The 41,656-nt window shown below is 68.2% G+C and carries 38 protein-coding genes and 2 tRNA genes; 13 read left to right on the forward strand and 27 right to left on the reverse strand.

Annotation, left to right across the window (positions count from 1 at the left end; all coding sequences use genetic code 11):
* The first annotated feature begins 236 nt into the window (after positions 1–236).
* Both E3T24_RS06035 and E3T24_RS06040 read left to right on the forward strand, forming a co-directional pair.
* The gene (locus tag E3T24_RS06035) at positions 237–524 is read left to right on the forward strand and encodes a hypothetical protein (protein WP_241978635.1); all 288 of its coding nucleotides are present in this window, start codon (positions 237–239) and stop codon (positions 522–524) included.
* A gap of 141 nt (positions 525–665) precedes the next feature.
* Positions 666–1,850 (forward strand): DUF6544 family protein, encoded by a 1,185-nt coding sequence (locus tag E3T24_RS06040; RefSeq protein ID WP_134434419.1) that lies wholly within the window; start codon positions 666–668, stop codon positions 1,848–1,850.
* Here the strand turns inward: E3T24_RS06040 and E3T24_RS06050 are convergent.
* Together E3T24_RS06050 and E3T24_RS06055 are read right to left on the reverse strand one after the other, a co-directional pair.
* Positions 1,818–2,708 (reverse strand): AAA family ATPase, encoded by an 891-nt coding sequence (locus E3T24_RS06050; protein WP_198418089.1) that lies wholly within the window; start codon positions 2,706–2,708, stop codon positions 1,818–1,820. The genes E3T24_RS06040 and E3T24_RS06050 overlap by 33 nt on opposite strands.
* The gene (locus E3T24_RS06055; protein WP_347232646.1) at positions 2,705–3,277 is read right to left on the reverse strand and encodes a Mu transposase C-terminal domain-containing protein; all 573 of its coding nucleotides are present in this window, start codon (positions 3,275–3,277) and stop codon (positions 2,705–2,707) included. Before E3T24_RS06055 ends, E3T24_RS06050 begins: the two co-directional genes overlap by 4 nt.
* A 276-nt stretch (positions 3,278–3,553) precedes the next feature.
* Between E3T24_RS06055 and E3T24_RS06060 the strand changes: the two genes are divergently transcribed.
* Complete coding sequence (locus tag E3T24_RS06060; RefSeq protein ID WP_134402501.1) at positions 3,554–3,781, forward strand: antibiotic biosynthesis monooxygenase family protein; 228 nt, start codon at positions 3,554–3,556, stop codon at positions 3,779–3,781.
* On the forward strand, positions 3,771–3,920 hold the full coding sequence (locus E3T24_RS17275; RefSeq protein WP_160141016.1) for a hypothetical protein: 150 nt from the start codon (positions 3,771–3,773) through the stop codon (positions 3,918–3,920). The genes E3T24_RS06060 and E3T24_RS17275 overlap by 11 nt, the downstream gene beginning before the upstream one ends.
* Positions 3,921–3,989: 69 nt before the next feature.
* On the opposite strand, the gene arcC is transcribed toward E3T24_RS17275, so the two are convergent.
* The 6 genes from arcC to E3T24_RS06085 form a co-directional block, all read right to left on the reverse strand.
* The gene (gene arcC / locus E3T24_RS06065) at positions 3,990–4,922 is read right to left on the reverse strand and encodes a carbamate kinase (protein ID WP_134365814.1); all 933 of its coding nucleotides are present in this window, start codon (positions 4,920–4,922) and stop codon (positions 3,990–3,992) included.
* On the reverse strand, positions 4,922–5,923 hold the full coding sequence (gene argF / locus E3T24_RS06070) for an ornithine carbamoyltransferase (RefSeq protein ID WP_104171449.1): 1,002 nt from the start codon (positions 5,921–5,923) through the stop codon (positions 4,922–4,924). The genes arcC and argF overlap by 1 nt, the downstream gene beginning before the upstream one ends.
* A complete protein-coding gene (locus tag E3T24_RS06075) occupies positions 5,920–7,149 on the reverse strand; it encodes an arginine deiminase (RefSeq protein ID WP_134365813.1) in 1,230 nt (409 codons plus the stop codon). Before E3T24_RS06075 ends, argF begins: the two co-directional genes overlap by 4 nt.
* A 33-nt stretch (positions 7,150–7,182) precedes the next feature.
* The gene (locus tag E3T24_RS06080) at positions 7,183–8,601 is read right to left on the reverse strand and encodes an amino acid permease (protein ID WP_134365812.1); all 1,419 of its coding nucleotides are present in this window, start codon (positions 8,599–8,601) and stop codon (positions 7,183–7,185) included.
* A gap of 251 nt (positions 8,602–8,852) precedes the next feature.
* Positions 8,853–8,990, reverse strand: a complete 138-nt coding sequence (locus E3T24_RS17280) for a hypothetical protein (protein ID WP_160141017.1) — start codon at positions 8,988–8,990, stop codon at positions 8,853–8,855.
* A 45-nt stretch (positions 8,991–9,035) separates the two neighbouring features.
* Positions 9,036–9,182: a hypothetical protein gene (locus tag E3T24_RS06085; RefSeq protein WP_134434420.1), complete on the reverse strand. Its 147-nt coding sequence runs from the start codon at positions 9,180–9,182 to the stop codon at positions 9,036–9,038.
* 138 nt (positions 9,183–9,320) lie between these two features.
* On the opposite strand from E3T24_RS06085, the gene E3T24_RS06090 reads away from it, so the two are divergent.
* Positions 9,321–9,752, forward strand: a complete 432-nt coding sequence (locus E3T24_RS06090; protein ID WP_134404351.1) for an Lrp/AsnC family transcriptional regulator — start codon at positions 9,321–9,323, stop codon at positions 9,750–9,752.
* A 145-nt stretch (positions 9,753–9,897) separates the two neighbouring features.
* On the opposite strand, the gene E3T24_RS06095 is transcribed toward E3T24_RS06090, so the two are convergent.
* From E3T24_RS06095 to topA, 12 genes are all read right to left on the reverse strand, one after another.
* Positions 9,898–11,295, reverse strand: coding sequence for an IS1380 family transposase (locus tag E3T24_RS06095; RefSeq protein ID WP_134434421.1), 1,398 nt, complete (start codon positions 11,293–11,295; stop codon positions 9,898–9,900).
* Positions 11,296–11,493: 198 nt separating this feature from the next.
* Positions 11,494–11,943, reverse strand: a complete 450-nt coding sequence (locus E3T24_RS06100) for a hypothetical protein (protein ID WP_134405106.1) — start codon at positions 11,941–11,943, stop codon at positions 11,494–11,496.
* A gap of 244 nt (positions 11,944–12,187) precedes the next feature.
* Entirely contained in the window at positions 12,188–14,500 is a 2,313-nt protein-coding gene (locus E3T24_RS06105; protein ID WP_134434422.1) for an EAL domain-containing protein, read from the reverse strand.
* A 110-nt stretch (positions 14,501–14,610) separates the two neighbouring features.
* On the reverse strand, positions 14,611–16,926 hold the full coding sequence (locus E3T24_RS06110; protein WP_241978637.1) for an EAL domain-containing protein: 2,316 nt from the start codon (positions 16,924–16,926) through the stop codon (positions 14,611–14,613).
* 127 nt (positions 16,927–17,053) lie between these two features.
* On the reverse strand, positions 17,054–18,037 hold the full coding sequence (locus tag E3T24_RS06115; RefSeq protein ID WP_134434424.1) for a Gfo/Idh/MocA family oxidoreductase: 984 nt from the start codon (positions 18,035–18,037) through the stop codon (positions 17,054–17,056).
* A gap of 109 nt (positions 18,038–18,146) precedes the next feature.
* Positions 18,147–18,818: a DUF998 domain-containing protein gene (locus E3T24_RS06120; protein ID WP_134365431.1), complete on the reverse strand. Its 672-nt coding sequence runs from the start codon at positions 18,816–18,818 to the stop codon at positions 18,147–18,149.
* A 243-nt stretch (positions 18,819–19,061) separates the two neighbouring features.
* Positions 19,062–19,137 (reverse strand) — tRNA-Thr (locus E3T24_RS06130).
* A gap of 51 nt (positions 19,138–19,188) precedes the next feature.
* Positions 19,189–19,827 (reverse strand): TetR/AcrR family transcriptional regulator, encoded by a 639-nt coding sequence (locus tag E3T24_RS06135; RefSeq protein ID WP_134365432.1) that lies wholly within the window; start codon positions 19,825–19,827, stop codon positions 19,189–19,191.
* Between the two features lie 90 nt (positions 19,828–19,917).
* Positions 19,918–21,486 (reverse strand): alpha/beta hydrolase, encoded by a 1,569-nt coding sequence (locus E3T24_RS06140; RefSeq protein ID WP_241975881.1) that lies wholly within the window; start codon positions 21,484–21,486, stop codon positions 19,918–19,920.
* A 38-nt stretch (positions 21,487–21,524) separates the two neighbouring features.
* Entirely contained in the window at positions 21,525–22,688 is a 1,164-nt protein-coding gene (locus tag E3T24_RS06145) for a DNA polymerase III subunit delta' (protein WP_134434425.1), read from the reverse strand.
* A gap of 259 nt (positions 22,689–22,947) precedes the next feature.
* Positions 22,948–23,565 carry a dTMP kinase gene (tmk, locus tag E3T24_RS06150; protein WP_241975882.1) on the reverse strand — a complete coding sequence of 206 codons (618 nt, stop codon included), beginning with the start codon at positions 23,563–23,565 and terminating at the stop codon, positions 22,948–22,950.
* Positions 23,562–26,648, reverse strand: coding sequence for a type I DNA topoisomerase (gene topA / locus E3T24_RS06155; protein ID WP_134410484.1), 3,087 nt, complete (start codon positions 26,646–26,648; stop codon positions 23,562–23,564). The genes tmk and topA overlap by 4 nt, the downstream gene beginning before the upstream one ends.
* A 140-nt stretch (positions 26,649–26,788) precedes the next feature.
* Between topA and E3T24_RS06160 the strand changes: the two genes are divergently transcribed.
* Positions 26,789–27,031 (forward strand): hypothetical protein, encoded by a 243-nt coding sequence (locus tag E3T24_RS06160; RefSeq protein ID WP_134365437.1) that lies wholly within the window; start codon positions 26,789–26,791, stop codon positions 27,029–27,031.
* Between the two features lie 95 nt (positions 27,032–27,126).
* Here the strand turns inward: E3T24_RS06160 and E3T24_RS06165 are convergent, their stop codons facing one another.
* From E3T24_RS06165 to E3T24_RS06185, 5 genes are all read right to left on the reverse strand, one after another.
* Entirely contained in the window at positions 27,127–27,546 is a 420-nt protein-coding gene (locus E3T24_RS06165; protein WP_241975883.1) for an Rv3654c family TadE-like protein, read from the reverse strand.
* On the reverse strand, positions 27,546–27,893 hold the full coding sequence (locus E3T24_RS06170; RefSeq protein WP_241975884.1) for a TadE family type IV pilus minor pilin: 348 nt from the start codon (positions 27,891–27,893) through the stop codon (positions 27,546–27,548). The genes E3T24_RS06165 and E3T24_RS06170 overlap by 1 nt, the downstream gene beginning before the upstream one ends.
* A gap of 7 nt (positions 27,894–27,900) precedes the next feature.
* Positions 27,901–28,071, reverse strand: a complete 171-nt coding sequence (locus E3T24_RS18245; RefSeq protein ID WP_134402693.1) for a DUF4244 domain-containing protein — start codon at positions 28,069–28,071, stop codon at positions 27,901–27,903.
* Positions 28,072–28,314: 243 nt separating this feature from the next.
* Positions 28,315–29,388 (reverse strand): type II secretion system F family protein, encoded by a 1,074-nt coding sequence (locus E3T24_RS06180; protein WP_134434426.1) that lies wholly within the window; start codon positions 29,386–29,388, stop codon positions 28,315–28,317.
* 47 nt (positions 29,389–29,435) lie between these two features.
* Positions 29,436–30,653 carry a TadA family conjugal transfer-associated ATPase gene (locus E3T24_RS06185; protein ID WP_134434427.1) on the reverse strand — a complete coding sequence of 406 codons (1,218 nt, stop codon included), beginning with the start codon at positions 30,651–30,653 and terminating at the stop codon, positions 29,436–29,438.
* A gap of 435 nt (positions 30,654–31,088) precedes the next feature.
* Here E3T24_RS06185 and E3T24_RS06190 point away from each other — a divergent pair, with 435 nt between their 5' ends.
* The 3 genes from E3T24_RS06190 to E3T24_RS06200 all read left to right on the forward strand — a co-directional run bounded on the left by E3T24_RS06190 (position 31,089) and on the right by E3T24_RS06200 (position 35,279).
* Positions 31,089–31,721 carry a GPR1/FUN34/YaaH family transporter gene (locus E3T24_RS06190; RefSeq protein WP_134434428.1) on the forward strand — a complete coding sequence of 211 codons (633 nt, stop codon included), beginning with the start codon at positions 31,089–31,091 and terminating at the stop codon, positions 31,719–31,721.
* 172 nt (positions 31,722–31,893) lie between these two features.
* Complete coding sequence (acs, locus tag E3T24_RS06195; RefSeq protein ID WP_134366075.1) at positions 31,894–33,849, forward strand: acetate--CoA ligase; 1,956 nt, start codon at positions 31,894–31,896, stop codon at positions 33,847–33,849.
* Between the two features lie 185 nt (positions 33,850–34,034).
* The gene (locus E3T24_RS06200; RefSeq protein WP_134434429.1) at positions 34,035–35,279 is read left to right on the forward strand and encodes an acyltransferase; all 1,245 of its coding nucleotides are present in this window, start codon (positions 34,035–34,037) and stop codon (positions 35,277–35,279) included.
* A 188-nt stretch (positions 35,280–35,467) separates the two neighbouring features.
* Here E3T24_RS06200 and E3T24_RS06205 read toward each other — a convergent pair whose 3' ends face one another.
* The gene (locus E3T24_RS06205; protein WP_134402805.1) at positions 35,468–35,938 is read right to left on the reverse strand and encodes a RidA family protein; all 471 of its coding nucleotides are present in this window, start codon (positions 35,936–35,938) and stop codon (positions 35,468–35,470) included.
* A 3-nt stretch (positions 35,939–35,941) separates the two neighbouring features.
* A complete protein-coding gene (locus E3T24_RS06210; RefSeq protein WP_134367998.1) occupies positions 35,942–36,106 on the reverse strand; it encodes a DUF4177 domain-containing protein in 165 nt (54 codons plus the stop codon).
* A gap of 50 nt (positions 36,107–36,156) precedes the next feature.
* Between E3T24_RS06210 and E3T24_RS06215 the strand changes: the two genes are divergently transcribed.
* The 4 genes from E3T24_RS06215 to E3T24_RS06230 all read left to right on the forward strand — a co-directional run bounded on the left by E3T24_RS06215 (position 36,157) and on the right by E3T24_RS06230 (position 41,460).
* Positions 36,157–38,703 (forward strand): transglycosylase domain-containing protein, encoded by a 2,547-nt coding sequence (locus E3T24_RS06215; protein ID WP_134434430.1) that lies wholly within the window; start codon positions 36,157–36,159, stop codon positions 38,701–38,703.
* The gene (locus E3T24_RS06220; RefSeq protein WP_134367996.1) at positions 38,700–39,683 is read left to right on the forward strand and encodes a metallophosphoesterase; all 984 of its coding nucleotides are present in this window, start codon (positions 38,700–38,702) and stop codon (positions 39,681–39,683) included. Before E3T24_RS06215 ends, E3T24_RS06220 begins: the two co-directional genes overlap by 4 nt.
* A gap of 112 nt (positions 39,684–39,795) precedes the next feature.
* Positions 39,796–39,869, forward strand: a tRNA-Pro gene (locus E3T24_RS06225).
* 106 nt (positions 39,870–39,975) lie between these two features.
* On the forward strand, positions 39,976–41,460 hold the full coding sequence (locus E3T24_RS06230) for an MFS transporter (protein ID WP_134367995.1): 1,485 nt from the start codon (positions 39,976–39,978) through the stop codon (positions 41,458–41,460).
* Positions 41,461–41,656: the final 196 nt, after the last annotated feature.

Consider the following 41,656-nt stretch of genomic DNA (forward strand, 5'->3'; position numbering starts at 1 on the left):
GGCCTCGACGTCCTCAGCCGCTCACGCCTCACCCTCATCCCGACCGACAAGGAGGAACCCACAACCGAACTCGGCGCCCTCAGCGCCTAGAAATCCAAGAATCACGCGGCAATCCCGTTACACCACACATTTGGACTTGACCCAAGCCTTGCCCGGGTGCGGACCGACTACTAACGTTCTGCACAGTGGGCGATGGTGATTCCTAGCCCCCGTCGAGAGGAGGCGTTATTCCAACCGTGATCGCCCACCATGATGTGAAGGACAAGGATCATTGGTTTGCCTCACCGAAGCGCGAAGAGGTCTTCGGCCCCCTCGGCGTCACTAACATTCGAACGTTTGTCGATCCTCAGAATCCGGCGCAAGTCGCGGTGCTGAGGGACGTCGCCGACTTGGATGTCCTCACGCCCGCGATGCCATCCGAGGCAATGGCCGAAGCGACGGCCTACGACGGCGTGCTGGGCGAGGCCTTGATGATTCTCGTCGAGGCGAAGCACGGGTGCGCGAGAACTGCTTCTCGGGCGTGAAGGACCTCGCCTCGGGTCGCGATGAATGAACGATATCGGCAACTCACCCCACCCCCACGAAAACGAAGGCACACCCATGTCAGGCACCCGAACAAACCGCGTCGAAAACCCTTTCCCCCGCCAGATTCGGGACGCGACCCGATGAGAACCTTCATGCGGTGGATCGTCGTTGTCGTGCTCGTCGGGCACGGTCTCATCCATCTGCTCGGCGCAGCCAAAGGGTTCGGCTGGGCGGAGGTGAAAGCTCTCACCGAGCCGATCGAACCGGCGCTCGGCCTGGTCTGGTTGACCGCCGCGATCGCAGTCATAGCGACCGGTGTGCTGCTCGCAGCCCGCAATCGCATGTGGTGGGTCGCCGGCACCGCGGGCGTCCTGATCTCGCAGACCGCAATCCTGACCTCATGGAGCGACGCCAAAACAGGCACGCTGGCAAACCTCCTGCTGCTGGCCACTCTGGGATACACCTTCGTGTCCCACGGCCCCACGAGTTACCGTGCCGAGTACCGGCGTCGCGTGCAGGCCGCGCTCAGCGAAGCCCAACCGCGCTCCGGCGTGGCCCTGACCGAAGCCGACCTGGCCCACCTGCCAGAGCTGGTCGCCGAGCACGTGCGGCGCTCCGGCGCCGTCGGTCAACCCCGGGTGTCCTCTCTGCGCGCCAAAATTCACGGCCGGATACGTGCCAGCGCCACGTCGCGATGGATGACTTACACCGGCGAGCAGGTCAACACCTACGGGCCCGCGCCCAGCCGGTTGTTCTGGATGGACGCCACGATGTTCGGCCTGCCGGTCGACGTCCTCCACGTCCTCGTCGGGCGCACCGCCACCATGCGCGTCAAGCTGTGCTCGATGCTGCCGATGGCAAATGCTGCAGGGCCGGAGATGGACCGGGCCGAAACCGTGACACTGTTCAACGACCTCTGCATCCTCGCACCCGCGGCGCTCATTGACGCCCCCATCGTCTGGCAGCCCCTCGACGACAACCATGTCCGCGGGGTATTCACCAACGGTGCGCAGACCGTGACCGCCGACCTGACCTTCCGCGACGGCGACCTCGTCGACTTCATCTCCGACGACCGGATGAGCACCACCCCGGACGGCTCCACCTTCACCCCTCAACCCTGGTCGACACCCGTGAGCGACTATCGAACTTTCGGCACCCGGCGACTCGCCACCCGCGGCGAGGGCCGTTGGCATCCCACTGCCCCGCACAACCAGTTCGTGTACTTCGAGTACAACCTCGACACCATCACCTACAACCCCGACGCCGCAGCGGCTAACACGTCGGGCCAAGTTTTACGGGTGCGGAGGCCGAGGCTCCCGAAATGACGGCCTCGGTTTCACGCGCCTTGTACAATCCCTGGTTTGGCCGACGAATCCACTGCGTGCGCGACTGACCTTGACCCCGGAGAGTGGACACGGGTTAAGCGGCGAGTTGGATAGAACTCGGTTTTCAAGGTCACGAAGAAGCTCTCGGCCATGGCGTTGTCCCAGCAGATTCCGGTGTATCCCATCGACCGGGTGATGCCATGTGCGGCGGCGAACTCGGTGATCTGCGCCGACGCGTATTGGGCGGATGTAATCGGTGGTGTCCGCGGCGTTCATCCCGGTGATTGTGTAGCGGGTGGAGATGCGTTGATCCAGCGCCGAGAGCACCGCGAGCTTGAGCCGGCGCCGCAGGGTGGGCTGGCCGATGAGGAGCATCGCGAAGTGTGACCCGGTGTCCATGTCGCTGTTGGTGAGCATGCGGAGCGCTTCGAGGTCGGTGTTGGTGAGCAGGTGGGCTTCATCGATCACGACCAGGGGCAGGCGGGCGCGTTCGTCGAGTTCGCCGGCGAGGAGTTCGGCGGTTTGGGAGGCGAGGACGCCGGAGAAGAACGCGGGGGTGCCGCCGAGCGCGGTGACGATGCGGGTGTGGATGCCGCGCATCGTGATCGTCGGGTCGGGAATGTAGATGACCTGGTGCCGGGACGGCTCGAGGCCGGCGAGGGCAGCACGGACGGCGACGGTTTTGCCGGCGCCGACTTCGCCGCTGATCAAGCCGAGCTGGCGTTGACTGACGCACCAATCAATCCGCGCGATCGCTTCCCGATGCGACGGGTACGGGTTCAAGGCCTGCGGCGGGATATCGCGGGCGAAGGGCATGCGGGTGAAACCGTAGTGCGATTGCAGGGTGTCAATACTCATCGGGCGGCCTCCTGAATGGTCGGCACGAAGACGACCGCGGCCCGTTTCGAGGCGGACGCTCTGACGAAGCTGATCGGTTCCCCGGCCATGGTGCCCTTGTGCCGGGTCTCGACCAGGCGCAGGTAGTCGATGCCGGACGCGGCGTTCTTCGCGCCGGTCTCGGCGGTGTCGGCTGCGGCAGACGCGGCCTTCTTCTGGACGTGGCGGCGGATTTCGCTCAGCACGGCGATGCCGGCCGGGACGCCGCTGCCAGCCGAGACGGTGATCAGCCCGGCGAGGTCGAAGGGGTCATAGATCAGCTCGACGCGTTTGCCGACGAGGAGTTGATCGACTTGATAGGTGTTGGACTGCAACGACACGGTCGCGGACTTCGTCACCGTGCGGATCGCTGACCACTGGAACGCTTCCGCGATATCATCCCGCGATTTCCGCACCGGTTTGCGGCCCACCCAGCTGGCATCCCAGCGTTGCCACGGTGTTTGCCCGGTCGTGGAGTGCACGGCCTGGTGGTAAACCATCTCCACCCACGACGTGAACGACGCATTCAATTCATCCAACGACGTCACCATGCTGCCCACCCCCGCATCGACCTCGCCCGTTTTGGTGTCGACGGTGGTGATCTCGGTGAGGAACTGCGAGTTCACGGTATTGAAGAACCGCTCGATCTTCCCGCGACCCTGAGGTCGGTAAGGTGCTGAGTGTGTCAGCCGGATTCCGAGCTTCGCGCAGGTCCGTGACAAAGACGCAGAAACACGCAAAGCCTCAACTGAACGGTATTGAGGCTAAGCGGGACCCACTGACCTCCCGCCGATTTGGCTCCGGAGCAGGTCTGAGAGGCCGAGGGCATGATCCTTGAGCATGCATTTTTTTCGGTGCTGGCCGGTTCCAAGGTCGAGTTCGAGGCCGCGTTCAATCAAGCGCGTCCTCTGATTGGCGGCCAGCCCGGGTTTCGTTCCTTATCCTTGTCAAGATCAATGGGATCGCCGAACTTATATGATCTTCTTGCGGATTGGGATTCCGTGAAAGCTCAGACGCGAGGATTTCAGCGTCGAGCCACGCACGTTGCTGGTTGAGAAAATCGGCGAACTGATTCGCGTTTTGACTCCAATCGCCAACTTTATTGTCGAGGCCGTTCCTCCTGTCATGACCTGGTTGCGGGAGAAGGCCGCGCTGCCCAACCTGCCGTATACGCGCACCTGCCCGGACCGTTGAGTCGGCCCGGGCAGGTTTCTGTCGTCCCCGTCAGCCGCCGTGGACCGGCGTCGTGGGACCGCGGCGGGGTCAGCGGTAGGCCACGCCGTTGGCTGTCACGGAGACCCGGGTACCCGCGGTTCCGTCCAGGAGCGCGGGCAATTCTGTCAGGGATCCGATGAAGGCGTCGCGACCGGTGTTGCGGGCGAAGTCGATCGCAGCCTCAACCTTGGGTCCCATCGAGCCCGCCGGGAAGTCGAAGTTCGCGAGCGTGTCCGGGTGGACGAGCATGATGGCGCGCTGTTCTGGCGTCCCCCAGCCGGTGTAGACGGCGTCCGCGTCGGTGGCGATCACTAGGGAGTCGGCCTTGAGGTCCCGGGCCAGCACCGCGCTGGCCCGGTCCTTGTCGATCACGGCGTCGACGCCGATGAGTTTGCGGGAGCCGGGCTGGTACATGGTGGGTATGCCACCGCCGCCGGCGCAGATCACCACCGTGTCGGCCTCCACCAGCGTTTTGATCGTGCTCAGCTCGAAGATCCGCTGCGGCATGGGCGAGGGCACCACCCGACGCCAGTGGTCGCCGTCGGGTTTGACGACCCACCCCCGCAGCACCGCCAGGCGACGCGCCTCGTCGGCGTCGTACACCGGCCCGACAAACTTCGTCGGGTCCGTGAACGCCGGGTCCGCCGGGTCCACCTCGGTCATTGTCAGGATCGTCGCGATCGACTTTTCGAACGGGAGTCGGTTGCCGAGTTCTTGTTCGATCATGTACCCGATCATTCCCTCGGTCTGGGCGCCCAAGACGTCGAAAGGATACTCGGACGTGTGGTCGTAGGCGGCCGCCTGGAGCGCGAGCAGCCCGACCTGCGGCCCGTTGCCGTGGGAGATCACCAGCTGATGCTCCTGGGCGATTGGCGCCAGCGCGGCGCACGCCTTGGCGACGTTGGCACGCTGGTTTTGCACCGTCATCGGGGCGCCGCGCTCCTGGAGCGCGTTGCCGCCGAGAGCGACCACGATGCGCATCAGGAACCCAGGGTGGCGACCATGATCGCCTTGATCGAGTGCATCCGGTTCTCGGCCTGAGCGAACACGATGGAGCTGGACGACTCGAACACCTCGTCCGTGACCTCGAGCTCGCCGAGGCCGGTCTGCTTGAACAGCTGTTCCCCGACGGCCGTGTTCCGGTCGTGGAACGCCGGCAGGCAGTGCATGAACTTGACGTCGGGGTTGCTGGTCTTAGCCAAGACGTCCGCGGTGACCTGGTAGGGAAGCAGGGCGGCGATGCGTTCGTCCCAAGTTTCCTTGGGCTCGCCCATGGAGACCCAGATGTCGGTGTAGATGAAGTCGACCCCGGCCACGCCCTCGGCGACGTCCTCAGTGTGGGTCAGCCGCGCGCCCGTGCTCTCGGCGATCGTCTGGGCGGCCGCGATCACATCGTCGGTGTTCCACAGCTGGCGGGGGGCCACGATGCGCACGTCCATGCCCATCAGCGCCCCTGCCACCAGCAGCGAGTTCGCGACGTTGTTGTGCGCGTCTCCGAGGTACGCGAAGGCGATCTCGTGGTCGTTCTTGGTGGAGTGCTCGCGCATCGTGAGCATGTCGCACAGCGCCTGGGTGGGATGCCACTCGTCCGTCAACCCGTTCCACACTGGCACACCCGACGATGCGGCCAGCGTCTCGACGTTGGTCTGCGCCGAGCCGCGATACTCGATGGCGTCGAACATCCCGCCCAGCACCCGCGCGGTGTCCTTAACGGACTCCTTGTGCCCCATCTGTGACCCGCTCGGATCGAGGTAGGTCACGTGGGCGCCCTGGTCGTGCGCGGCGACCTCCATGGCGCAGCGGGTCCGGGTGGAGGTCTTCTCGAAGATGAGGGCGATGTTCTTCCCGGTTAGCCGCGGCAGCTCAGTGCCGGCGTATTTGGCTGCCTTGAGGTCCGCGGCCAGCCCGAGGAGGAACTTCCATTCCTTCGGGGTGAAGTCGACTTCCTTAAGGAAACTCCGGTTGTGCAGGTTAAAGCTCACAGGATCACCGCATCTCTTTCGATTGGACAGGACAGACATCGCGGACCGCCGCGGCCGCGGCCGAGCTCGGATCCCACGACGGGTACGACTTCGATGCCCTCGTCGGCGAGGTATCGATTGGCGGTCGTGTTCCGCTCATAGCCCAGCACGACGCCGGGGGAAACGGCGAGGAAGTTGTTCCCATCGTTCCACTGCTCTCGCTGCGCACCCGCGCGATCGATTGGGGTGCGCAGGACCCGGACCTTGTCGACGCCGAGGGCCTCGGCCACGAGAGGAAACAGGTCCGTGTGCTCCGTAATGTCGTAGTCGCCGCCGGACCCCACCGGGGTGAGCATGAACGCGCGCAGCGTCTCGGGCAGGTACGGATAAACGGAGAACGCGTCGCTGTCGACCATTGTCATGGCGGTGTCCAAGTGCATGAACGCTCGCTCCTTCGGCAGCTCGACGACGATCACCTGGCGGACATGGCCGCCTTGGAAGAGCAGTCGGGCCAGTGTCTCGACCCCCTGGGGTGAGGTCCGCTCGCCCATCCCGATCATCAGCACCCCATTACCGATCACGAGCACGTCGCCGCCCTCGACGGTAGCGGGCTCGTGGGGCAGGGAATCGTCGCCGTAGACGATCTCCAGCCCGGCGTCGCGGAACATCGGGTGGAACTTGTAGATCAGGCGGGAGTTGATGGTCTCGCGTTTGCGGGCCTGCTTGGCCATCGGGTTGATGCTCAGGGCGCCGTAGATCCAGGCCGAGTTATCGCGCTGGAACAGGTGGTTCGGCAGAGGCCGCAGCAGGAAGTCGTCGATGCCGAGGGACTCCATCAGAAGGCTGGGCGTGTGCAGCATCGGCATGACGTCACTCTTGAGCACGCCCCCGATCAGGAGCTCGGAAAGCACCTCCGACGACGTTTGGTCGACGATCCGCTCCAGCGGCTTGTCCAGCGCGGGCCCGAACCGGATGGCCGTGGTCAGACACTTCTGCAGGAACTCCCGGGCACCCGGCGCGTCCAGCGCCGCGGCGAGCAGTTCGCGGAAGTAGTGCACCGTCACGTTGCGCTCTCTGAGCTGGCCGACGAACGCGTCGTGCTCCTCCCTAGCCCGATCGGCCCACATGACGTCGTCGAAGAGCAGGTCGTCGACGTTGTCCGGGGTCAGCCGGCTGAGCTCGAGACCCGGGCGGTGGACGATCACCTGGCGCAGCACTCCTACTTCGGATTCAACACGAAATGGCATGGCTATTCCTTACTATATTGATGGTGTAAATGCTCAGCGGTACTCGGGCACGGGGGCCGGCTTAGTCATCCGGTGCCGCTGCGCAAGGTAGACCGGGATCCCGACGACGAACGCGCCGCCGGCCATCAGGAACGGGCCCCAGACGACGTACCACAAGTCGCTGGTGTTCCTGGAGTAGTAGATGAAGGCGACCGAGAAGATCAGCGCCACGACCGCCACCGACACATCGAACGCGAACCTCGACGTGTGGACTGGGTGGCTGTCCCGCCAACGCCACTTGATCTGGGCCAAGGCGGAGAATGCGTAGGGCACGGCCGCCGTGATCCCGGTCATCAGGACCAGGGTGGTAAACACCGTTGAGCCGCTGGTTCCCAGATAGCTGATCACCACGGCGACCGAAGCCAGCGCGGTGGACGCGATGATCCCGAAGGCCGGAACCCGGCGCCGCGACAGGCTCCCGAACCGCGCCGGGAACAGCCCGTCCTTCGCGGCAGCCAACGGCATCTCCGCGCAGATCATTGTCCAGCCGTTCAGCGCGCCGATACCGGAGACGATGACGGCCAACGCCACCAAGTCCCCGGCCCAGGAACCGCCGCCGACGATCGAGTTGGCCGCGACGGAGTAGGACGCCTTGTTCACGTCCATAGCCAACTGCGAGGCGGGCACGATGCCGAACACGGCAACCATCGACAGCAGGTAGACGATGGCGCTAGCGAGCGTGCCGTAGATGGTCGCCTTCGGGACATTCCGTTCGGGATCGCGGACCTTCGCCGCGGCAACGGCCGCGGTCTCGACGCCCAAATAGCTGAACAGTGCGATCGCCATCGCTCCACCGATCGCCGACAGGCTGCTGTCACCGCTGAGGTTCCACGGCGTGAAGTTCCCCGCCTTGATGAAGAACAACCCGACGGTCGACATGATGGCCAGCGGAATGAACTTCAACACCGTCGTCCAGACTTGGACCGAACCCATCGCGTGCACGCCAGTCAGGTTGATCACGGCCGGGATCCACAACCCGACGAGGGCAATCAGGATGGACCAGCCGACCGCGCCGTCCTTGTTTAGGAAGTGCTCGACGTAGTACACCCAGCCGACGACGATCGCCGCGTTGCCCGCCCATGCCGTGATCCAGTAGGACCAGGCGTTAACGAACCCGGCCGCGTTGCCGAACCCTGAGCGTGCATAGGCATACGGTCCGCCGGCAGCCGGCAGGCGTCGCGACATCACCGCGAACATCAGCGCAAGCGCGACCGCCCCGACGGTGGCGAGGCCCATGGCGACCAGGCTGATCGGGCCATACGCCGATAATGCGTAGGGCAGCGAGAAGATGCCGACACCGATGATACTGCCCATAATCAGTGCAGTCGACTGAGGCAGGGACAGGGCGCGCTCGGTTGTGCGCCCCTCGGGCTCGGTCGGGACAGACCCGACCTCGGACCTTGGTTGGACCATGATGACCTCCGGCGTTGATACGGATATGTGACATCCGATCGTCAGGTCGAAAGATTTCCGGGCTTAGCAGCCGAGGGAACTAAGTGACGAGTTCACGGATGTTCTTGAAATGGATGTTCTTGAAATCTGCCGTGCATTTCGGTGGAGCGTGTCAGAAACCGACGCAGGGCAATGCCTGATCAGATTTTAAAAACGCAGTGGTTGAACTTAACATTGACGGCACGCCGATCACCGCCCCAAAGAGCCAGCGCTTACGGCCGAGCAGAAATCGAGACAATAGCGTCAGCGACCAGACCGAAAAGGTTCTTGGGATCGAAGGGACCGGCGATCGGATCGAGTTCGACGAAGAATGAGGCACCGGCGACTGAATCGCGCAGGTAGCGCAGCACCGAAAAGTCCTCGATGACAAAATCGACCGAGTCGAAGATGGCGATCTAGTCGTAGTGAGTGCGCCCCGCCTCCTGGGTCTCATCAGTAGTGGAGGTCGTGATGATGTCGGCGCCCGCCACCGCGTCCCGCACGCTCGTTACCACGACGATGTCGAAGCCGAACGGCCGGGCGGTGATGTTCTTTACGTTCATAAAACGCACCACGACAACCTTCTTTTTGTTTTCTGTAATTAGCCTATGACCAGGCAATGTGAACGCGTAACGAGCAGAACGAGCAGATATGTTCCATTAATCTTTCAAGATGGTTCCCCTGGCTGTACAGTGTGAATCATGCATACGCTCGATGACCTCGATCGCCGCCTAATCGGCGCGCTGCGGGCGGACGGGCGAACCCCCGTCACCACGCTTGCCCATGACCTCGGAGTCACGAGGGCAACGGTGAACATCCGGCTGCAGCGGCTTCTGGACTCGGGCACCGTCATCGGATTCTCCGTCCGGGTTCGCGAAGAGCGGGATCCCGACTCAATCCGGGCGATCGCGCTCATCGAGGTCGAGGGGCGTTCAACAGATCGGGCGATCAGCCAACTTCGCGGCTTTCCCGAAGTCCGGGCGCTACACACCACGAACGGCGGCTGGGACCTGGTGGCCGAGATCCGGACCGACACGCTGAGCAACTTCGACCGGCTACTCGGCCAGATTCGCTCCGTCGAGGGCGTCGTTAACAGCGAGACGAGTCTGCTGCTCAGTTCGACGCTGTCCTAAGCCTCATTCCACCGACCGGCTGAGGTTGGGAGTCGTTTTCTGATTTGAGTTGCGGCGGCGTGCTGGGGCGTGGTTGTGCGCTGAGCCTCGCTGCTCGCGTTGTTCCACTTGGTTTCCAGGGTGTGCCCGGGTCGGGGCGGGCGGGTCAGGTCGGGGTTGGGCTCGGTGGTGCGAAGGCGTGGTCGAAGAGGTGGGCCCAGCCGGTTTCCCAGGGCCAGTTCTCGGGCAGGTGCAGTGTGATGCGCCGGGCTGACGAGGCGGTCCTCGCGGGGATGTTGATCAGTTTCCGGCGGATGGTCGCGGTCGTGGCCCGGGCCAGACCGGTGCCGGCGGTCACCGCGGCGGCGCGGGTGAGGTTGAAAGCGATGACGGCCAGGGCCAGCCAGGCCGCGTTGGCTGCGAACACACCGGAGGGCAGGTGGGCCAGGGCGCTGTTCTTCAGGTCGGAATTCACGAGGTCGATGGCCGCATGGGCGCGGTGGGTTTTATCCGCGGTGACCGTGTCCAGGGTGCTGGTGGTGAAGAACGCGTGGAAGCGGTGCAGGTCGAAGAGTGTGGTCTGGCCGGCGAGTTTCTGCTTGTTCAGCTCCGGGATCCGGCGCACGACGAGGCGACCGAGGATGTGGTCCGCTTTCTTCCGTGAGGTGAACGCGGTGTAGGGGATCTCGGCGACCTCGGCGTCGGAGATCCAGGTTCGGGTGTCCTCGTCGAAGATCGCATGGGTGTACTTGATCGGCGTCCACCCGGTTGCCGGGATGGCCGCGATGCGCTTCCTGACGGCGGAATCGAGGCGGGCAGTGACAGAGACGTCCGCGCCGCCAGCCATAGCGGCGTGGATGGCCACGAAAGTGTAGAACGCGGAATCGGCGCGGAACAGGACCCGGGCGGTTCCTATCCCGGGCAGGCGGCTGAGGGTGGCGAGGGCGTCGCGGATCAGCCGGGTCGCGCCGTGCGGGGACGAGGCGGCGCCCCGGCGCAGGCGTTGGGCGAGGATGATCGGGGTGCCGGTGGCCGTCTTCACAGTGGCGAGGATCGCGTTGAGCCCGCGGACGCCGGAGTAGCCGAAGCTGGCGCCTTGTTTCTGGTGCCCGTGGACCTCGATGATGGTGTCGTCCACGTCCAGGAACACATAGTCGCCATCGGGTTCCGGGCTGATCAGAGGGCTCAGAGCGGCGAGACTGATCAGGAACCGGGACGCGATCGCGTCCAGCTGACGCACATGGCCAAAGGTGAACGCGCGCAGGAACGACCCGAGCGTTGACGGGGCATAAAGCTGGGCGAAGAGTTTCCGCATCCCGCCGTGACGGAGCAAGGTCATGTCATCAATGGCATCCGCACCGGCGAGCATCCCGGCAACCAGCGAGTCGACCTTCAGGCCGGCGTTCGCACCCTTGTCGGTGGCTACGCTCAACCACCTGTCGGCCAGGCTAAGCAGGCCTGCTTTCTCGGCCAGTTTCATCGCGGGCACCAAACCCGCCGACGAAACGAGGTTGGAACCATCGAATGACGCGGACACGGCGGCGGCGGTGTGCGAAACTTGCATCTACGAGATGCCCTTCTGACTCAGTGAATTGTGACTGTGGTAAGTAACAATTTTCCCTGATAAGACGGGCATTCTCTGTTTAACGCGCCGCTAAATCCCAATCCCGTAAGCGATGGCAACCAACGTCGTTTTTCCGAGAAGGGAGCACCTGCAGGGCACGACCCGACCGCAGACGGTCTTGAAGATCCCCTGACCCAGCTAACACGGAATCTTGGTGTACGGGCGTCCCTTATCGTCGATTGACGTGCCGTTAGGTCCATAGGCCCGACACCCCGTGTACTTATCGACGCTCCCCGAGGACGGCGGGGGGATTACCGGAGCGGGGACAGAGGCAGCTCGCTCCTCTGCCGCAGCGCGCGCATCGTCCGCCGCTTGTGCGTCAGCCGCAGCCTGCGCATCCGCTGCAGCTTGTGCTGCTGCGGCGGCCTGGGCGTCAGCCGCGGCCTGGGCAGCGGCAGCGGCAGCATCGTCAGCCGCTTTCTTGACGACCGCAGCTTCGCGGGCCAACGCGGCCGTCTCGACAGAAGTTAGTTTCTTCTTGAGCGAGACGGCGCTCTTGTTAAAGCTCCGGAGGGACTTTGAGTGATTCAGTTCTGGAGTCTTGAGCAGGATGGCTATGGAAATGGGTGGTTCGTCGAGATCGATCAACCGCTACGTCGCCCGCGAAATATACCGCGTCCTGCAAAACCCACGGCCCGGCCTGCTAACCAACGACCTGGCCTGCTAACCAACGACCTGCGTCCACGGCGCCTCGCATTGCACCTCACCCAGACCGCAGTAGCACTCGAGCTGAGCGCCTGGCCCAAAGCCATCTCGCGGATTGAACGCGGCGCCACCCAAGATCGAGTCCTTTCTGAGCGCTACCGCACATGGCTCAGTGAACAACCGAAAGTCAGCGCTTGACAACAATAGGAGCATCAAATTCCGTATCGGAGCGGGAATCGGCGACGCTCAGCTCGCGGGCGGCGAGCCACTCGTCCAACCGGGCGGCCGGCAGGGGCCGCGACATGTGGAAGCCCTGCGCCTCATCGCAGCCGTAGCCGCGGAGCATCTCGTAGGCGAGCGCATCCTCGACTCCCTCCGCGACCAGGCTCAGGCCGAGGCTGTGTCCCAGGTGGATGATGGACGCCACCAGCGCCGCGGCCCGGTCGTCGCCGGCCATCCGCATGATGAAGGACTTGTCGAGCTTGAGTTCGTCGATCGGCAGGTCCCTGAGGTAGGCGAGGGAGCTGTACCCGGTGCCGAAATCGTCCACGGCGATACGGATGCCGCTGGCCTGCAGCCGTTCCAGCACATCCCTGGCCCGGTCCCGGTCGGCCATCAGGAAGTCCTCGGTGATCTCGAGCATCAGGTCCGAGTGCGAGAGTCCCCGCAGCGAGAGCATGGCGTCGATCCGTTCGGGAAAATCCGCCTCGATCAGGGAACTGGGCGACATGTTGACGGCGACGGTCAGCGGCGTGCCCTGCGCCCGCCAGGCGCCGGCCTGGTCCAGCGCCGTGCAGAGCACGATTCGAGTCAGCTCGCGCATCAGCCCGGCTTCCTCGGCCAGGGTCAGGAACGCGTCGGGGGCCAGGAGCCCCCGACTAGGGTGCTGCCACCGCACGAGGGCCTCCACGCCGAGCACCTCGCCGGAGCCCAGCGCGATCTTGGGCTGGTAGTGCAGCACCAGCTGGTCATGGGTCAACGCCAGGCGCAGCTCCTCCAGCAGCCGAAGCCGGGCGTCGCCGTGACTGTCGTCGGCTCCGTTGAAGACGTGGTGTCCGCTGCGCGCGGACTTGGCCTTGTACATGGCCATGTCGGCCTTGCGTAGCAGCGCCTTGAGGTCATCGCCCTGGTCGGGGAACAGGGCGATGCCGATGCTGACCTTGGTCTCCAGCGCGATGCCCTCGAGCGTGAACGGCTCGGCCAGCACCTGGTCCAGCTGCCGGGCCACGGCCACGGCGCTCTCCTGGTCGGCTCCGTCGAGCAGCACCGCGAACTCGTCCCCGCCCAGCCGAGCGAGCAGGTCGCCCGCCCGCAGCCGCCGACTCAGCCGAGACCCCACCTGCACCAGCAGCAGGTCGCCGACGTCGTGCCCGAGGCTGTCGTTGACCTCCTTGAACCGGTCCAGGTCGAGCAGCAGCAGCGCGCACGGCCGGCTGGTGCCCGGCGCGAGGCGGACGAGGGCTTCGGCTCGGAGGGCCCGCCGGTTCGGCAGCCCGGTCAGGTCGTCCGTGCTGGCCTGGCGCCGCAGGTCGGCCATCCGTCCGATCTGGCGGGACGCCAGCTGGGTGCGGACCGCACCGAGCACCAGGGTCACCGCGGCGAGGATCACGGCCGGCGGCGAGATGGGCACCTGGGTGCCGAGGACTAGGACCCCCATACCCGCCACCGTGGCCAGCCCGGGAACCAGGAGCGTCCACGCGCCGGTCAGCGGGCGACTGGGCCGGGAGCCGGGACGCGCGAGGTCGCCCGCCCAGACCGCGATCAGCGCCATCCCGAGCGCCCAGCCCGCATCCGTGGGCGTGCCGACCCGATAGGTGTCACCGGCCACCTCGAACGCGTAGGACACGTCGGTCGCCGTGAAGGCGAGCAGCCCGAGTACGAAGAGGGACCAGCGGCCGCCGACGTCGAGCCCTCGTACCGCCGCGATGCCGGTGATCACCGAGATGAGCAGCAGGTCGAGCAGCGGGTACCCGGCCGCGATCGCGGAGGCCAGGGACATCGGCCCGGTCACGGCGGACTCGATGATCGGGTTGAGCCCCACGGCGAGAACGGATGCCGCGCCGAGCGATCCGATGGCGCCGTCGACCAGGACCGACCGCGGCAGTTCCCCGCGCTGGCGGTGCGCCAGCACGGCCAGCCCGGCCAGGATCAGTGGGTAGAACAGCAGGTAACCGATGTCCGCCAACGACGGGAACGGCAGCGCATCCGAGCCGAGCGCCACGAAGTAGCTGTAGCCGACCGCGAAAGCGGTGACGCCCGCCGCAACCAGCGCCAGCTGCAGCCGCCCGGTGTCGGCGCGGAGCACGGCCGCCCAGCACACCAGCGCGGGCAGCCACTGCGTCGAAGTGCCCAGCCAGCCATTGACCAGGGGGCTGAACCCGGAGCCCTGCAGGAGCAGACCGGCCAAGTAGGCGGCCAGGAGCAGCCACATGAAGCGGATCAGCCAGGAAGCCGGCCGGGGCCGATGGACGTCGGGCCGGTCGGAGCCGGGAGCGTTCACGTGTATCGCTCCCCCCGCTTGCCGTTGTCTTCACGCTAGCGGAGGCCGCCGGAGGGCCAGAGCCACGGGCGTCGTGCGGCACACCCCAGAACGGGGGTGGGCGGCTGGGATCAGCCCGCGGGTTCGGCGGCGGGGCTGAGTGTCCGCCGCCGGGCCGGGGCGCCCACTGCGGCGTCCGCTTCGCGGTCGGTGAGCCATCGATCGAGCTGGTCCGGGGGAACCGGCCTCGACATGAAGTACCCCTGGCCCTCGTCACAGCCGTAGCCGGCCAGGACCGCGAAGGCCTCCCCGTCTTCGATCCCCTCCGCCACCATCGTCAGGCCCAGGCTGTGGGCCAGGACCACGGTCGAGGAGACCAGGGCCGAGGCGCGGGCATCCGCCGTCATCGGGGTCACGAACGACCGGTCCAGCTTGAGCTGGTCGATGGGCAGGTCGCGCAGATAGGCGAGGGAGCTGTAACCGGTGCCGAAATCATCGACGGCGATCCGGATGCCCTGGCTCCGCACCCGGGTGAGGATGTCGTGGGCTCGGCCTCGGTCCGACATCAGGAAATCCTCGGTGACCTCCACCTGCAGCGCCGAAGCCGGCAGGCCGCGCGTTCGGAGCATCTCCCCGATCCGTTCGGGCAGGCTCTCGTCGACCAGCGAGCTGGCCGAGAAGTTGACGGCCACGGACAGGGGCTTTCCGCTCCGGTGCCAGCGTGCCGCCTGGTTCAGCGCCTCGGCCAGCACCACCTGGGTCAGGTCGTGCATGAGGCCGGATTCCTCGACCACGGCCAGGAAGGCATCCGGATAGAGCAGCCCGCGGGTGGGGTGCTGCCACCGCACGAGCGCCTCGACCCCCCGCACGGCACCGCTCTGCAGGTCGATCTTCGGTTGGTAGTGCAACACGAACTCGTCGTCGACCAGCGCGCTGCGCAGCTCCTCCAGGGTGCGCAGCCGCTTGTCCCCGTGACTGTCGTCGATGGGGCGGTAGACGTGGTGTCCCGTGCGGGAGGACTTGGCCTTGTACATCGCCATGTCCGCCTTGCGCAGCAGCACCGTGAGGTCGGCACCCTGCTGCGGGAACAGGGCGATGCCGACGCTGGCGGTGGTCGTCAGGGCGATCCCGGCCAGGGTGAACGGTACCGCGAGCGCGTCCCGCAGGGTGACGGCGACCACCTCCGCCTCGGCCTCGCCCGCCCCGTCGAGCAGGATCGCGAATTCGTCGCCGCCGAGCCGGGCCAGCAGGTCTCCGGCGCCCGCCAGTTGCGCCAGCCGCGCGCTGACCTGTAGGAGGAGCCGGTCCCCGGCGTCGTGGCCGAGACTGTCGTTGACCTCCTTGAACCGGTCCAGGTCCAGCAGGAGCAGGGCGCGGCGGCCCCCGTCCTCCAAGAGCCCGGGGACATCCGCGTAGAGTGCCCGCCGGTTCAGCAGGCCGGTCAGTTCGTCGGTGCGGGTCTGCGCGAGCAGGTTCACCGTGCGCCGCAGCTCGCCGAACGCGACAATGGTGCGAATCGACGCTCCGACGAGGGCCAGGCTGGCCAGCACCACCGCGGTGACGGGCACCCGCACCTGGCTGGCCAGCACCAGCACCGCGATGCCGCACACAGTGGCCATCGAGGGCACCACCATCGCCCACGCACCGCGAACCGGAGGGGCCGCCTCCGCCCGGGACGCCGTCGACCCGCGCAGCCAGACTGCCACGAGCAGGAGGCCGACGGTCCAGCCCAGGTCCAGCGGGGTGCCGATCACGTAGCCGGGGCCGGTGGCCCGGAAGGCGAACAGGCAGTCGGCGACCGTGAAGATCAGCAGGCCGAGGATCAGCTGGTTCCAGTTGCGGCCGACGCTCAGGCCGTGCGCCGCGGCGATGCCCGTGACCACGGCCACCATGGTCAGGTCCCAGGACGGGTAGGCCACCGCCAGCAGCGCCTCCGGCGACGACGCACCGCTCCCGGCGGCCAGGATCGGGCCGACGACGACCGACAGCACGGCGGCCGCGCCGAAGACCCCGACGGCGCTGTCGAGCGTCACCAGCCAGGAGAGAGTGCGCAGCTGCCGGTAGACCAGCACGAAGAGCGCCGCCAGGATCAGGGGGTTGAACACCAGATGGCCCACGTCTGCCCCCGACGGGAACGGATGCGGAGCGGCGGCATCCGTTGTCAGCAGGTAGGTGGCGTGACCGGCGGCGAAGGCGGTCACGGCCGTGGCCACCAGCGGCTCGAGGACGCGCCCGGAACCGGCCCGTCGCACCTCCACCCAGCAGAGCACGACCGCCGCCCACTGGGCGAGCACGTTCAACCAGCCGCTGACCGCGCTCGGCGGGCCGAAGCCGGTGAGCAGAGACGCGACGGCCGCGCCGGCCACCAGCGTCCACGCCAGCCAGAGCAGGAGGGTGGCAGGGCCGCGGGGGCGGATCGGCGCCGTCAGCGCGCGCACTCCAAGCATCCCCACTCGATCGCCTCCCCCTCGTGTTGGTCAGAATATCGGCGGGCACCACCCGATGGAGGGGGCGGCGGCCGGTTGCCCCGCGCTGCGGGCACCCCAGTTAGGGGCACGCCGGCTCGGGGTTTCGCTATTCGCCCGGGTACCGCAGCCCGATCTGCGCGCGCACCAGGTCGAGCGTCTCCATGATCGCCACCGCCTCTTCGACCGGCATGATGTCGCTCGAGATCTTGCCGGCCCGGATCAGCTGCTCGGCCTCGGCCGCCTGGTAGTGCATGCCGCGCCCGGTGATCTCGGCGGTGAAGGTCTCGACGACCTCGTTGGCGCTGTTGAGCACCCGGAAGTCCGTGGGCGCGTACCAGGTTCGGTCGATGTCGATGCGGCCTCGCGTGCCGAGGATGGTGGCCGTGTTCGGGCCGGCCGTGTCGCTGGCCGACAGGGTCTGGGCGATCTGCCCGCCCGCGTAGCGGAAGATCGTGGCCACCTGCGCGTCGGCGCCGGTCGCCTTGAAGGTCGCGCTCGCGAGCACGGTCTCGGGGCGTCCGAACAGTTCGGAGGCGAACGTGATCGGGTAGATGCCGAGGTCGAGGAGCGCCCCGCCGCCCAGGTGCAGGGCGTTCAGCCGGTGCGCCGGGTCGTCCGGCAGGTCCTGGGTGTGGTCGGCGATCAGGGAGCGAACGTCGCCGAGGGTTCCCTCGGCGAGGATCTCACGGATCCTCACCATGTGCGGCAGGAAACGGGTCCACATGCCCTCCAGCACCAGCAGCTCCAGCCGCGCACCGAGGTCGGCGATCTCGCGCGCCTCGGCCCCGTTCAGGGTGATCGGCTTCTCGATCAGCACGTGCTTGCCGGCGTTCAGGGCGAGCCTGGCGTTCTCGGCGTGGAACGGGTGCGGGGTCGAGATGTAGATAATGTCGACATCCGGGTCGGCGGCCAGAGCCTCGTAGCTCGGGTGGGCCGTGGGGATGCCGAACTCCGCCGCGAAGGCGTCGGCCGAGGCCTGCGAGCGAGATCCGACCGCCTGCACCGTGAAGCCGTTCAGGACGAGGTCGTTCGTGAAGGAGTGGGCGATCCCGCCCGTGGCCAGGATTCCCCAGCGGATTGAGTCGGTCATGGAACGAGCCTAGCGAGTGCGCGGCGCGAGCGGGCCTGCCGGGCTGCTGGTCAGGCGCGCGGGTCAGGCCTGGGCTGGCCGGCGGGTCAGGCCTGGGCTGGCCGGCGGGTCAGGCCTGGGCTGGCCGGCGGGTCAGGCCTGGGCTGGCCGGCCGGCCGGGGCGACGGATGGCGGCGCTCACCAGATAGGTCCAGCCGAGGATGCCGGCCAGGCACAGCCGTTCCGCGAGGCCCAGCAGCTCCGGGACGAACGCGGTGGTCACCCCCAGCGCCAGCAGCCCGGCGGCGGCCAGGGCGGCGAGGCTCACGGCCGCCGGGACGGCCCGGTGCACGTCGCTGCCGCGCATCCAGACCGTCAGCACGGTGACCGCGGCCAGGGCAGCCAGGAACCCCGACCCGGCCACACCCAGGTGCGCGAGGCCGGTGGGAGTGTGGGTGCGCACAACCAGGTCGCCGGGTGCGGGGACATCCGTGGGCAGGGCGGCGAGGATCGCGGAGCACGCTCCCCCCATGAGCAACAGCAGCAGACCGGTGCGCCGCGTGCGGGAGGCGGGACCGACCGAGCCGATGGCGAGGACCGCGGCCCCGGTCGTGACCGCTCGGCCGAGGAAGTTGAGGTTCATCAGCCAGCCGTACGGGCCGACCGCGAGATTGCTCTCGGCGTCGCGGATCGGGCTGTAGTGCGGCGGTAGCAGCTGCAGCACGACGTCCACCAGGACATAGGCCGCCACGCCGAGCATGGCCGCCAGGGCGAACCGCCGGCCGGCCGCCGCGGACCGCATCCCCGGCGTCGAAACCGCATCCTCCCCCGCTGTGCCCGCACCCGCCCCTGCACCCGCCCGCGAGACCACCACAGCGTGCCCCTAACGAATTCGACGGAGATTTTGCCCACATCGGGCTCAAAACCCTGAAAACAACAGTTTTACAGCAGAATCTCCGTCGAATTCGTTCAACGGCGGGCCGGGGTTGTGGCCGGGCGACGACCAACGCGGAGGGTCCGGGTGACCGCGGGCGGAGAGTTTACGTGGAGCCGCCTATCAGAATCGAACTGATGACCTTCTCATTACGAGTGAGACGCTCTACCGACTGAGCTAAGGCGGCGTGACGCACGATTTCCCCTTGCGGAGACGCTCGGTGACACAGCAACTAAGCTTAGCTGGTCTGGCGGGTCATCTCGCACAGCTGCGCGAAGGATGCCGTCACATGCTCGGCCAACGGCCGCGCCGGTTCCTCCTCGGCCCAGCAGCGCCAAGCGTGGCGGAGCGCCGCCACCGTGACCAGCGTGAAGAGGAGGGCCTTCTGCTGCAGCTCGGCCGACTCGGCACCGAGCTCGGGGTGGTCGGTGACGAAGCGCCGGCCGATGATCTCCTGCAGCCGGCCCTCGAAGGTGCGCAGGGTGGCCATCCGCATGCCGAACAGGTAAGGGTTCTCCTTCATCACCGTGCGGCGCAGTTGGTGGATCTCGCGGTCGCCCTCCGTGCTGCGCAGGCTGTCGGAGAGCAATACGGCCAGCTGGGCCAGGATGTCCTCGCTCGGCCCAGCGTGCACGAAGGCCTCGATCTCCGGCTCCGACGCCAGGTCGAGTTCGTCGCCGACCAGCGCGGCATCCTTGGACGCGAAGTAGTTGAAGAACGTGCGCGGCGAGATGTCGGCGACCCGGCTGATGTCCTCGACGGTCACCTTCTCCAGGCCCCGGTCACAGGACAGGGTCAGGACCGCCCGCTGGATGGCACGCCTGGTCGCCAGCCGCTTCCGCTCGCGCAGGCCGGGTTCATCGTTATGCACCGACATGGCTCAATTCTTACACGGTGCGCAAATCTGCAGCCGGATGCCCGGCCCGTCCGACCGGGCCGGGTCCGGCTGGGCCTGGCCTGGCCTGGGTCAGCACATCGGGTCGCTCGCGGGCACCGCGCCCTTCAGCAGGTAGTCGTCGACGGCCGTGTTCACGCAGGCGTTCGACTTGTTGTAGGCGGTGTGCCCCTCACCCGTGTAGGTGACGAGGGCGCCGCTGTCGAGCTGGTCGGCGAGGCTCTGGGCCCAGACGTACGGGGTTGCCGGGTCGTTCGTGGTGCCGACGACCAGGATCGGGGCGGCCCCTTCGGCCTTGATCTGGCTGCGTTCCCCGGTGAACTTGTACGGCCAGTTCGCGCAGCCGATATCGCCGAAGGTCATGTACTTGCCGATCGTCGGCGCGGCGGCCTCGATCTCGGCGGCCTGGGCACGCATCAGCGCAGGGTCCGCGTTGTAGCTGTAGTCGACGCAGTTGATGGCCATGAAGGCCTCGGTGGAATTGTCGAGGTATTTGCCGTCGGCGGAGCGGCCGTTGTAGCCGTCCGCGAATTGGAAGGCCACGTCGGCGTCCCCGTTCAGCACGCTGGTGAACATCTCGCTCAGGTTGGGCCACGCCGTGGCCTGGTAGAGCGGGTAGATGATCGCCGTGAGCAGCGTGTTCGCGCCGAGCTGGCGGCCATCCGTGGCTGTGATCGGACTCACGTCGACCGAGGCGAGCAGCGCCCCGATGGTGGCCATGGCGTCGTCGACGGAGCCGTCGAAGGGACAGTTCTCCCCCGCCAGGCAGTCGGCCAGGTAGGACCGCAGCGCGTTTTCGAAGCCGGTGGCCTGCACCCGGGTGACGTCGGCGTTGGTGGTGGAGGGGTCCAGCGCGCCGTCGAGGGCGAGCCTGCCCACCTTGCCGGGATACAGTTCGGCGTAGGTCGCGCCGAGGAAGGTGCCGTAGGAGTAGCCGAGGAAGTTGAGTTTCTTGTCTCCGAGGACGGCGCGCAGCAGGTCGAGGTCGTGCGCTGCGCTGACGCTGTCGACGTGGCCGAGCAGGGCGCCGGTGTTCTTCTGGCAGGCGTCGCCGAAGTCGGCGGCCGCCACCGTGAGCTCCTGGATCCAGGCGTCCGAGCCGCGGGCCGCGACGGGGAGTCCGTAGAGGTACTCGTCCATCTGGGCGGGCTCGTAGCAGGTGACGCTCGAGGAGCGGCCGACGCCGCGGGGGTCGAACCCGACGACGTCGAAACCGGCCTGCAGCTTCGCATCCGTCGCGTAGTCGAGGGACTCTTTCGCGAAGTCGTACCCGGATCCGCCGGGGCCGCCGGGGTTGACGAGCAGGGAGCCGACCCGGGTGCCCGTGGCCGGATGCCGCACCAGCGCCAGGTCCACCTTCTCGGTGCCGGGGTCGGTCCAGTCGAGCGGCGCCGAGGCCGTGGTGCACTGCAGGCCGTCGCCGCAGTCCTTCCACTTCAGCACCTGGCTGTAGAACGGTTTGAGGGCGGCGCTGACCTTCTCACCCGTCGGGGCGGACGTCGTCGGCGCCTGCTGCGGCAGGAACAACGGCACGCAGCCGGTCAGGCCGAGCGCGAGCACCAGCGCAGCCACCGTGGTGCGGGCCAGCACCGTCTTTCCAGCCAGCACCGGGGCGGTGCGCAAACGGGTTCGTCTGGTCAACGGGTTCCTCTTCCGTGGTGCCTGGTGCGTGGGCGATGTCATCGGCGGATCGCCGAGACAAGCATTGCCTCGAGGGCAAGGGCCGGCGCCACATTCGATTCGATTCTCTGCCGGGCCTGGGCGATCGCATCCAGTGTCGCCAGCGTCGCGGGGGGCGCGCAGGCGGCGCTCGCGGCCCGCACCTCAGAGAGCAGCTCGCGGTTGATCACGCTGGCCTCGCGACCCAGCTGCACCATGATCACGTCGCGGTAGAGCGAGGTCAGGTCCACCAGGATGCGGTCGATCCCGTCGCGGAGGCTGCGGGTGGCCCGCCGCTTCTGGTCGTCTTCGAGGGCCTTGATCTGGCTGCGCAGCCCGGGCGGCACGGACTGGCCGGGCTCCACGCCCAGCGATCGCAGCACGCCCTCGCGTTCGGCGGCGTCACGCTCGAGGGTGATCGCCTTCGCGTCGTCGCCGGCGATGGCCAGCAGCCGGGCAGCGCCGTTCACGGCCGCGGACACGCCACGGATGCCGAGGGCCGCCCTAAGGGTCTCCTCACGCCGGGCGCGCGCCTCGGGGTTCGTCGCCAGGCGCCGCGCCATGCCGATGTGGCTCTGCGCCTCGCGCGCGGCCCGCTCGGCGGTGGCCGGATCGACGCCGTCGCGGGCGACGAGCAGGCCGGCGACGTCGTCGATGCTCGGCACGCGCAGCCGCACCGAGCGCACGCGGGACCGGATGGTGGGCAGCAGGTCGGCTTCGCTCGGGGCGCAGAGGATCCACACGGTGCGCTCCGGCGGCTCTTCGAGCGCCTTGAGCAGCACGTTCGAGGTGCGTTCGACCATGCGGTCGGCGTCTTCGACCACGATCACCCGGTACCGGCCCACCGAGGGCGAATACTGCGAGCGCTTCACGGCTTCCTTGACCGATTCCATCTTGATGATGACGCCCTCGGTCGACAGGACGATCAGGTCGGGATGCGTGCGCGCGTCGACGAGGCGCCGCGTGGTCTCCAGGCCGTCTTCCGTGCCCGGGCTCAGCAGCGCGGTAGCGAACGCGAAGGCGAGATTCGAGCGGCCGGATCCGGGCGGGCCGGTGATCAGCCAGGCGTGCGTCATGGCCGACGGCGCCGCCGAGCGCGCCTCATCGCCGGCCGGCCCTTCGGCCGCCGCGCGGAAGATGGCGATCGCATCCGCCTGACCCGTCAGATCGTCCCAGACTCGCATCGAACCAGAGTACCTTCCGCCGGTGACAGAGGGCTTGGAACTCGTGCTGAGGCGTGGTCAGCCGAGCGAGCGCCCAGCGAAGCGCCCAGCGAAGCGCCGTGTCCGGTGCCGAACCAATTCGACGGAGATTTTGCCGAAAACGGCCGGTTTAGGGCCCAAAACAGTGTGTACGGGCAAAATCTCCGTCGAATTCGTTAGGGGCGGGGGTTTCTGCGGCGGCGCCGGCCTGGGAGTGACTCATGCCCGCGACTGCGGAAGGTCAGAGCAGTGCGGCGACGCGCTCACGGATGACGGCGGCGATCTCCGCGACCGGCAGCGCGGCATCCACGACCAGGAAACGCTCCGGCTCGGCCGCAGCCAGCCCGAGGAACGCGGCGCGCACCCGGCGGTGGAAGTCGCTCTTCTCGGCCTCCAGCCGGTCGAACCGCTTGTTATCGGCGTCGAGCCGCCCGCGGGCGACGTCCTCGTCGAGGTCGAGCAGGATGGTGAGCTCGGGCAGCAGACCCTCCGCCGCCCAGAGCGACAGTTCGCGGATCTCGTCCGCACCCAGCACCCGCCCGGCACCCTGGTAGGCGACGGATGAGTCGAGGTAGCGGTCCTGGATCACCACTTCGCCGCGGGCGAGCGCCGGGCGCACCGCGGTCGCGATGTGCTGCGCGCGGTCGGCCGCGTAGAGCAGCGCTTCCGCGCGGGGGGACACCTCGCCGCGGTGATGCAGCACGATCTCGCGGATCAGGACGCCGACCGGCGTGCCGCCGGGCTCGCGGGTGCGCAGGACGGTGCGTCCGCCCTGCTCGAGCCAGTCGGTGAGGAGCTGCGACTGGGTCGTCTTGCCTGACCCGTCGCCGCCCTCGACCGTGATGAACAGCCCGGTCACGACTGCGCGGATGCCTGGTTCGCGGCGGCCTTGGCGGCCGCGGTGGCCGCCCGGGTCGCTGCGGCCTTCGCTGCGGTCGCCGCCTTCTGGGCGGGGGTCCTGACCACTGCGGTGCGGGCCGTCCCGACCTTCGCGGCACTGGTCTTCGCCGCCCCGGTCTTCGTGCCCGGAGCCCTCCGCACGGTGGTGGTGGCCCCCGACGCCGTCGTCGTCTTCACGGCGGCCTTCTTGGCTGGCGCCTTTTTCACGGCCGCCTTCTTGGCCGGGGCCTTCTTCGCCGGCGCCTTCTTGGCCGCGGCCTTCTTCACGACCGGTCCCTTGGCACGCTTGTCGGCCAGCAGCTGTACGGCGCGGTCGAAGTCGACCTCCTCCACCGTTTCGGCCTTGGGGATGGTCGCGTTGGTGACGCCGTCGGTGACGTAGGCGCCGAACCGGCCGTCCTTGATCTTGATGGCCTTGCCGCTCTCGGGGTCGGGCGCCTCGAACTCCTTGAGGGCGCTCGACGCCCGCCGTGCGCCGTACTTGGGCTGGGCGTAGAGCTCGACCGCGCCGGCCAGGTCGATCTCGAAGATCTGGTCCTCGCTGGTCAGCGAACGGGTGTCGACGCCCTTCTTCAGGTAGGGGCCGAACTTGCCGTTCTGCGCCGTGATCTCGGAACCCGATTCCGGGTCGACGCCCACCGTGCGCGGCAGGGCGAGCAGGTGCAGAGCGGTGTCGAGGTCGATCGTGGCCAGGTCCATGGTCTTGAACAGCGAAGCCGTGCGCGGTTTCACGGCGGCGACCTTCTTAACCGCGCCCTTGCGCTTGGGCTTGGCCGCGGCGGCTGCCGTGGCGGCCGTGGTCGTCGCGGCGGCCTCGGCGGCAACCGAATCGGATAGCAGCGTCACCTCGCCGGTCACCGGGTCGATGGTCTCGCCCGGCTCGACGACCTCGGCGACCGGCTCCAGCTCGGTGACATAGGGACCGAACCGGCCGTCCTTCGCCACGATGCTCTTGCCGTTCTCCGGGTTCACGCCGATCACGCGGTCGGTGATGACCGGCGCGTCGATGAGTTCACGGGCCTTCGCCGGGGTCAGTTCGTCGGGCGCGAGGTCCGGCGGGATGTTGACGCGGCGCGGCGGCGCATCCGGGGACGCCTCGGGGTCGATGACCTCGAGGTAGGGACCGTATTTGCCGATGCGCAGGGTGATGTCATCGCCGATGGGCATCGAGTTGATCGAGCGGGCGTCGATCTCGCCGAGGTTGTCGATGACCTGGCGCAGGCCGCGGTGCTTCTCGGAGCCGAAGTAGAAGCTGGTCAGCCAGTCGACCCGGTCGGCCTTGCCGTCGGCGATGCGGTCGAGGTCGTCTTCCATCTCGGCGGTGAAGTCGTATTCGACCAGGTCGGAGAAGTACTCCTCGAGCAGGCGCACGACGGAGAACGCGATCCAGTTGGGCACCAGGGACTGGCCGCGCGGGGTGACGTAGCCGCGCTCGGTGATCGTGGAGATGATCGATGCGTACGTCGACGGGCGGCCGATGCCGAGCTCTTCGAGCTTCTTGACCAGGCTGGCCTCGGTGTAGCGGGCGGCCGGGGTGGTCTCGTGGCCCTTGGCCTCCACCTCGAGCAGGGTCAACTTCTGGCCCTCTTCGAGCGGCGGCAGCTTCGACTCGGTCGCGTCGGTGGGCGCGTTGCGCTCCTCGTCGCGGGATTCCTCGTAGGCCAGCATGAAGCCGCGGAAGGTGATCACGGTTCCGCTGGCGGAGAACTCGGCGAGCGCTCCGGATGCCGCGGGGTGCGCGGCGGGACCGGTCGGGCCGGCCGCGATGGTGACCGACGCGGTCGAACCGGTCGCATCCGCCATCTGCGAGGCGACGGTGCGCTTCCAGATCAGGTCGTACAGCTTGAAGTCGTTGCCGCGCAGGGTGGACGCGAGCGAGGGCGGGGTGCGGAAGGTGTCGCCGGACGGGCGGATCGCCTCGTGCGCCTCCTGTGCGTTCTTGCTCTTGCCCTTGTACAGGCGGGGCTTGTCGGGCACGGTTTCCGCGCCGTAGAGCGCCGACGCCTGGGTGCGTGCGGCCGTGATCGCCTGCTGCGAGAGCGACGGCGAGTCGGTACGCATGTAGGTGATGTACCCGTTTTCGTAGAGCGACTGGGCCACGCTCATGGTCTGCCGGGCGGTGAAGCGCAGCTTGCGGGCGGCCTCCTGCTGCAGGGTCGAGGTCGTGAACGGCGCGGCCGGGCTGCGCCGGTACGGCTTGGAGGCCACCTTCGTCACGGTCAGCGCGACGGACGGCTCCTTGAGGGCGTCGGCGAGAGCGAGGGCGGATGCCTCGTCGAGCGTGACCGCGGACACCTTCGGCTTGAGCTGGCCGAGGTCGTCGAAGTCGCCGCCGGACGCGATGCGCTCACCGTTGAGGCGGACGAGCTTGGACTGGAACGCGGCATCCGTCGCCGACGTGCCAGGGGCGAGCTGGGCGATCAGGTCCCAGTAGCCGGCCGACACGAACGCCAGGCGTTCGCGTTCGCGCTCGACGACGAGGCGGGTGGCCGCGGACTGCACCCGGCCGGCGGACAGGCCGGGGCCCACCTTGCGCCAGAGCACGGGCGAGATCTCGTAGCCGTAGATGCGGTCGAGGATGCGCCGGGTCTCCTGGGCGTCGACGAGGGCGGTGTCGAGGTCGCGGGTGTTGTCCTTGGCCTGGAGGATCGCTTCCTTGGTGATCTCGTGGAAGACCATGCGCTTCACGGGGACCTTGGGCTGCAGCACCTGCAGCAGGTGCCAGGCGATGGCCTCGCCTTCGCGGTCCTCATCAGTTGCGAGCAGGAGTTCGTCGGCGTTCTTCATGGCCCGCTTGAGCTCGGCCACGGTCTTCTTCTTCGCGTCGGACACCACGTAGTACGGCTCGAAGCCGTTGTCCACATCGACCGAGAATTTGCCGAGGGGACCCTTTTTGAGTTCCGGCGGGAGGTTTTTGGGCTCAATCAAGTCGCGGATGTGGCCGACCGAGGACAAAACCTCGTAGCCGTCGCCCAGATAGGCGGCGATCGACTTCATTTTCGTCGGCGATTCGACAATGACCAGCTTCTTAGTGCCTGGCACCAGACTCCTCTTTATAGGTACGGGTCCAAGGATGGGCCAAGGCACACCATACACACTGCACCGGAGTCCCTGCCAACTCGTGCCGGACCGCCACCGGCATTGGGGGTTGCCAGGCAGGCGCTCGCGGAGACAATAGAAACATGGCTACAACAGCAACGGGCACGTACACCGCGAAGCTCACGGACGGCCCCCTCGAAGGCAAAACCGTCACCACCGAGTTCCTCGAATCCGGTGATCCACGGCCGCGACTCGAAATCCCGGCCGACTCCGGCAAGAAGCGGTATCTGTACATGCGCGGCGCCGGCCTCGAATTCGGCTCCTCCGAGTTTCCGGAGCGCCCCACCGCCGTCGACTACCGTTTCATCGAGGCCGTTTTCGACTGATCCGGCGCGACTGAACCGACGCGACTGACCCGGCTCGACAGATCCGGCCAGTAGGTCTGACCCGCCTGACCTTCCCGCCCCGCCGACCGCGCAGGTCAACCGGGCGGCGGTCCCGCGCGTGACCGTGCACCCAGGTCGAGGCCGAGGTAGCCGCGCCCGATGCTGACCGAGGCGATCAGCCCCTCGACCGAGCACGCGGTGACGGATGCCCCGTTGAGCCTGGCCGCCTCGGCTGCGGCCTCGCAGGGCACCCCGGCCACGGCGCCCGAGGCCGTGTCGGCGGCGGCCAGCGCCGCGGCATCCGCGGACCCCTGCACCGCCCGCCCGACCGCCAGCACGGCGAACAGCGGAACGACCACCGCCGTCACCAGGAGCACCGCGCCGATCACCCCGACCGCGAGCACCGTGCCGGACCCCCGTTCGCCGCGCCCTGACCGCGTGCGCGGAAACTGAGCCCGGCACATCCAGGTGCGGAACCGGCGCATCCGGGTCCATCGAAACAGGGTCCGCCGCATCAGAGCCCCCCGGCGAGCGCGCAGGACCCGGCCGTCAGGGTCAGCCCGAAGGCTGCGAAGGGCGAGAAGGCGCTCGGCACGCTGAGCCGCACGCAGACGAATTCGCCGCGCCGCTCCGACGTCAGCGAGGTGCCCGGCACGGCCCGGTCGACGAGCCCCGCGGCCCGGTCGGTGCTGTCCCCGCGGGCGAGGGACCGGGCGGCGCCGGCCGCGGCATCCGTCAACCGCACCTGCTGGCCGACGACCTGCACGGCCCCCAGGCAGCAGGCCAGCACGAGCAGCACGGCCGGCACGACGGTCGCGAATTCGGCGGTGACGCTGCCACGCTCCCCGGTGTGCCGCGGCACCGGTCGGCTACCCCACGGTGAGGGCATTGCGCACCAGGTCGGTGAGGATGCCGCGCACCTCGTCGCCGCGCAGAATCACGATCAGCAGGCCGGCGAAGCCGACCGCGGCCATGGTCGCGACCGCGTATTCGGCCGTCGCCGCCCCGGTCTCGTCGCGCCGGCGCGGCCACGCCCGCATTAGGCGGGAGCGCCGGCCCGAGGAGCCGGCGTTCGAGGCCCAGCGCGACGTGCCGGCCGGGTCGAGTGTGCCCGCGGGAACGGTGGGACCGGTGGGGGTGGGACCGGTGCTGGTTGGATCGGTGCTGGGCATGCGTTCGTCTCCTTCTCGCGTCGGGCGACGCGGTGTGTGGCGGCACGAGTGCACCCAGACTCTCCCGGCACGGGTCGGCCCGATCGCCGGGGCGGAAATCGGTGCGATCCGTCAGAAGACCAGGACTGTGGAGGACAGGACGGTCACCAGCAGCGGCACGACCCCGATCAGCATGAAGGCGGGCAGCACGCAGACTCCGAGCGGGATCATCAGCGTGACGCCGAGGGTGGCGGCCCTGCGCTGGCCGTCACTGCGGGCGTCCCGGCGCAGCTGCTCGGCTTCACTGCGCAGCAGCTCGGCGGCCGGGACCCCTGCCCGCTGCGACAGGGCGAGCACCTGCTCGATGGCGGCCACCGAGTGCCCGCGGCGCAGCGCGAACCGCTCGGCAGCCGCGTCGACCAGGCCCCGGGCCCGGTCGATCGAGCCGCCGCCGGTCATGGCGATCGCGGTCAGTTCGAGTTCGAGACCCGGGGTCTGGTCGCGCGCCCGGGCCCCCCGGACGAGCCACCGGTTCCAGCGGTCGGCCGCCAGCATCAGCGCCGCCCCGCCCGCCAGGCAGACCCAGCCCGGCACGGTGAGGAACAGCGTGCGCAGCGTGTCGAAGCCCAGCAGGCTGCCGAGCAGGACGCCGACTACGGGCAGGAACGCCACCATCCGCGCCGTGGCGCTCGGCCCGGCGAGGGCGACCTGGAGGTCGGTGTGCAGTTGTCCGAGCTCCCGGAAGGATCCCGCGAGCTGGCGCAGGCAGGCCGCCAGCGGCGCCCCGGCCTGGGTGGCCACCTGCCACGCCGCCGCCAGCCCGAGCCAGGCCTCGCCGACCGGACCGCCGAGCAGGCCGGCCTCCGCGGCGACGGCATCCGCGATGCTCTCGCCCCGGCGCCCGGCGGCGGCCGCCGCACGGATGATCGGCGCGGGCTGGGCGGGCGAAGTCGTCGATTCGCGCCGGGCCGTCGATGCGCCTCGAGCCGTCGATGCGGGCGCNGCGGCCGCCGCACGGATGATCGGCGCGGGCTGGGCGGGCGAAGTCGTCGATTCGCGCCGGGCCGTCGATGCGCCTCGAGCCGTCGATGCGGGCGCCCCCGGCGGGGCCTCGGGGCCTCCGCTCGCAGAGGTCACGTCGAGATATTCCCAGGCGGAGGCCGGCGAGACGCCCGCGGCCAGCAGCACCGCAAGGCGCTGGGTCACCTGTGCGACCTGCTCCATCGCCGGTTCGGGTGTCCGGCGCCACCGTCTCACGGCGGGTCCCGCGGCAGTGTGTCCTTCGGCGTCGGGTCCCGCGGCAGCGCCGGGTCCCTTGGCTTTGTGTCCCTCGGCAGCGCATCCGTCGGGGCTGCGGCGGCCCGCCTGCCGTGGCCCCTGGTCGCGGCGCCCTGGCCCCGCTCCTCTCGCTCGACCGGCACGGTCACCAGCCGGTGGCCGTCGAGCGCGAACCGGGCCGGGGGCGCGAGCCGGCGCAGGCCGTCGCGGCGCTCCAGGTGCAGCACCAGCCCGATCGCGCTCACGGCCTGGCGGGTCACCGCTTCGGGGCTCATCCCGGCGAGCGCGCCGAGCGCCTCCAGCCGGGCCGGGATGTCCCGCACCGAATTCGCGTGCAGGGTTCCCGCGCCGCCGTCGTGGCCGGTGTTCAGGGCCGCCAGCAGTTCCCGGATTTCGCCGCCGCGGCATTCGCCGAGCACGAGCCGGTCGGGGCGCATCCGTAACGCCTCACGCAGGAGGCTGTCCAACCCGATCCGCCCGGCCCCCTCGAGGTTCGCCTGGCGCGACTCGAGCGCGACGACGTGCGGGTGGTCGATGCGCAGTTCGGCGACGTCCTCGATCACGACGATGCGTTCGCCCGGCGGCGCCTCCCCCAGCAGGGCCGCGAGCAGGGTGGTCTTGCCGCTGCCGGCCGCGCCCGTGATCAACAGATTCTCCCGGTGGTGCACCGCGGCCCGGAGCCGCTGGACGAGACTAACGGCCTCCTCACCCGGCCCGAACAGGCCGGCCTGCGCGAGCGCGGCGAGACTCGGTCGCGCGGCCCGGGGCAGCCGGATCGAGAGCAGGGTGCCGGTGCTCGACGCCGGCGGCAGAACCGCATGAACCCGGATGCCGTCGGAGAGCCTGACGTCGACGCAGGGGCTGGCCTCGTCGATGTGGCGCCCGCCGAGGGCGATCAGACGCACCGCCAGCTCGCGCACCTGCGTCTCGGGGCAGGCCCAGCCCGGCTCGCGCACGAGGCCGTGACCGGCGTCGACCCACAGCCCGGCTTCGCCGTTGACGAACAGGTCGGTGACCTGCCGGGCGGCGGCGAACCGGGCGAGCGGGCCGAGCCCGGAGACATCGAGGGCGGGCTGGTCTGGGGCGGGCGCGTCTGGGGACGGCGTGTCGCGCGCCGCGCCCTCGAGTGTCGGCCCGGCAGGAGCCGCGCCCTGAGCGGCGTAGGACGGCACGGCGATGAACGGAGACGGCATGCGTCGACGGTAGGCCCGGCGGCGGCGCTGTGCGGTCAGGCCCGTGCACCTGACAGAAACGAGGCGACCCGCGCCCTGGGGAGGAGCCCCGGTCGGAATCCACCGGGTGAAAACCGCCGGTTAAAAAAAGGGGGGCGGCACCTATTGGGGGGAACAGGTGCCGCCTCGGCAGTGCGTTGATTGGGGGGAACCAAACACACCGCAGGTCTAAACTTTCGTTCGGACGTGTCCCAATGTACAAGGGGAATTACAGATGCGCAAGTCCTTTGTGTCCTCATAAATGAGGACATGGATCCATGCGGCCTGATGGGCCCACAATTAGGGGTGTTACCGCAGCGAAATTTGCCCTCAATGTCATCGAAATCATGACGCCGGGCCGTGGTGTAGCTTGAAGAGGACGCCAGTGCTGGCGCCAGGGGAAAATTGAGGGGTTCAATGAAGAACATCGATACGGACTTACAACCCGAGGCGAATGCGGCTCCCGCAGCCGTCGTCAGCGGTCCCGCTTCATTCGCAGATCCAGCAGCGCTCGGTCTGGGCGCATTCGCCCTGACAACGTTCGTACTCAGCACCGTGAACGCCGGTCTTCTTCCGGCAACGGTTGAACCGATCGTGTTCAGCCTGGCTCTCTTCTACGGCGGCATCGCACAGTTCGCGGCCGGAATGTGGGAATTCGCCAAGGGCAACACCTTCGGCGCGACAGCCTTCACCTCGTTCGGCGCCTTCTGGATGTCGTTCTGGTACCTGGCTACAGCGACCGATTTGTCCGCCGCCGGCGCGGACGCCGGCAAGGGAGTGGGCGTCTGGCTGTTCGCCTGGGCGATCTTCTCCTTATATATGACCATCGCGGCACGCAAGACCAGCATGGCCGTCTTCCTGATTTTCGTTGTTCTGACCGTCACCTTCTTCTGCCTCTCCATCGGCGCGTATTCCGGCGTCGTCGCTTTCACCCGGGTCGGGGGCTGGCTGGGACTGATCACGGCGCTGCTCGCCTGGTACGCCTCGTTCGCGGTCGTGGCAAATTCCACGTTCAAGCGAAACATGCTGCCCGTAGGACCGGCAGCGTAAGACCACACCCGGCTGCCGCAGGCGCCGAGTTACCCCACGCCACGGCGGGGACAGTTCGGCGCCGGCAATGGCCGCAACGCCCCGATTCGCGGGGCACCGCACGAGCCGGTCCTGGCCTCCACCGGGCCGGCCGTCGAACCGAAACCACGCATCGCAAAGGAGCGACATCCGCATGAGTGTAAAGATCGACAACCTTCTCCACGAAACCCGTAGATTCCCGCCGACGCCGGAATTCGCGGCCCAGGCCATCGCAACTCCCGCGCTGTATCAGGACGCCGCGGACGACCGTTTGAAGTTCTGGGCTGACCAGGCCCGCGAACTCCTGGACTGGAAGAAGCCGTTCACGAAGACGCTCGACTGGACGAACCCGCCCTTCGCCAAGTGGTTCGAAGACGGCGAATTGAACGTGGCCTGGAACTGCCTCGACCGGCACGTGCTGGCCGGCAACGGCGACCGGGTGGCCCTGCACTTCGAAGGCGAGCCGGGCGACTCCCGGGACATCACGTACGCCGAGCTCACCGCCGAGGTGAAGCGGGCTGCGAATGTGCTGACGAAACTCGGCGTGAACGCCGGCGACCGGGTAGCCATCTACCTGCCGATGATCCCCGAAGCCGTGATCGCGATGCTGGCCGTGGCCCGCATCGGTGCCGTGCACTCCGTGATCTTCGGCGGATTCAGCGCCGAGAGCCTCCGCTCGCGCATCGACGACGCCAATGCGGTGCTCGTGATCACCGCCGACGGCGGCTACCGCAAGGGCAAGGCCTCCGCGCTCAAGCCGGCCGTCGACGCGGCCCTGGAGAGCGGCGAGACCACCGTGCGCAACGTGCTCGTCGTCAAGCGCACCGAAGGCTTCGTGGAGTGGTTCGACCGCGACCTCTGGTGGCACGACGAGCTCGCCTCGGTCGACGCGGAGCACGAGGCCGAGGGCTTCCCCGCCGAGAACCCGCTGTTCATCCTCTACACGTCGGGCACCACCGGAAAGCCCAAGGGCATCCTGCACACCACCGGCGGCTATCTGACCCAGACGGCCTTCACCCACAAGAACGTGTTCGACCTGCACCCCGAGACGGATGTCTACTGGTGCACCGCCGACGTCGGCTGGATCACCGGCCACAGCTACGTGGTCTACGGCCCGCTCGCCAACGGCGCCACCCAGGTGCTCTTCGAGGGCACTCCGGACACCCCGCACCCGGGCCGCTGGTGGGAGATCATCGAGAAGTACAAGGTGAGCATCCTCTACACGGCGCCCACCGCCATCCGTACGTTCATGAAGCTCGGCCGTCAGATTCCGCAGGGCTTCGACCTGACGAGCCTGCGCCTGCTGGGGTCGGTGGGCGAGCCCATCAACCCGGAGGCCTGGATGTGGTACCGCGAGGTCATCGGCGGCAACGTCGCGCCGATCGTGGACACCTGGTGGCAGACCGAGACCGGGGCGATCATGATCTCCGCCCTGCCCGGCGTGACGACCACGAAGCCGGGTTCGGCGCAGTGCCCGATCCCCGGTGTGGTGATCGACGTGCTCGATGACGAGGGCAACCACGTCGGCCGCGACAACGGTGGCCTGCTCGTGGTCACCGAACCGTGGCCGTCGATGCTGCGCGGCATCTGGGGCGACCCGGAGCGGTTCAAGGAGACCTACTGGGAGAAGTTCGGTTCGGAGAACCCGCGTTACTTCGCGGGCGACGGCGCCCGCCTCGACCGCGACGGTGAGATCTGGCTGCTCGGCCGGGTCGACGACGTGATGAACGTGTCGGGGCACCGCCTGTCGACGGCCGAGATCGAGTCGTCGCTGGTGGCGCACCCGATGACGGCCGAAGCGGCCGTGGTCGGAGCGCACGATGACACGACCGGCCAGGCCGTGGTGGCCTTCGTCATCATCAAGTACAGCCACCTGGAGGAGTCCTCGCACGCGGACCTTCAGGCCGTGCTGCGGGCGCACGTGGCCCAGCAGATCGGTGCGATCGCGCGCCCCCGCCAGATCTTCATCGTGAACGAGCTGCCGAAGACGCGCTCGGGCAAGATCATCCGGCGTCTGCTGCAGGATGTCGCGGAGGGCCGCGAGGTCGGCGACACGACCACGCTGGCCGACACCTCCGTGATGACGGCCATCATGTCCACCCTGAAGTAGGGCCGGGTCTCCCCCGCCTCCGCTTCCGCTTCCGCTTCCGCTTCACTGCTCCGCTCCTAACCAATTCGACGGAGATTTTCGCGAAAACCAGCCCACAGCATCCGTTTGGGCCTGTTTAAGTGAGAATCTCCGTCGAATTCGTTCGCGGAGGAAACACTCAACCGCCGCGCCTAGCGTGGTGGGCGATGACTGACCCTCGCCCAGCCCCGCCCGGCCGCCTGCTCGCCCTCGACGCTCTCCGCGGGGTCGCGGCGCTGATCGTGCTGGTGCACCACGTGTCGATGACCGTGCCGGCGATCTCCGCGGCCTACGAGTCCAGCGACGGCGTTGCCCTCTGGTCGGTGGGCTGGTGGACGACGCTGTCCCCGCTCAAGATCCTGTTCGCGGGGCCCGAGTTCGTGCTCGTCTTCTTCGTGCTGAGCGGATTCGTGCTCGTGCTGTCGCCCCTGGCGGCCACGGCCTACAACTGGCGCTCCTACTTTCCGCGCCGGATCATCCGGCTCGCGGTTCCGGTCGTGGTGTCCGTCGCCCTGGCCGCCGCCTGGATCGCCCTCGTCCCCCGCACCGGTGGCGATGCCGGCGGGGCCTGGCTGGCCCGGCAGGACGATCCGAACGTCGGCCTCGCCAATCTGCTGAGCGAGGCCAGCGTCATCGGCTCGACCAACCGGCCCGATGTCAACCCGCCCCTGTGGTCGCTGGCCTGGGAGATGTGGTTTTCGCTGCTGCTCCCGGCCGGGGTGCTGCTGGCCGCGGCCACCCGGCGGTGGACCCCGATCTGGGCAGCGGTCCTGATCGCGGTCTCGGGGTTCGGCTACGTCGAGCACATCGAGCCGCTGATGTATCTCCCGGCGTTCGCGCTCGGCACGCTGCTCGCGGCGAACGTCGACGCTCTACGCGCCCGCGGCGCCGCACTGACCGCGCATCGCTGGGGCACCGTCGCCTGGGTCGGCCTGACCGCGCTCGGGCCGCTCCTGCTGATCGCGCACTGGCTCGTGCGGCCGCTGGTTTCCGGTCCGTGGGGAGACCTGACCCTCGCCCTGCGCGTACCGGGTGCCGTGCTGATCGTCGCCGTCGTCGCCCTGTGGCCGCCGCTGCAGAGGCCGCTGACCGTTCGCCCCCTGGTCTGGCTGGGGTCAATCAGCTTCAGCCTGTACCTCGTGCACTTCCCGATCGTGGTCGCCTTCGGGAACATCTTCGGCCCGTCCCGGTGGTGGCTGGCCGCCCTGGTCTCGGTGCCGCTCAGCCTTCTGCTGGCCCAGCTGATGTACCGGTGGGTCGAGCTCCCGTCGCAGCGGTTCGCTTCCTGGGCCGGGCGGGCGGCGGCGCATCCGTCACGCCCGGCGCGCCTGACCCGCGCCGCCCGCGTGACCCGCGCAGCCCGCGTGACCCGCGCAGCCCGCTCCGCGCAGCGCGCCGCGCCGCCCGCCTAAACCGGCCCCCAACGCAGCCCCCTCCAACCAATTCGACGGAGATTTTGGGCTAGAACGCCGTTTCAGAGCCCATTTCGCACTTTTAAACCAAAATCTCCGTCGAATTCGTTCGGGGCTGCCGGCCTCAGCACGGGGAGCGGGGGCCAGGCGAGGGGCGAGGGGCAGGGAGCGAGGGGCAGGGAGCGAGGTCAGGCGAAGGAGACGATCAGCTCCAGCTCGACCGGCGAGTCCAGCGGCAGCACGGCGACGCCGACGGCCGAGCGTGCGTGCACGCCCCGGTCGCCGAAGATCTCGCCGAGAACCTGCGACGCCCCGTTGATGACGCCGGGCTGGCCCGTGAACGACGGGGCGGATGCGACGAAACCGGTGACCTTGACGATCTGCGTGATGCGATCGAGCGAACCGATCACGGCTTCGATCGCGGCGAGCGCGTTCAGCGCGCACTGCCGGGCGTACGCCTGGGCGTCGGCGGCGGGAACGAGGCCGTGGCCGTCACCGACCTTGCCGGTGGCCGGGAGCGCCCCGGAGACCATCGGCAGCTGACCGGAGGTGAAGACCAGCGAACCGCTGATCACGGCCGGAACATAGGTGGCGACGGGCGGCACGACGCTGGGCAGGTCGATACCCAGCTCGGCGAGGCGGGCTTTGATCTGTGACATGGTTCAGGCTCCTTCGGTGGCGAGGGGGCGCTTGAGGTAGGCGACGAGCCCGCCTTCGGGCCCGGGAACGACCTGCACGAGCTCCCAGCCGTCAGAGCCCCAGTTGTTCAGGATGGCTGCTGTGTTGTGAATCATCAGCGGGGTGGTGAGGTACTCCCAGGCAGGCATATGGCTCCGATTCAGGCTGTTTTTCAGATTTGTCACTTAGTCTCAATTGTATGTCTGCCATAAATCGTTCGGTCAGTGGAGCCCTCGCCGGGCTCCTCGGTTTCGTCGGGATGAGCGCCATCGCCGGCGTCCTCGTCACCGCTGCGGTCACTCCCGCGCTGGCCCTCTCGGGCATGACCGCCACGAACACCATCAACGTCTTCGAGAACCTACCCGATTACCTCTCGATCGACCAGCTCTCGCAGAAGAGCAATATCTATGCCATGCACACCGACGGCACGCCCCAGCTGCTCGCATCCTTCTACGACCAGAACCGCGTTGAGGTTCCCTGGGATGGCATCAGCCAGTTCGTGAAGGATGCCGCCGTCGCCGGTGAGGACCCGCGCTTCTACGAGCACGGCGGCATCGACCTCGAAGGCACCATCAAGGGCGTCGTGAGCACCGTGGCCACCGGCAGCGCCCGCGGCGGCTCGTCGATCACCCAGCAGTACGTCAAGAACGTTCTCGTGCAGAAGTGCGAGGTGCTCGCCGACCAGAAGAAGCGCACCGCCTGTTACGACCTGGCGACGGAGACCAGCCCCGACCGGAAGCTCAAGGAGATGCGCCTGGCGATCGGGGTGGAGAAGAAGTACCCCAAGGACGACATCCTGCGGCAGTACCTGAACATCAACGGTTTCGGCGGATCCGTCTACGGCATCGAGTCCGCTGCCAATTACTACTACAACACCAGCGCCGCGGCCCTGACCCTGCCGCAAGCCGCCAGCCTCGTGGCCATCGTGAACAACCCGGTGAAGTTCCAGCTCGACGACCCCGCGAGCGAAACCAACGGCGCCGCCAATGGGTACGCCGCCAACAAGGAGCGCCGCGACTACATCCTCGGCGAGATGCTCAAGTACAAGAAGATCACCCAGGCCGACTATGACGCCGCGCTGGCCACGCCGATCGAGCCGACCATCACGGAACCGAGCACCGGCTGCCAGACCGCCGGCGGCAGCGCGTTCTTCTGCGACCTCGTCGTGCACACCCTGCAGACTGATTCGACGTTCGGAGCCGACGAGGCCGCACGGTTGGCCAACTTCCGTCGCGGCGGCTACAACATCTACACGACCCTCGACCTTGACCTGCAGGACGCCGCCGAGGCGACCCTGACGGAGAACGTCCCCAAGACGGACCCCAACTGGGATGTCGGAGGCGTCATCACGAGCGTGCAGGTCGGAACCGGCCGCGTGCTGGCCATGACCCAGAACAAGGACTACAGCCAGGACCCGGCAGTCCAGGCCACCGGTGCGAACTTCACCGGCATCAACTACAACACCGACATCGACCAGGGCGGCTCGAGCGGGTTCCAGCCCGGCTCGACCTACAAGGTCTTCACCCTGGGCGAATGGCTGACCGAGGGACACGCGCTCAACGAGCGGGTCGACTCCCGTCGCAAATCGGACTGGGGCGTGTTCAAGGACAGCTGTAACGGCAACGCGAGCTACGCCTTCAACCCGAAAAACGATGCGAACGAGTCCGGCGCCAACTACAGCGCACTCCAGTCGACGATCGGCTCCATCAACACCGGATTCATCGGGATGGCGAAGAAACTCGACCTCTGCGGCATCCGTAAGACGGCCGAGGCCTTCGGCGTACACCGTGCCAACCTCGAACCGCTGGAACAGGGACCCTCGGCGGTGCTCGGCACGAACGAGGTCGCCCCGCTGAGCATGGCCGTCGCCTTCGCCGGCATCGCGAACAACGGCGTCAAGTGCAGCCCCATCGTGATCGACAAGATCATCGGGCCGGACGGCACCGAAATGGCCCCGCCCAAGTCCGAGTGCACGCAGGCGGTCACCCCTGAGGTCGACGCCGGCATGACCTATGCCATGCAGAAAGTGATGACGGAGGGCACCGCCACCGCGTCAAACAGCGCGACGAAGCCGCGCGTGCCGATGATCGGCAAGACCGGTACCACCGACGGCAACAAGGACACCTGGATGAGCGGGTCGAGCAGCAAGGTCGCCACCGTCGTGGGCGTCGTCAGCGTCACCGGTGACATCAACCAGCGCCAGGTCTACTGGGACCAGGGCACTGCCGCCACCGCCCGTCACCGGATGTGGCCCGCAGTCATGTCGGTCGCGAACGCGAAGTACGGCGGGGAACCCTTCGCCGAGGCCTCCGGCAAGGTGCTGCAGGCCGTGCCGATTCCGATCCCTGACCTGCGGGGCAAGTCCATGGCCGACGCGACGTCCGTTCTGCAGGCCGCCGGGTTCGAGGTCGTGGACGGCGGAGCAACCGACTCCGAGCTGCCCGCCGGAACCGTGGCCCGCACCGACCCGTCGGGCACCGCGAGCCGCGGCGCCACCATCACGGTGTTCTCCAGCAACGGCAACCTCGGCGCGGTACCCGACGTCGTCGGCAAGACCGAGGCCGAGGCCACGGCCGCCCTTCAGGGGTTCGCCGTGGATAAGAAGGAGCAGGACGTCACCGATCCCAAGCAGGTGGGCATCGTTCTCTCGATGACGCCCGCCGGCGGCACGGGTGCGGCAGCCGGCAGCGCCGTCACGATCGTGGTCGGCAAGCTCGCCAACGGCAACGGAAAGGGCAACGGATGAGCCGGGCCGGCTCCGCGGGCCGCGCCCTCGCTCTGAGCACCGGCGCGGTCGTCGCGGCCGGAGCCGCCGCGTTCGCCTGGGGTTCGCTCGTGGAGCGCCGCATGTTCACCCTGCGCGAGGTTGACGTTCCGGTGCTCGCGCCGGGTTCGGACCCGATCAAGGTTCTGCACCTGTCCGACCTGCACATGGCGCCCTGGCAGCGCGACAAGCAGGAGTGGGTGCGCGGCCTCGCCGGGCTGAAGCCCGACCTGGTCGTCAACACCGGCGACAACCTCGGTCACGCCGACGGAATCCCGGGGATCGAATATGCGCTGGAGGCGTTCCGCGGCATCCCGGGCATCTTCGTCAACGGTTCCAACGACTACTTCGGGCCGATTCTGAAGAACCCACTGAAGTACTTCGGTGCGCCGTCGCTGCTGCGCACGGCGATGCACGAGAAACTCGACATCGACGGGCTGCACGCCGTCTTCGCCGACCTCGGCTGGGTCGACCTCAACAACGCCGCCGGCGCGCTGGACCTCAACGGCACCCACCTCGAGCTGTTCGGCGTCGACGACCCGCACATCAGGCGCGACCGCCTCGACCTGATCACCCGCGCCATCGACGACCTGCGGGCGAGCGACCCGCTCTCCGAGGAGCACTGGCCCGACCCCGAGGAGGCCAGCGAACCGCGGCCGACGCTCACGATCGGTGTCGCCCACGCGCCCTACCAGCGCGTGCTCAACTCCTTCGTGAACCACGGCGCCCAGCTGATCCTGGCCGGGCACACCCACGGCGGCCAGGTCTGCGTTCCCCGGTTCGGCGCCCTCGTCACCAACTGCGACATCCCGCGCCAGCAGGTCAAGGGGCTCAGCCTCTGGGACTCCGGCTTGCACTCGGCCTACCTCAACGTGTCCGCGGGCCTGGGCACCTCCATTTACGCGCCGGTGCGTTTCGCCTGCCCGCCGGAGGCCACCCTGCTCACGCTCACTGCCGCGTAGGTCGCGGCCGCGCGCGGGTCACCCGCAGCTCGCGGGCAGGTTGCGTGAAGGCCGTCCAAAGGTCGAGACCTGCCCGTTCGTGGGGTTATACTTGACAAGGCTTACGGGCCATCGGGGTATGGCGCAGCTTGGTAGCGCGCGTCGTTCGGGACGACGAGGTCGCAGGTTCAAATCCTGTTACCCCGACAGATACACAAAACCCCCACTCTTCGGAGTGGGGGTTTTCTGTTCCCCACAGCGTTCGACGCACCACGGTGTTCGATCCACCCCAGCGTTCGAGAGGATCCGGACCATGTCCAAGACCACCCCGTCCAAGACCCCCGGGGCCTCCCCGCCCGCACCCGTCGTCTCACGGCACGCCTGGCAGGCCCTCGTCGTGCTGCTGGCCGGCATGTTCATGGCCCTGCTCGACACCACCATCGTGAACGTGGCACTGCCCACCATCCGCACCAGCCTCGACGCCTCGGAGGCCACCCTCTCCTGGATCATCTCCGGCTACGCGCTCGCCTTCGGAATCGCCCTGATCCCGGCCGGCCGGCTCGGGGACCGGATCGGCCATAAGTGGGTCTTCTTCACCGGGCTGTTGCTGTTCACCCTCGCCAGCCTCGCCTGCGGGCTCGCGCAGAACGACCTGCAGCTGATCATCGCCCGCGTCGTGCAGGGCCTCGCCGGCGGCATGTTCGTGCCGGCCGTCACCGCCGTGATCCAGCTGCTGTTCCCGCCACTGGCCCGCGGCAAGGCGTTCGCCATCATGGGCTCGGTCATCGGCGTCTCCACGGCGCTCGGCCCGATCCTCGGTGGCCTGATCATCCAGGCCTTCGGCGACGAGAACGGATGGCGCCTGGTCTTCTGGGTCAACCTGCCGATCGGCGTCGCGGCCCTGATCGCCGCCGCCATCCTGCTGCCGGCCGGCGCCGAGCGCGCCGCCGGTGACGAGCGCGGCGGCATCGACTGGGTGGGCCTGCTGCTCATCTCCGGCGGGCTGGTGGCCCTGCTGGTGCCGCTGATCGAGGGCCAGGACCAGGGCTGGCCGCTCTGGACCTACCTCACCCTCGCGGCCGGTGCGCTGCTGGTGGTGGCGTTCGGAGCCTGGGAGGTTCACTACACGCACCGGGGCAAGAGCCCGCTGGTGCCGCCGAAGCTGTTCCGGCATCCGGCCTTCAGCGGTGGCATCGTGCTCGCCCTGGTCTATTTCGCGGCCTTCACCAGCATCTTCTTCACCATCTCGATTCTCTGGCAGGCCGGGCTCGGGCACACCGCGCTCGAGTCGGGGCTGGTCTCGATTCCGTTCGCCTTCGGCACCATCATCGGGGCGTCTCAGAGCAACCGGCTGGCCCAGCGGCTCGGCCGCACGGTGCTGATCATCGGCGTGGCGCTGGTCACCATCGGGCTGGTCTGGATCTGGCTCGCCCTGCTGCTGATCGGTCCCGAGATCACGAACTGGGAGCTGCTGCCGCCGCTCGCGATCGCCGGCCTCGGCAGCGGGTTCTTCATCGCCCCGAACGCCCAGTTCATCGTGGCCACCGTGGACCGCTCGGAGGCCGGCGCGGCCAGCGGCGTCGTCGGCGTGATGCAGCGGGTCGGCAGTGCGGTCGGCATCGCCGTCATCGGCAGCGTGTTCTTCGGCACCCTGGTGGTGGCGGGCCCGACCCCTGCGGCCCTCGCCGACGGCTTCACCGCCAGCGCCACCGCTGCGATGGGCGTCAGCGCCGCGTTCAGCGTGCTGGCCCTGCTGCTCGTGTTCGTGCTGCCGAAGCGGGTCAGTGCCGCGCGGTAGTGCGCGCGGAGGTTCAGTCGGCGGCGGCCGCGGCTCGCGGCAGCCGTTCGCGGCAGCCGTTCGCGGCAGCCGTTCGCGGCACCCGTTCGCGGCACCCGTCCGCGGCACCCGTCCGCGGCACCCGTCCGCGGCACCCGTCCGCGGCACCCGTCCGCGGCACCCGTCCGCGGCACCCGTCCGCGGCACCCGTCCGCGG

Source organism: Cryobacterium sp. TmT2-59 (assembly GCF_004403545.1).
Classification (GTDB): domain Bacteria; phylum Actinomycetota; class Actinomycetes; order Actinomycetales; family Microbacteriaceae; genus Cryobacterium; species Cryobacterium shii.

What these genes read in the sequence shown, in the direction of transcription:
- E3T24_RS06040 (WP_134434419.1), top strand. Translation starts at nt 666, where the DNA reads ATGAGAACCTTCATGCGGTGGATCGTCGTTGTCGTGCTCGTCGGGCAC.
- E3T24_RS06050 (WP_198418089.1), bottom strand. Translation starts at nt 2,708, where the DNA reads ATGAGTATTGACACCCTGCAATCGCACTACGGTTTCACCCGCATGCCC.
- E3T24_RS06055 (WP_347232646.1), bottom strand. Translation starts at nt 3,277, where the DNA reads ATGGTGACGTCGTTGGATGAATTGAATGCGTCGTTCACGTCGTGGGTG.
- E3T24_RS06060 (WP_134402501.1), top strand. Translation starts at nt 3,554, where the DNA reads ATGATCCTTGAGCATGCATTTTTTTCGGTGCTGGCCGGTTCCAAGGTC.
- arcC (WP_134365814.1), bottom strand. Translation starts at nt 4,922, where the DNA reads ATGCGCATCGTGGTCGCTCTCGGCGGCAACGCGCTCCAGGAGCGCGGC.
- E3T24_RS06075 (WP_134365813.1), bottom strand. Translation starts at nt 7,149, where the DNA reads ATGCCATTTCGTGTTGAATCCGAAGTAGGAGTGCTGCGCCAGGTGATC.
- E3T24_RS06080 (WP_134365812.1), bottom strand. Translation starts at nt 8,601, where the DNA reads ATGGTCCAACCAAGGTCCGAGGTCGGGTCTGTCCCGACCGAGCCCGAG.
- E3T24_RS06085 (WP_134434420.1), bottom strand. Translation starts at nt 9,182, where the DNA reads ATGAACGTAAAGAACATCACCGCCCGGCCGTTCGGCTTCGACATCGTC.
- E3T24_RS06090 (WP_134404351.1), top strand. Translation starts at nt 9,321, where the DNA reads ATGCATACGCTCGATGACCTCGATCGCCGCCTAATCGGCGCGCTGCGG.
- E3T24_RS06095 (WP_134434421.1), bottom strand. Translation starts at nt 11,295, where the DNA reads ATGCAAGTTTCGCACACCGCCGCCGCCGTGTCCGCGTCATTCGATGGT.
- E3T24_RS06110 (WP_241978637.1), bottom strand. Translation starts at nt 16,926, where the DNA reads ATGCTTGGAGTGCGCGCGCTGACGGCGCCGATCCGCCCCCGCGGCCCT.
- E3T24_RS06115 (WP_134434424.1), bottom strand. Translation starts at nt 18,037, where the DNA reads ATGACCGACTCAATCCGCTGGGGAATCCTGGCCACGGGCGGGATCGCC.
- E3T24_RS06120 (WP_134365431.1), bottom strand. Translation starts at nt 18,818, where the DNA reads ATGCGGTCCGCGGCGGCCGGCCGGCGGTTCGCCCTGGCGGCCATGCTC.
- E3T24_RS06135 (WP_134365432.1), bottom strand. Translation starts at nt 19,827, where the DNA reads ATGTCGGTGCATAACGATGAACCCGGCCTGCGCGAGCGGAAGCGGCTG.
- E3T24_RS06145 (WP_134434425.1), bottom strand. Translation starts at nt 22,688, where the DNA reads ATGCGAGTCTGGGACGATCTGACGGGTCAGGCGGATGCGATCGCCATC.
- E3T24_RS06160 (WP_134365437.1), top strand. Translation starts at nt 26,789, where the DNA reads ATGGCTACAACAGCAACGGGCACGTACACCGCGAAGCTCACGGACGGC.
- E3T24_RS06165 (WP_241975883.1), bottom strand. Translation starts at nt 27,546, where the DNA reads ATGCGGCGGACCCTGTTTCGATGGACCCGGATGCGCCGGTTCCGCACC.
- E3T24_RS18245 (WP_134402693.1), bottom strand. Translation starts at nt 28,071, where the DNA reads ATGCGGGCGTGGCCGCGCCGGCGCGACGAGACCGGGGCGGCGACGGCC.
- E3T24_RS06185 (WP_134434427.1), bottom strand. Translation starts at nt 30,653, where the DNA reads ATGCCGTCTCCGTTCATCGCCGTGCCGTCCTACGCCGCTCAGGGCGCG.
- E3T24_RS06190 (WP_134434428.1), top strand. Translation starts at nt 31,089, where the DNA reads ATGAAGAACATCGATACGGACTTACAACCCGAGGCGAATGCGGCTCCC.
- acs (WP_134366075.1), top strand. Translation starts at nt 31,894, where the DNA reads ATGAGTGTAAAGATCGACAACCTTCTCCACGAAACCCGTAGATTCCCG.
- E3T24_RS06200 (WP_134434429.1), top strand. Translation starts at nt 34,035, where the DNA reads ATGACTGACCCTCGCCCAGCCCCGCCCGGCCGCCTGCTCGCCCTCGAC.
- E3T24_RS06205 (WP_134402805.1), bottom strand. Translation starts at nt 35,938, where the DNA reads ATGTCACAGATCAAAGCCCGCCTCGCCGAGCTGGGTATCGACCTGCCC.
- E3T24_RS06210 (WP_134367998.1), bottom strand. Translation starts at nt 36,106, where the DNA reads ATGCCTGCCTGGGAGTACCTCACCACCCCGCTGATGATTCACAACACA.
- E3T24_RS06215 (WP_134434430.1), top strand. Translation starts at nt 36,157, where the DNA reads ATGTCTGCCATAAATCGTTCGGTCAGTGGAGCCCTCGCCGGGCTCCTC.
- E3T24_RS06220 (WP_134367996.1), top strand. Translation starts at nt 38,700, where the DNA reads ATGAGCCGGGCCGGCTCCGCGGGCCGCGCCCTCGCTCTGAGCACCGGC.
- E3T24_RS06230 (WP_134367995.1), top strand. Translation starts at nt 39,976, where the DNA reads ATGTCCAAGACCACCCCGTCCAAGACCCCCGGGGCCTCCCCGCCCGCA.